This window comes from uncultured Victivallis sp. (assembly GCF_944391105.1).
GTDB lineage: Bacteria > Verrucomicrobiota > Lentisphaeria > Victivallales > Victivallaceae > Victivallis.
Genome location: NZ_CALXSK010000012.1, coordinates 1 through 57671, shown reverse-complemented (window position 1 = coordinate 57671; position 57671 = coordinate 1). Strand labels below are relative to the sequence as shown.

At 58.6% G+C, this 57671-nt stretch carries 48 protein-coding genes and 1 pseudogene (1 of these 49 running past the window's edge); 19 read left to right on the top strand and 30 right to left on the bottom strand.

Annotation, left to right across the window (positions count from 1 at the left end):
- The 6 genes in view from bioA to bioB are tightly spaced (at most 12 nt apart) and all read right to left on the bottom strand, a layout consistent with a single transcriptional unit that may run on beyond the window.
- On the bottom strand, window positions 1–630 hold the 5' portion of the coding sequence (gene bioA / locus Q0K10_RS05910; protein WP_294504508.1) for an adenosylmethionine--8-amino-7-oxononanoate transaminase. 639 nt of this gene lie to the left of the window's left edge; 630 of the gene's 1269 nt are visible here — the first part of the coding sequence; its start codon is at window positions 628–630; its stop codon lies off the left edge, out of view.
- Complete coding sequence (gene bioD, locus Q0K10_RS05905) at window positions 627–1316, bottom strand: dethiobiotin synthase (RefSeq protein ID WP_294504505.1); 690 nt, start codon at window positions 1314–1316, stop codon at window positions 627–629. Before bioD ends, bioA begins: the two co-directional genes overlap by 4 nt.
- Window positions 1313–2083, bottom strand: a complete 771-nt coding sequence (gene bioC, locus Q0K10_RS05900) for a malonyl-ACP O-methyltransferase BioC (protein WP_294504503.1) — start codon at window positions 2081–2083, stop codon at window positions 1313–1315. Before bioC ends, bioD begins: the two co-directional genes overlap by 4 nt.
- The gene (locus Q0K10_RS05895) at window positions 2067–2723 is read right to left on the bottom strand and encodes a pimeloyl-ACP methyl esterase BioG family protein (protein ID WP_294504501.1); all 657 of its coding nucleotides are present in this window, start codon (window positions 2721–2723) and stop codon (window positions 2067–2069) included. The genes bioC and Q0K10_RS05895 overlap by 17 nt, the downstream gene beginning before the upstream one ends.
- Window positions 2720–3874, bottom strand: coding sequence for an 8-amino-7-oxononanoate synthase (locus tag Q0K10_RS05890; RefSeq protein ID WP_294504497.1), 1155 nt, complete (start codon window positions 3872–3874; stop codon window positions 2720–2722). The genes Q0K10_RS05895 and Q0K10_RS05890 overlap by 4 nt, the downstream gene beginning before the upstream one ends.
- A gap of 12 nt (window positions 3875–3886) precedes the next feature.
- Window positions 3887–4867, bottom strand: a complete 981-nt coding sequence (gene bioB, locus Q0K10_RS05885; protein ID WP_294504495.1) for a biotin synthase BioB — start codon at window positions 4865–4867, stop codon at window positions 3887–3889.
- 146 nt (window positions 4868–5013) lie between these two features.
- Between bioB and Q0K10_RS05880 the strand changes: the two genes are divergently transcribed.
- Together Q0K10_RS05880 and Q0K10_RS05875 are read left to right on the top strand one after the other, a co-directional pair.
- Complete coding sequence (locus Q0K10_RS05880; protein WP_294504493.1) at window positions 5014–6177, top strand: Gfo/Idh/MocA family oxidoreductase; 1164 nt, start codon at window positions 5014–5016, stop codon at window positions 6175–6177.
- A 1-nt stretch (window position 6178) separates the two neighbouring features.
- Window positions 6179–6664 (top strand): pyridoxamine 5'-phosphate oxidase family protein, encoded by a 486-nt coding sequence (locus Q0K10_RS05875; RefSeq protein ID WP_294504491.1) that lies wholly within the window; start codon window positions 6179–6181, stop codon window positions 6662–6664.
- A 58-nt stretch (window positions 6665–6722) separates the two neighbouring features.
- Here the strand turns inward: Q0K10_RS05875 and Q0K10_RS05870 are convergent, their stop codons facing one another.
- From Q0K10_RS05870 to Q0K10_RS05835, 9 genes and pseudogenes are all read right to left on the bottom strand, one after another.
- The gene (locus Q0K10_RS05870; protein WP_294504489.1) at window positions 6723–7085 is read right to left on the bottom strand and encodes a CD225/dispanin family protein; all 363 of its coding nucleotides are present in this window, start codon (window positions 7083–7085) and stop codon (window positions 6723–6725) included.
- A 77-nt stretch (window positions 7086–7162) separates the two neighbouring features.
- Window positions 7163–7444, bottom strand: coding sequence for a DUF4190 domain-containing protein (locus tag Q0K10_RS05865; RefSeq protein WP_294504487.1), 282 nt, complete (start codon window positions 7442–7444; stop codon window positions 7163–7165).
- 6 nt (window positions 7445–7450) lie between these two features.
- Window positions 7451–7513 (bottom strand): annotated as a pseudogene (locus Q0K10_RS15600) (zinc-ribbon domain-containing protein); the annotation flags it as partial.
- A gap of 29 nt (window positions 7514–7542) precedes the next feature.
- Complete coding sequence (locus Q0K10_RS05860; RefSeq protein WP_294504484.1) at window positions 7543–9378, bottom strand: polysaccharide deacetylase family protein; 1836 nt, start codon at window positions 9376–9378, stop codon at window positions 7543–7545.
- Window positions 9379–9542: 164 nt separating this feature from the next.
- Window positions 9543–12797, bottom strand: coding sequence for a carbamoyl-phosphate synthase large subunit (gene carB, locus Q0K10_RS05855; RefSeq protein WP_294504482.1), 3255 nt, complete (start codon window positions 12795–12797; stop codon window positions 9543–9545).
- A 2-nt stretch (window positions 12798–12799) separates the two neighbouring features.
- On the bottom strand, window positions 12800–14410 hold the full coding sequence (locus tag Q0K10_RS05850) for a CTP synthase (protein ID WP_294504479.1): 1611 nt from the start codon (window positions 14408–14410) through the stop codon (window positions 12800–12802).
- Between the two features lie 6 nt (window positions 14411–14416).
- Entirely contained in the window at window positions 14417–15517 is a 1101-nt protein-coding gene (gene carA, locus Q0K10_RS05845) for a glutamine-hydrolyzing carbamoyl-phosphate synthase small subunit (protein ID WP_294504477.1), read from the bottom strand.
- Between the two features lie 43 nt (window positions 15518–15560).
- Window positions 15561–17327, bottom strand: coding sequence for a class II glutamine amidotransferase (locus Q0K10_RS05840; protein WP_294504475.1), 1767 nt, complete (start codon window positions 17325–17327; stop codon window positions 15561–15563).
- Window positions 17328–17345: 18 nt separating this feature from the next.
- The gene (locus Q0K10_RS05835) at window positions 17346–19415 is read right to left on the bottom strand and encodes a glutamine synthetase III (protein ID WP_366942966.1); all 2070 of its coding nucleotides are present in this window, start codon (window positions 19413–19415) and stop codon (window positions 17346–17348) included.
- A 321-nt stretch (window positions 19416–19736) separates the two neighbouring features.
- On the opposite strand from Q0K10_RS05835, the gene gltB reads away from it, so the two are divergent.
- Genes gltB through Q0K10_RS05805 form a run of 6 tightly spaced genes read left to right on the top strand, consistent with a single transcriptional unit; the run spans window position 19737 to window position 29876 of the window.
- A complete protein-coding gene (gene gltB, locus Q0K10_RS05830) occupies window positions 19737–24227 on the top strand; it encodes a glutamate synthase large subunit (RefSeq protein ID WP_294504471.1) in 4491 nt (1496 codons plus the stop codon).
- Window positions 24228–24255: 28 nt separating this feature from the next.
- On the top strand, window positions 24256–25650 hold the full coding sequence (locus Q0K10_RS05825; RefSeq protein WP_294504469.1) for a glutamate synthase subunit beta: 1395 nt from the start codon (window positions 24256–24258) through the stop codon (window positions 25648–25650).
- Window positions 25647–26477 carry a diaminopimelate epimerase gene (dapF, locus tag Q0K10_RS05820; protein WP_294504467.1) on the top strand — a complete coding sequence of 277 codons (831 nt, stop codon included), beginning with the start codon at window positions 25647–25649 and terminating at the stop codon, window positions 26475–26477. Before Q0K10_RS05825 ends, dapF begins: the two co-directional genes overlap by 4 nt.
- Before the next feature lies 1 nt (window position 26478).
- Entirely contained in the window at window positions 26479–27720 is a 1242-nt protein-coding gene (locus Q0K10_RS05815; RefSeq protein WP_294504465.1) for an LL-diaminopimelate aminotransferase, read from the top strand.
- Between the two features lie 32 nt (window positions 27721–27752).
- Complete coding sequence (locus tag Q0K10_RS05810) at window positions 27753–29288, top strand: sigma 54-interacting transcriptional regulator (protein WP_294504463.1); 1536 nt, start codon at window positions 27753–27755, stop codon at window positions 29286–29288.
- 27 nt (window positions 29289–29315) lie between these two features.
- On the top strand, window positions 29316–29876 hold the full coding sequence (locus Q0K10_RS05805) for a DJ-1/PfpI family protein (RefSeq protein ID WP_294504461.1): 561 nt from the start codon (window positions 29316–29318) through the stop codon (window positions 29874–29876).
- A 13-nt stretch (window positions 29877–29889) separates the two neighbouring features.
- On the opposite strand, the gene Q0K10_RS05800 is transcribed toward Q0K10_RS05805, so the two are convergent.
- The gene (locus Q0K10_RS05800; RefSeq protein WP_294504458.1) at window positions 29890–31380 is read right to left on the bottom strand and encodes a carboxypeptidase M32; all 1491 of its coding nucleotides are present in this window, start codon (window positions 31378–31380) and stop codon (window positions 29890–29892) included.
- A gap of 173 nt (window positions 31381–31553) precedes the next feature.
- On the opposite strand from Q0K10_RS05800, the gene rbr reads away from it, so the two are divergent.
- The 5 genes from rbr to Q0K10_RS05775 all read left to right on the top strand — a co-directional run bounded on the left by rbr (window position 31554) and on the right by Q0K10_RS05775 (window position 36128).
- The gene (gene rbr, locus Q0K10_RS05795) at window positions 31554–32129 is read left to right on the top strand and encodes a rubrerythrin (RefSeq protein ID WP_294504456.1); all 576 of its coding nucleotides are present in this window, start codon (window positions 31554–31556) and stop codon (window positions 32127–32129) included.
- Between the two features lie 507 nt (window positions 32130–32636).
- Window positions 32637–32789, top strand: coding sequence for a hypothetical protein (locus Q0K10_RS05790; protein ID WP_294504454.1), 153 nt, complete (start codon window positions 32637–32639; stop codon window positions 32787–32789).
- Window positions 32789–33157 carry a hypothetical protein gene (locus tag Q0K10_RS05785; protein ID WP_294504452.1) on the top strand — a complete coding sequence of 123 codons (369 nt, stop codon included), beginning with the start codon at window positions 32789–32791 and terminating at the stop codon, window positions 33155–33157. The genes Q0K10_RS05790 and Q0K10_RS05785 overlap by 1 nt, the downstream gene beginning before the upstream one ends.
- Window positions 33158–33321: 164 nt before the next feature.
- Entirely contained in the window at window positions 33322–35196 is a 1875-nt protein-coding gene (gene mnmG / locus Q0K10_RS05780) for a tRNA uridine-5-carboxymethylaminomethyl(34) synthesis enzyme MnmG (protein WP_294504450.1), read from the top strand.
- Window positions 35193–36128: an ABC transporter permease gene (locus Q0K10_RS05775; RefSeq protein WP_294504448.1), complete on the top strand. Its 936-nt coding sequence runs from the start codon at window positions 35193–35195 to the stop codon at window positions 36126–36128. The genes mnmG and Q0K10_RS05775 overlap by 4 nt, the downstream gene beginning before the upstream one ends.
- Before the next feature lie 9 nt (window positions 36129–36137).
- Here Q0K10_RS05775 and Q0K10_RS05770 read toward each other — a convergent pair whose 3' ends face one another.
- Window positions 36138–37163, bottom strand: a complete 1026-nt coding sequence (locus tag Q0K10_RS05770; protein WP_294504446.1) for a hypothetical protein — start codon at window positions 37161–37163, stop codon at window positions 36138–36140.
- 110 nt (window positions 37164–37273) lie between these two features.
- On the opposite strand from Q0K10_RS05770, the gene Q0K10_RS05765 reads away from it, so the two are divergent.
- Complete coding sequence (locus tag Q0K10_RS05765; protein ID WP_294504444.1) at window positions 37274–37816, top strand: DUF3592 domain-containing protein; 543 nt, start codon at window positions 37274–37276, stop codon at window positions 37814–37816.
- 47 nt (window positions 37817–37863) lie between these two features.
- Here Q0K10_RS05765 and Q0K10_RS05760 read toward each other — a convergent pair whose 3' ends face one another.
- From Q0K10_RS05760 to Q0K10_RS05700, 13 genes are all read right to left on the bottom strand, one after another.
- The gene (locus tag Q0K10_RS05760; RefSeq protein WP_294504442.1) at window positions 37864–39489 is read right to left on the bottom strand and encodes a hypothetical protein; all 1626 of its coding nucleotides are present in this window, start codon (window positions 39487–39489) and stop codon (window positions 37864–37866) included.
- Window positions 39490–39506: 17 nt separating this feature from the next.
- Entirely contained in the window at window positions 39507–40928 is a 1422-nt protein-coding gene (locus Q0K10_RS05755; protein ID WP_294504440.1) for a hypothetical protein, read from the bottom strand.
- A 276-nt stretch (window positions 40929–41204) separates the two neighbouring features.
- Window positions 41205–42038: an alpha/beta hydrolase gene (locus tag Q0K10_RS05750; RefSeq protein WP_294504438.1), complete on the bottom strand. Its 834-nt coding sequence runs from the start codon at window positions 42036–42038 to the stop codon at window positions 41205–41207.
- Window positions 42019–43773 (bottom strand): allophanate hydrolase, encoded by a 1755-nt coding sequence (gene atzF / locus Q0K10_RS05745; protein WP_294504436.1) that lies wholly within the window; start codon window positions 43771–43773, stop codon window positions 42019–42021. Before atzF ends, Q0K10_RS05750 begins: the two co-directional genes overlap by 20 nt.
- 74 nt (window positions 43774–43847) lie before the next feature.
- Complete coding sequence (uca, locus tag Q0K10_RS05740; protein WP_294504434.1) at window positions 43848–47450, bottom strand: urea carboxylase; 3603 nt, start codon at window positions 47448–47450, stop codon at window positions 43848–43850.
- A 9-nt stretch (window positions 47451–47459) separates the two neighbouring features.
- Window positions 47460–48110 carry a DUF1989 domain-containing protein gene (locus tag Q0K10_RS05735; RefSeq protein ID WP_294504432.1) on the bottom strand — a complete coding sequence of 217 codons (651 nt, stop codon included), beginning with the start codon at window positions 48108–48110 and terminating at the stop codon, window positions 47460–47462.
- A gap of 15 nt (window positions 48111–48125) precedes the next feature.
- Complete coding sequence (locus tag Q0K10_RS05730; protein WP_294504429.1) at window positions 48126–48770, bottom strand: urea amidolyase associated protein UAAP2; 645 nt, start codon at window positions 48768–48770, stop codon at window positions 48126–48128.
- Window positions 48771–48779: 9 nt separating this feature from the next.
- Entirely contained in the window at window positions 48780–49505 is a 726-nt protein-coding gene (locus tag Q0K10_RS05725) for an urea amidolyase associated protein UAAP1 (protein ID WP_294504427.1), read from the bottom strand.
- A gap of 22 nt (window positions 49506–49527) precedes the next feature.
- The gene (locus Q0K10_RS05720) at window positions 49528–50427 is read right to left on the bottom strand and encodes an ABC transporter ATP-binding protein (protein ID WP_294504425.1); all 900 of its coding nucleotides are present in this window, start codon (window positions 50425–50427) and stop codon (window positions 49528–49530) included.
- Entirely contained in the window at window positions 50408–51481 is a 1074-nt protein-coding gene (locus tag Q0K10_RS05715) for an ABC transporter permease subunit (protein WP_366942965.1), read from the bottom strand. The genes Q0K10_RS05720 and Q0K10_RS05715 overlap by 20 nt, the downstream gene beginning before the upstream one ends.
- Before the next feature lie 29 nt (window positions 51482–51510).
- A complete protein-coding gene (locus Q0K10_RS05710) occupies window positions 51511–52503 on the bottom strand; it encodes an ABC transporter substrate-binding protein (protein ID WP_294504421.1) in 993 nt (330 codons plus the stop codon).
- Between the two features lie 351 nt (window positions 52504–52854).
- A complete protein-coding gene (locus tag Q0K10_RS05705; protein ID WP_294504419.1) occupies window positions 52855–53475 on the bottom strand; it encodes a flavodoxin family protein in 621 nt (206 codons plus the stop codon).
- A 22-nt stretch (window positions 53476–53497) separates the two neighbouring features.
- Window positions 53498–54055, bottom strand: coding sequence for a flavodoxin family protein (locus Q0K10_RS05700; protein WP_294504417.1), 558 nt, complete (start codon window positions 54053–54055; stop codon window positions 53498–53500).
- A 281-nt stretch (window positions 54056–54336) separates the two neighbouring features.
- Here Q0K10_RS05700 and Q0K10_RS05695 point away from each other — a divergent pair, with 281 nt between their 5' ends.
- The 5 genes from Q0K10_RS05695 (at window position 54337) to Q0K10_RS05675 (ending at window position 57546) form a co-directional block, all read left to right on the top strand.
- On the top strand, window positions 54337–54693 hold the full coding sequence (locus Q0K10_RS05695; RefSeq protein ID WP_294504415.1) for a helix-turn-helix domain-containing protein: 357 nt from the start codon (window positions 54337–54339) through the stop codon (window positions 54691–54693).
- Between the two features lie 173 nt (window positions 54694–54866).
- Complete coding sequence (locus Q0K10_RS05690) at window positions 54867–55241, top strand: metalloregulator ArsR/SmtB family transcription factor (protein ID WP_294504412.1); 375 nt, start codon at window positions 54867–54869, stop codon at window positions 55239–55241.
- A 56-nt stretch (window positions 55242–55297) separates the two neighbouring features.
- The gene (locus Q0K10_RS05685) at window positions 55298–56083 is read left to right on the top strand and encodes an MBL fold metallo-hydrolase (protein WP_294504410.1); all 786 of its coding nucleotides are present in this window, start codon (window positions 55298–55300) and stop codon (window positions 56081–56083) included.
- Between the two features lie 16 nt (window positions 56084–56099).
- A complete protein-coding gene (locus Q0K10_RS05680) occupies window positions 56100–57008 on the top strand; it encodes a cation diffusion facilitator family transporter (protein ID WP_294504408.1) in 909 nt (302 codons plus the stop codon).
- 100 nt (window positions 57009–57108) lie between these two features.
- Window positions 57109–57546 (top strand): ester cyclase, encoded by a 438-nt coding sequence (locus Q0K10_RS05675; protein ID WP_294504406.1) that lies wholly within the window; start codon window positions 57109–57111, stop codon window positions 57544–57546.
- The last annotated feature ends 125 nt before the right edge of the window (window positions 57547–57671 follow it).

Sequence of the window (57671 nt, the reverse complement as noted above, 5' to 3'; positions counted from 1 at the left end):
GAAGACCGCCGCGATCTCGTCGCCGTGGCGGTCAAGCAGCTCCTCCATCGGCTTGAACTCCGACTCATCCCACGCACCGTCGAATGGAATGCGTGGTTTCGGCAGGAAGAAATTCTGCTGCAGATAACCGTGAAACACCTGGTGCATCCCCTCCGGGTCGCAGAGCGCCATCGCTCCGGCGGTGTCGCCGTGGTATCCGCCGCGCAGCGCCGCGAGCCGGCAGCGTCGCGGACGTCCCGCCGCGAACTGGTACTGCACAGCCATCTTGGCGGCGCATTCGACCGCGACGGAACCGGAGTCGGCGAAGAAAATCTTGTTCACGCCCGCCGGGGTGTGTTTGACGAGCTCGGAGGCAAGTTCGATGGCCGGTTCGTGCGTGAAACCCGCGAACATGACCTGCGCGAACTTTTCGGCCTGTGCGCGGATCGCCGCGACGATGGCCGGATGGTTGTGGCCGTGCGCCATGCACCACCAGCTTGAGATTCCGTCGATGAGTTCCAGCCCGTCGTCGAGCCGGATGTGCGTTCCCTTCGCCGCAACCGCGAGATTCACCGGCGGCGGAGCGGAAATCGACGCATAGGGGTGCCAGAGGTGATTGCGATCGACGGCAAGCAGTTCTTCGCGGTTCATTTCGACGCCTCCGGGGTGAAGATCGCGGAGAAATCAACCCGGGGCAGCGGTTCGCGCACTTCGGGCAGATCGACGAGAGTTTCCGGCATTCCGTTCCGTTTCAAGTATTTGCGGATCATGCGCGGAGAATCTTCATCGATGATCGGATCAGCTTTCGGATAGCGGTTGTAGACGACTCCGGCGATGCGCATGTCGCGGTTCGCCGCCGCCTCGATCGAGAGGATCGTATGGTTCAGGCTTCCGAGCCTCCCCGAGGTCACGAGAATCAGCGGGCATCCGAGTTCCGCCGCGAAGTCGATGGTCAAAAGATCCTCGGTCAACGGAACCGCGAGTCCCCCGGCTCCTTCCAGCAGCACGAACTCATAGTGATTCGACACCTCCGCGACGGCGCGGCGGATCGCGTCGAGATCAAGTTCGCGTCCTTCGAGTTTCGCCGCGAGATGGGGCGAAGAGGGGAAGCGGAAGATCTGCGGCGCGGTCAGCCCCGCCTCGTCCTCCGGAAACCGGGGGACGTTCATCATCGCGCGGTGCTTGTCGAGATCCTCGGAAAAACCGTCGTTGCCGGTCTGCACAAGTTTCATGGTAATGACCCGCTTCCCGCGCAAATGGAGGTCGCGCGCCATCATGCCGACAGCGACGCTTTTGCCGATGTCGGTGTCGATTCCTGAAATGAAATATACGCTCATTTTGTCAGCTTCTTTCCCGCCACAAGGGCGATCGGATGATAGGTCAGCGGCACGTTTCCGTTCGGAAGGCGGAAGCGGCCGGTATAGGCGTCACTGAATTCCGCAAGGCGGCGCCGGCTCCATGGCCGGGCCGGCGCAACGGCGGTTACGCCGGTTTCCTTCAAACTGCGCAGTGCCGCCAGCGGTGAATCGAACTCCTGCGTGATGAGTTCCTCCCGGGATGCGAGAACTTCGAAGCCGTTCGATTCCAGAATGTTGACCAGTTCTTTCACGGTCTGATACGTCAATCCGTTTCCAGTCAATGCTGAGATTTCGCGCAGCGTCTCCGGGCCGAAGGTCGTGAAGGCGAGAAAACCGCCCTTGCGCAACTTCATTGCAAGCCGCCCGAAAAATGTTGCCGGATCGTTGAGCCACTGAAAAACAGCGTTCGAGAGAAAGAGATCCGACTCCGGCAGCTCGATCTCTTCGATGTCCCCGCAGAGAAAATGCGCTCCGGTCAGACCGCGATAGAACGCTTCACACTCCGGCACAAGGTCGATGAGCGTGAGGTTCGCAAAATCGAACCGTTCCACGATGCGGCCAGTCAGAATTCCCGCTCCGCATCCAAGTTCCGTGATGGTTTCGAACTGCCGTTCGAGTGTGGCCGAAGTAAGGAGGTCGAGCAGTGTTTCGGCCATGTCGCGCTGGATTGTCGCAGAACGGCTGTAGGTTTCGAGGCTCCGCCGGAAACGTTGCCGGACCGCGTTCTTGTCAATCACGTCCGACATCGATGATCTCCTCGAAAGAGTGAACGGCCCCGAAGGGGTAGTGCGGTGCGTCTGCCTCTTCCCGCACGGAGACGGACTCTTCCGCCCAGAACTTCCGTTGCGCCGCCGCCGGAATGATCCGGTCCCGTCCTCCGATCCACGCCCGCCGGAATGGATTGCACGGAACCTTGGCAGATTCGATATGTTTTTGCAGGGAAATGAGTTCCGCCTGCTGCGACTCCGGCGTACGCTCCGGCAGACGGAACTCCGTACTGCCGGCGAGCCGCCGGTAGAAGCGGGCGCGTGCACGTTCATCCCCCCAGTTGGCCGCTGTTCCGGAGAACACCGCCGGGTCGATTCCGAACTCTGCGTCGATCGGGCGCAGTGTGCCGTTGAAAGCGGTTGCCGTTATGAAGTGGTATGGAAGACCTTCGAGCAGTTCCGCCGCGACCCGCACCCCGAGCGACCATGCCGCGAGATGAAGTTCTTTGTAATGAGAGAGTTCCGGTAATGGTTCAAGCGTGGTGTAGTCGCAGACGGCCATGATGTCGAAGTCCGGTTTCTTCCAGTCTTTGAAGAGTGTGCCGTCCATGCTCCAGCCGTTGAAGAAGAGCAGGAGTCTGGTTCCGTTTCCGGCGCGGTGGAGCAGTTCGATTTTCAAACCAGCCTCCGGAGTTGTTCCACCGCCTCTTCCGGCAATCCTGCCGAGAGCGAAAAACGCAGCCGCGCTCCGTTCGGGGGAACCGTCGGCGGGCGGATCGCAAAGACGAGAATCCCGTTCTCCTGGAAGTAGGCCGCCTTGTCGACCGCCTCCTGATCTCCTCCGATCAGAAATGGGACGATCTGCGAATCGCCCGCGACCGTGTTCTTCCCGAAGGCTGTGCGCAACACTTCCCCCATGCGGCGCAATCTCGCACGTTCTTCATCCATTTCCGCACAGCGGTCGAGCACGAAACAGCTCCAGTTCAGCACCGCCGGCGGCAGCCCGGTCGTGAAGATGAGCGGCCGCATGTGATTGATCAGATAGTTCCGCGTCTCCGACTCCATAATCGCATAAGCCCCGGTCGAACCGAACGCCTTGCCGAAGGTGCCGATAAGCACATCGACGTCATTCGCGATCCCTAGTTCGGCCGCAAGCCCGGTTCCTTTCGGACCACGCACACCGACCGAATGGGCTTCGTCCACCACGAGGATGCAGTCGTACTGTTTCTTCAGTTCGACGAGCCGGCGCAGGTCGGCCGCGTCTCCATCCATGCTGAAGACCGATTCGGTCACGAGGAAAACTCTCCGGTAAGCCGCCCGTTTCTGCCTGAGAATCGCTTCCAGACGGTCGCAGTCGAGATGGGGATAGCGGCGGAATTCCGCCTCCGCAAGACGCATCCCGTCGATGATGCTTGCGTGATTGAGCTTGTCCGAGAGAATCAGGTCGCGGTTCGACGAGAGTGCGGGCAATATCCCGATGTTCGCATGGTAGCCGCTGTTGAACACGAGCGCGGCACGGTTTCCGTAGAGCTCCGAGAGTTTCGCTTCGAGCCGCGTATAGGCTGGTGTGTTCCCCGTCAGCAGCCGGCTGGAGGCGCTCGAAAGCGCAAGCTCCGGCGTGGCCGTGTCCGGATACTCCGCATAGAATCTTCTCCTCAGCTTCGCATCCGCCGCGATGCCCATGTAGTCGTTGCTCGAAAAATTCCAGAACGTTCTGCCGTTGCACCGGCAGAGACCGTCTCCTTCCGGCGTGATTTCCCGCAGCAGTCGCAGTCGGCCGCCGGCCTCAAGTTCCGCCGCGTCGGCGGCGAGTTCTTCCCGGAATCCCATCTTCATTCCTCCTCAGAACCGGTTCAGCTGTTCGATGAATTTCACATCATCCTCGACGCTGCGGCCGCGGGTTGTGAGGTAGCCGCCGGTGATCATGCTGTTGAGTCCGGAGAGCATCAGAAGTCCCTGGAAATCCTTCATGACCGTTTCGCGTCCGGCAGCGAATTTGATCATCTTGGTCGGATTCACGAGACGGAAAATCGCAAACGCTTTCGCCACATCAGCCGGAGCCATGATTTCGCGCCCCTCGAGCGGCGTTCCCTTGATCGGCAGAAGCACGTTCAAAGGCGTTCCCTCGACGTCGAGGTCGCGGATCGCAAACGCCATGTCGATGCGGTCCTCCCAGGTTTCCCCGAGTCCGAGAATTCCTCCGGTGCAGTTGGTCACGCCAAACTCCTGAAGGTAACGGATCGTCGCGATTTTCTCTTCGATCGTGTGGGTGTCGGAGATCAGTTCCGCATAGCGTTTCGGGCTGGTCTGGAGATTCATGTTGTATCTCCAAGCATGGTGTTCGGCGAGCAGTTTTGCGGTTTCGCGCGAGAGGATGCCGATCGATACGCAGATCTTCAGATCCGGCAGCTCCCGATGCAGCAGATCGAGCGTATCGAGGATCTTCTGAAATTCCGGGGTCGGTGTTTTGTAGCCGAAACCGCTTGTGACGTATCCGAATGCGCGCACACCGTTTTCATACGCGCGGCGCGCGGCCTCAAGCACCTGTTCCGCCGGAAGCAGATCGTAGGTTTCAATTCCGGTGTTGTGGTGTCCGCTCTGCGCGCAGAATCGGCAGTTCTGCGAACAGACTCCGGATTTGGCGTTCAGAATCGAACACGGAGCGATCTCGCGCGCGAACTTCCGGCGTACCTTGTTCGCCAGCGAAATCAGGTCGAGAATATCTTCGCCATTGATCTTTTCGGCGATTTCGAGCGCCTCTTCGCGGGTGAGAATTCCGCCGTCCAGCACTTTGTAAGCATTTTCTATGATCGAGTTCAGCACGGGAACATTCCTTTTCTTGGTTGATATTCCGATTAATATAGCACAGGAAACAAAAAAATCGAATTTCAAACCTTGCAATCCGGCTGAAAGGGTGGTATTTTATAATAAGTTAACCCGATTAACAAAGTAGCGGAGGCGCGTCAACTATGGAAAAGGTCAGGATCGGCATCATCGGCGTCGGCAATATGGGTTCGGCGCACATCACGAACGTACAGAATGTTCCGGAGGCGGTGCTGGCCGCCATCTGCGACCGCGACAAGGAGCGTGCCGACAGAATGGCGAAGAATGCGCCGAAGGATTGCCGGGTGTTTTATTCCGTGGATGATCTGCTGAATTCCGGCACGGTTGACGCGGTCATCATTTCGGTGCCGCACTATGACCATACGCCGATTGCGATTCAGGCGTTCGAGAAGGGCGTGCATGTCCTTTGCGAGAAGCCGGTTGCCGTGACCAAGAGCCTCGCGCAGAAGATGATCGATGCTCATGCGGAACACCCTGAACTGCGGTTTGCGCTGATGTTCAACCAGCGTACGCGGCAGGCGCACAAGAAGATCAAACAGATGATCGACAACGGTGAATTCGGCAAGATCGTGCGCGTGAACTGGACGGTGACGGACTGGTTTCGTTCGCAGAGTTACTATGACAGTGGTTCCTGGCGGGCAACCTGGGCCGGGGAGGGCGGCGGCGTGTTGCTGAATCAGTGCCCGCATCACCTTGATCTTTTCCAGTGGTTCTTCGGTTTGCCGGTCAAAGTTCGCAGCTCGATTTCGATCGGCAAGTATCACGACATCGAAGTCGAGGACGACGTGAACACCTATTGCGAATTTGCCGACGGCTCGACGGGCAACTTCATCACCTCGACCGGTGAATTCCCCGGTACCAACCGTCTGGAGATCTCCGGTACGCGCGGTCGCATGGTGTTTGAGGACGGCGTGATCCGTTTCAAGCGGACCGAGGTCGATGTGAACGAGTTCTGCCGCACGACCCCGGAGTCGTTCCCGAGCATGGATACGTGGGAAATTGTTGTTCCGACCCGCAAGGACACCGGTCACGAACACCAGGATGTGATCGAGGCGTTCGTGAAAGCGGTGCTCGATCCGAAAGCGGAACTCGTCGCCCGCGGCGAAGAGGGGATCCGCTCGGTTGAATTCGGCAACGCGATGCTCTATTCCGGGCTCAAGGGCGAGGAAGTTTCCATTCCGATGGATACCGAAAAATTCGATGCGATGCTGCATGAGCTCATCAAGAATTCGAAGTACAAGAAACGTGAGGTCAAGGCCGCCATCGTCGACATGGGGAACTCCTTCTGACATGCGTCGCGCGGAACGGGAGATCACGGATGCGGCTGCTCTGGCCGGGATTCTCGGCCGGGCGGACTATGCTGTACTCGCGTTTCTCGACGGCGGAATGCCTGCCCTGGTGCCGGTTTCATTCGGATTCCGGCAGGAGGGCGGGCGTTTTGTCTTCTACTTCCACTCGGCGGTCGAGGGGCACAAGATCGACTGTCTGCGCGAGGATTCGCGGGTTTCGCTCTGCGCCGTCGGTGACAACCGGATCGAGCTCGGGACTCCCGTCTGCCGCTCGACCTGCCGCTATGAGAGCGTGATCGCGACCGGGCGGATCGAATTCGTCACCGCGCCGGAAGCGAAGAGACGCGCGCTCGACTGCCTGATGAATCACTGCGGCGCCCCCGGCTCATTCGATTACCCCGAGCCGATGCTTGAGCGTACCGCGATCCTGCGGCTCGTTGCCGAAACCATCTCCGGCAAGAGCAATATTGCGCACGAGAACGTGTAACGGAATAAAAAAAGCTGCCCTGCATGAAACAGGACAGCTTTGTGTTTTGCGCCGGAAATTACATTTCACTTGCTGCAGCACCAAGTGCCATGACAAGAAAATACAGGAGGCTGCCGACGATACCGCAGATCGCTCCCACCAGAGCCCAGGTCTTGGCGTTCTTTGCCGCTCTTTCCGCTTCCGCGATGTTGCCCGCAGCGACCAAACCACTGACTTTGGCCGCATAGACGATCGAAACAATACCGAACGGCAGGCAGCAGAACAGCGTCACCAGAATCGCCGGAACAAGGCCGGAACTGATAACTTTCGTCTGCATCGGAGGCTGGGCGGCCTGGGTTCCGCCAGCAGCGAACGAATTACCGCAGTTCGGGCAGAACGTTGTACCTTCCTGGACCTCTTTTCCACACTTCGGACAGAACATGAGCGACTCCTTTCCTTATTCGGTTTTGGGGAATGATTGCTGTGAAAGAAAAGAATGATTCTTTTACGTTTGCAACATTATCCATGCAGGATTGATATGATGAGAATGAACAAAAACAGCAGAAGTGCGATTCCGCCGATGATGATTCCCACCCATGCGTGGATGGCGCCTCTGGCCTCCGGGTGCTGTTTCGCATAGCGCAGCCCGAGAATTCCGGTGATCAGTGCCGGAATCGCAGTGATTCCGCAGAGCAGGGAGAAGATTCCGAGGTAGTAGGCCCAGAGCGCCAGCGTGTTGCGCGGGATCAGAATACCCAGTCCGCTGCTGTCGTCTACCGCCACCGTTTGCGCAGATCCCATCTGATTTCCGCATTTCGGGCAGAACTTGCTTCCCTCATCCATCTGATTTCCACATTTCGGACAAAACATGATCTTCCTTCCTTCCTTTCTTTTTAAGGTCATTCGCGGACGAATTCAACCGGCAGATTCGGGTTGCTTCCTCTGGTGACGGAGATCATCTGATCGCCGCCGTTGGCGTTGTACAGAACAACGACGCGGTTCAATCCTTTGCGGGTGACGATCGGAGTCGGAATTGTCAGGTTTTCCATTTTTTTCCCGTTCAGAAAGACTCCTTTGACGTTGTTTTTCGGAACGTGGAGTTTCCAGCTGTCGATGACGGCATCGGCACGAAATGTCAGTGCTACGGCGACTTCTTCCCCGGCCTTTTTCGGCAGCCGTACGATGTAGGGCAGAACCCACTTGCCCGGCTGAAGCTGCGACCATCCTGAGAGTGTTTCGTCCGGATTCGACGCGGCGGCGAGCAACTTTTCCGTAAGCTGCCCCGGGGGGAGGGGGCCGAGCGCGAGCGCCGTGTCACGCGGAACCGCCTCCGCAAACTGTGGAATCTCCGACTGGGCGCAAACCCACAGCCGTTGCGGTCTGCCGTCAACTTCAAAATTCACTTCCGCCGCGGCGAAGAGAGGACCGCACTGATAGAGCGCCGTGCGGCGATGTTCCGGGAAATAGTGGGAAACCGTTCGCGTGACTTCCGGATTGATCATCTCAAGATCGTTGCGGGGAACACGCTCTTCGCCGGTGAAAAGCAACGGCAGCCGGAACGCCACGGTCACATTCGTCAGCGGACGTTTGCTGCGGTTCGCAAGCGTAAGAACGATACTGGAATCCTCTTCCACATTCATCACAAGCGAGGCTGCGAGAAACGGGAACTCCTTCGACGGAACCACGGAGGCGCCATCGCTTACGATCATGTCGATCTTTTCCGGCAACGGCAATGTATGCGGCAGTTTGACCATTGTCCGGCCATCGGCCGTGGCGGGAGAGACTTTCGCCCAGAGCGGCGTATTCGAGCCGAGCGCCGCAGGGGTCGGACCGGTCAGCTTGAACACGGCATTTCTGCCGTCAACGCGTTTTTCCACGCGGGTGTGCCGCTGTGCGTAGCGGTAGGCGTTGTATTCGTTTTCGTTGCAGTACCACCAGTCTGGGCGGTTTGCGTATTTCGTGAAGATCTTGTCGAGGGTCTCGAATCCGGCATCATCCTGCCAGGTGTGGAGTCCGAGCGTGGCATGGCGGACTTCCCCTGGCTTCATGTTTTTCGTCCGTTCGACAATCGCCCGGTCGAATGCTTCCGCGGAGGGGTGGCGGTCATCGATGCCGAAGAGGCGGCTCGTTCCCCAGCTCCCTTCCGGCATGCCGTACTCCTTTTCGAGCTCCTGAAAATATTCGGGTGAGCCCAGTTCTCCGGAACGATGGAGTGCTTCGCCGATCCGCAATGGACAGAGGCTGTCCGTTGCGTTCTTGTAGGCGCAGTAGGGCAGCACGAATGAATTGATCGTCTGGTCGGTACGGGATTCATATTCGACCCGGTTCCGCAGGATCTGTCGAGCGACTTCGTTCGGAATCAAAGTCGCGAGATTCGGATGGTTCAGTGTGTGATTGCCGATCGAATGTCCTCGCCGGATCAGCTGCGGCAATGTGTCATCATAGAACTTCTGATTGGCGGCACAGAGGAAGAAGGTCGCCTTGAATCCATGTTTCGCGAGAAGTTCAGCCATTCGGACGTGTTTGGGATTGCTGTCGTCCCATCGGGTCGAAAAGGCGAACACTTTTCCTTCCGGCAGAGGGAGCAGTTCGAGTTTCGCCGTTTCTGCCGCTTCTTCCGAGGGGAAGGTGAGTTTTACTTCGCGTTCATACTCCGGCAGAAACAGAGGATTGGCATCCAGAGAGAACGTTGTTGTTACTCCCAGTAACAGCAACGAGAAAAATCCCAGGCGCATCAAAACGTTCTCCTTGATTAAGCGTTGCCTTGGCTGTTCTGTCATTAAGATAGCATGGCTCTGAAGCTCCGGCAAGGACTTTTCTTTAAAATGTTAACATTTTTTTCGGTAAACGGGGCAAAAAAAGGGGAGGAGAAACGTTCTCCCCACCCGCAGAATCAACATCAGCGGTGAATATGCCGGTGGTACTCCTGGAGGCTGCACACTTCGAAACGGCCGAAGTCCGCCTTGTCTGCGAGCCCCTCGATGGCGGCGGTCAGCCCCGCGATCGTGGTCGTGATCGGTATCCCTGAGACAACCGCGCCGGAGCGCATACGGATCTCGTCGACCATCGCCTCTGCGCCGGATTCCGAGGAGTTGATGATCCACTGGATCTCCTTCTCCCGGATCAGGTCGAGGATGTTCGGCCGTCCACGCGAGATTCGGAAGACCGCTTTGGTCTTGATTCCCGCATTGTAGAGCAGCGTCGAAGTCCCGAGCGTCGCGTAAAGGTTGTACCCGAGCTTTACAAGCTTTTCCGCGAGTTTCACCGCCTTGGGCTTGTCCTGGTCGCGCAGCGAGATGAAGACGTTCCCCGCAGGAGGCAGCTTGTTCCCCGCCGCAAGCTGGCTCTTCAGATATGCCAGCCCCCGTTCCGCATCGAGACTCATGACCTCGCCCGTGGATTTCATCTCCGGCGAAAGCACGATGTCCACCCCCGGGAACTTCACGAACGGGAAGACCGCCTCTTTCACGGCGGTGTACGGAATGTGCACCTCCTGCGTGAAGCCGAGCGATTCAAGCGTTTCTCCCGCCATGCAGCGCGCCGCGAGCGCCGCCAGCGGCACCCCGGTCGCCTTGCTCACGAAAGGCACCGTCCGCGAGGCGCGCGGATTGACTTCGATGATGTAGATTTCTCCGTCCTTGACCGCAAGCTGCATGTTCATGAGTCCGCAGACGTGAAGTTCGCGGGCGAACGCCCGGGCATATTCGCGCACCTGCTCCTGAATCTCCTTTGAAAGCGTCATCGGCGGAATCACGCTGGCCGAGTCGCCGGAGTGGATCCCCGCCGGTTCGACGTGTTCGAGAATCGCGCCGATCACCGTGGTTTTCCCGTCCGAGATGCAGTCGACGTCGAGTTCGGTCGCATCCTCGAGGAAACGGTCGATCAGAATCGGTTTCCCTTCCGCGACAGCGGCGGCCTCCTCGACGAATTTACGCAGATACTTCTCCTTGTAGACGATGACCATGCCGCGCCCGCCGAGCACGAACGATGGACGCACCAGCAGCGGGTAGCCGATCTTCTCCGCGATGGCGACCGCTTCGTCGACGCTGTGCGCAATGCCGCTCTCGGGCTGACGGATGCCGATCCGGGAGGCGAGCTGTTTGAAGAAGTCGCGGTCCTCGGCCGCGTCGATGTCGTCCGGCGACGTGCCGATCACGTTCGCTCCCGCGGCGCGGAGCTGCTGCGCGAGATTCAGCGGCGTCTGGCCGCCGAACTGCACGATCACCCCCGAACACGACTCCCGCTCGTAGATGTGCATGACATCCTCAAGAGTGAGCGGCTCGAAATAGAGTTTGTCGCTCGTATCGTAGTCGGTCGAGACGGTTTCCGGATTGCTGTTGACCATGACCACCTCGTAACCGGCTTTGTGCAGCGCGAAAGCGGCGTGGCAGCAGCAGTAGTCGAATTCGATCCCCTGACCGATGCGGTTCGGACCGCCGCCGAGCACCATGATCGTTTTGCGGCCGCCGTGATCGCGGACCGGTTCGCCCCCTTCGCCCCAGGCCGAGTAGTAGTAGGGCGTGATCGCCTCGAACTCTCCGGCGCAGGTGTCGACGGTCCCGTAGAACGGTTCGAGCCCGATGCGGCGCCGTGCGGCGCGCACCTCAAGTTCCGTCGTTCCGAGCAGGAACGCGATCTGGCGGTCGCTGTACCCGAGCTCCTTGGCCTGCAGGAAGAGCGGCCGGTCGGCTTCGAGTCCCGCGAGCGTTCCGGCCGAGCGGATCTCCTCCTCAAAAGCCGCAAGTTCCGCGAGATGGCGCAGAAAATACGGGTCGATTCCGGTGAGTTCGTTGAGCGTTTCGACGTTCCAGCCGCGCTTCAGTGCGGCGCGGATGACGAAGATCCGCTCCGCGTTCGGGCGGATGAGTTCGGCTTTGAGCGTCTCGTCGTCCATCGATTCGAATTTGCCGTCTTTGCCGTCGGCGCCGAATCCGGCCCGTCCGGTCTCGAGCGAGCGCAGCGCCTTCTGCAGCGACTGCTTGAGGTTGCGTCCGATCGCCATGGCTTCCCCGACCGACTTCATCTGAGTGCCGAGCGTCGAGTCGGCCATCGGGAACTTCTCGAACGTGAAGCGCGGAACTTTCGTCACCACATAGTCGAGCGACGGCTCGAAACAGCTCGGCGTGCTGCCGGTGATATCGTTGCGCAGTTCATCGAGCGTGTAGCCGACCGCCAGCAGGGCGGCGATCTTCGCGATCGGAAAACCGGTCGCCTTGGAGGCGAGGGCGCTTGACCGCGACACGCGCGGATTCATCTCGATGATGATCCGCCGTCCGGTTTCCGGATTCACGGCCCACTGGACGTTCGAGCCGCCGGTTTCGACGCCGATCGCCGCCATGACTGCGAGCGAATCGTCGCGCATGGCCTGATATTCGCGGTCGGTGAGAGTCTGGATCGGCGCAATCGTGATCGAGTCGCCCGTGTGGACGCCCATCGGATCGAGGTTTTCGATCGAGCAGACGATGACCGCGTTGCCGGCCTTGTCGCGCATGACCTCCATCTCGAACTCCTTCCAGCCGAGCAGTGACTCCTCAATGAGCACTTCGGAGTTCATGCTCGCGTCAAGTCCGCGCCGGACGATCTCTTCGAACTCCTTCTGATCCCGGGCGATGCCGCCGCCGGTGCCGCCGAGCGTGAAGCCGGGCCGTATGATGAGCGGCCAGCTGCCGATCGTCGAGGCGACCGCCTGCGCTTCGGCCATCGAATGGGCCGATCCGGAGCGCGGCAGATCGAGGCCGATCCCGAGCATGCACTGTTTGAAGAGCTGCCGGTCCTCGGCGCGTTCGATCGCTTCGGCGGTCGCGCCGATGAGTTCGACCTGATAGCGTTCGAGAATGCCCCGTTTTTCGAGTTCCATCGCGAGGTTCAGCGCGGTCTGACCGCCGAGGGTCGGCAGCAGCGCGTCGGGCCGTTCCCGCCGGATGATCTCGTGCAGAATGTCCGCCGTCAACGGTTCGATGTAGGTGCGGTCGGCGAACTCCGGATCCGTCATGATCGTGGCCGGATTGCTGTTTACGAGCACAACCTCGAATCCCTCGCGCTTCAGCGCCTTGCACGCCTGTACGCCGGAGTAGTCAAATTCGCACCCCTGGCCGATGACGATCGGGCCGGAGCCGATCAACATGATTTTTCTGATATCGTCGCGTTTCGGCATAATCAATTTCCTTTCCGCTGCTGAAGCGCCGCCGCGATCAGTCCGTCGAAGAGCGGATGGGGCTGCCGGGGGCGGGATTTGAATTCAGGATGGAACTGGCAGCCGATGAAGAACGGATGTCCCGCTTCGAGTTCCACGATCTCTGCGAGCTGTCCATCGGGGCTCGCGCCAGCGACTTTGAGCCCGGCCGCTTCAAGTTCGCGCTTGAACGCCGGATTGAACTCGTAACGGTGGCGATGACGTTCACTGATTTCGGAGGCGTTGTAGAGTTTCGCACTGCGGCTCCCCGGAACGAGAACGCACGGATAGGCGCCGAGCCGCATCGTGCCGCCCTTGGCTGTGACGGAGCGCTGCTCCTCCATGAGGTCGATGACCGGGTGCGTCGTCGCACTGTCGAACTCGGTGCTGTTCGCATCTCCCCAGCCGACCACGTCGCGTGCGAATTCAATGACCGCGCACTGCATGCCGAGGCAGATGCCGAGGAACGGGATCTTGTGCGTTCTGGCGTATTCGACCGCCTTGATCTTGCCGGGCACACCGCGTTCGCCGAAGCCGCCGGGGACGAGGATCGCGTCCGCTTTCCCGAGGATCTCTGCCGCGTCGCCGGTCTCGAGCTCCTCGGCTTCGACCGGCAGAAAATGGACTTTCGCATGGTGGTGGATTCCAGCGTGGCTGAGCGCTTCGTAGATGCTCTTGTAGGCGTCCTGGTGGCGGATGTATTTTCCGACCACGGCGACGGTGCACTCCGTTTCCGGATGCAGCACGCCGTCGAGCCAGACGCGGTAGTCGTCCAGATCGAGTTCGCCCGGCTCAAGCCGCAGGAGTTCAAGCACCTTGAGGTCGAGTCCCTGCCGCGCGAGTTCGAGCGGAACTTCGTAGATCGAGTTTTTCACGTCGAGCTCCTCGATCACGCAGTCGCGCGGGACGTTGCAGAACATCGAGAGCTTCTTGAAATGCTCCTCCTCCATCGGGATCTCCGTGCGGCAGACGAGGATGTCCGGCGCGATGCCGATGCTCTGAAGCGTCGAGACCGAGTGCTGAGACGGCTTGGTCTTGAGCTCCTTCGCCGCGCGGATGTAGGGAACGAGCGTGAGGTGCACAAAGATCACCTCGTCGCGCCGCGCCGCGAGTTTGAACTGCCGCGCAGCTTCAAGGAACGGGAGACTTTCGATGTCTCCCGCCGTTCCTCCGATCTCGGTGATCGCGATGTCGACCTGCGGTCGGTGCAGTGACTGCATCGCGCGCTTGATCTCGTCGGTGATGTGAGGAACGACCTGCACGGTTCCGCCGAGATAGCCGCCGGAACGTTCGCGGTTGATGACGTTGCTGTAGATTTTGCCGCTCGTATAGTTGCTCGCCTTCGTGCATACGACTCCGGCGATGCGTTCATAGTGGCCGAGGTCGAGGTCCGTCTCGGCGCCGTCGTCGGTCACGAACACCTCGCCGTGCTGGTAGGGGCTCATGGTGCCGGGGTCGACGTTCAGATAGGGATCGAGCTTCTGCATGGCGACGCGATAACCCCGTTTCGCAAGCAGCATCGCGAGCGCCGCGCCCGTGATGCCTTTGCCGAGGCTCGAAACGACCCCGCCGGTAATGAAGATGTGTCTGGTCATGATATTTCAGCGCTCCATGAGTTTCCGGAATTCCTGGAAAAGCGAAAACGAATCGTGCGGACCCGGCGCGGCTTCCGGATGGAACTGCACCGACGCGGCGGGCTCCGTGCGGTGGCGGACACCCTCGATCGTATTGTCGTTCAAGTTGATGTGCGTGACTTCGAGCGTCGCGGGCAGCGCCCCGGCTTTCAGCGCGAAGTTGTGATTCTGGGAGGTGATCTCTACCCGGTTCGTCAGCAGATTCCGGACCGGGTGGTTGCAGCCGTGGTGGCCGAATTTCAATCTTCCGCACTCCGCTCCGGAGGCGAGCCCGAAAAGCTGATGCCCGAGGCAGATCCCGAAGAGCGGCACCTTGCCGATGAGCTCCCGGATCGTCCGGATCGCATAGCCGACGGCGGCCGGGTCGGCCGGGCCGTTCGAGAGGAACACTCCGTCGGGATTCCGCGCAAGTGCGTCTTCCGCCGTCGCTGCGGCGGGCAGGACGGTTACGCGCATGTTGTTTGCGGCAAGTCCGCGCAGAATGTTGTATTTGATCCCGAAGTCGAACGCGACGACGTGGAACTCTCCCTCGGAATTCCATTCGTAAGGCTTCCCGGTCGTGACCCGGGCGGCGTAATCCTGTCCGTCAAGTCCCTCCCAGGCGCGGGCGCGTTCGACCGCCTCGGCTTCCGTGAGCGGCTCGGCACTTGTGTGCAGATACGCCTTCTGACTGCCTTCGTCGCGCAGCATGAGCGTGAGACGGCGCGTATCGACCCCGGCGATGCCGGGTTTGCCGTTCCGCTTGAGGTAGTCCGCAAGCGACTCCTCGGAGCGGAAGTTCGAGGGCTCATTGAGTTCGTGGATCACGAGCCCGTTCAGAAACAATCCGCGGGACTCCTCGTCCTGCGGATTGCAGCCGTAATTTCCAATTTCGGGGGCGGTCAACGTGACGAACTGCCCTGCGTAGGAGGGATCCGTCACAATCTCCTGATACCCGCTCATGCCGGTGTTGAACACCGCTTCCCCGACCGTGTCGACGGGGGCGCCGAAGCTCCAGCCCCGGAATATCGCCCCGTTCGCGAGCGCGAGGAATGCGGCCCGTTCGCGCCGCTCTTTCCAATGTAACATATCTGTGCTCCTTATCAGTATGTTTGATGTTCCATGTTTCGTTTCAGTAAGCTCTTGCGTCGATGTGTTCGATATAGTTCACGAGGGCGCGGTTCACGACGCGGAACCCGCCCGGAGTCGGATAATCTCCGGTGAAATACCAGTTGCCGGTGTGTTCCGGACAGCACTCGGCGAGATCTTCGCAGCTCTGGAAGATGACTGCAAACTCCGCGCGCATTCCCTCCGGTTTCAATCGTGCGGCGATCGCACGGCTGAGATCCGCGTCGGAAATCTCGTCATAGACCGGGCGTACACAGTTGGTCATCTCGTCGGCGGGGCCTTCGAGCTGTCGTTTTGCATTTTCGTAGCACTGCTGGAGCAGTGCGAGGTTTCCGCGTTCGCGCAGCAGATCGACGGCGGCTTCGAAGGCGACAAGTTCTTTCAGGCTGGCCATGTCGATGCCGTAACAGTCGGGATATTTGATCGGCGGCGCGGCCGAGGCAATGACGATCTTCTTCGGTGAGAGCCGGTCGAAGATCGGAAGAATCGCGTTTCTGAGCGTATTGCCGCGCACGATCGAATCGTCGAGCGCGACGAGCGTGTCCGAACCGGGCCGGACCAGCCCGTAGGTCACGTCATAAATGTGCATGTAGAACTCCTTCCGGCTGGCCGCGTCGGCGATGAAGGTGCGGAACTTCGCGTCCTTGATCGCGATCTGGCCGAACCGGACGGTGCGCCCCGCCTCGCAGGCGATGTGGTTCAAGGTGTCGAGCAGGCCGTGGAAACTCGCCTGGGCGGTGTTCGGAATGTAGGAGAAGAGCGTGTTTTCAAAATCCTCCTCCACTTCGTGCAGCACGGCAGGCACGAGTTTGCGGCCGAGCGCGCGCCGTTCGCGGTGGATGTCCGCGTCGTTCGGGCGCGAGAAGTAGATGCGCTCAAACACACAGCGGCGCAGCGGCTTCGGATCGAGACAGGGGCGGAATTCAACGTTGCCGTCCCGGCCGATGATCAGAGCTTCCCCCGGAGGAAGTTCGGAGACTTCGGCGGTCGTGCAGTCGAACGCGGCCTGAATGGCCGGACGTTCGGAGCTTACGACGGCGACTTCATCATCGAAATAGAAATAACCCGGGCGGATTCCGGCTGCATCGCGAATCGCGAATCCGGTTCCGTCTCCAAGCAGCCCGCAGAGGGTGAACGCTCCGTCGAAATCGCCGCATGCCTCGCGCAGTACCGCCGCGAGATCCGCGCCGTGCGGATTCCGGTCGAGCGCCTTTTCCAGGCAGTGGCCGATCATCTGCAGAATCAGATACCCGTCCGCACGGCTCGCCGGGTGGTGGCCGGTCGCAATGAGTTTTGCAAACAGTTCCCGCGTATCGGTCAGGTTGAAGTTTCCCGCGAGCAGCAGCGTGCGGTTCAGGCAGGAATTCGGGCGGACAAAGGGATGACAGGCGTCGAGCCCGCCCCGTCCGAAGGTGCCGTACCGCAGATGCCCGAGGTAGAGCTCTCCGCAGAAGGGGTGATTCCGCCGTTCCGAGGCGGAGCGGGGATCCTCCCCCTGCGGGATCGTCTTGCCGATCCGCTCAAGCAGGTCGGCAAGCGGCATGTTCCGGTTCGACTTTTCGAGCGAGAAACACGGTTCGCCGGGAACGGGGTCGAGCCGGACGCAGCCGATACCCGCGCCGTCCTGCCCGCGGTTGTGCTGTTTTTCGAGCAGAAGCGCGAGGTGTTCGTACCCGTAGAACGGCGTTCCGTACTTGCGGACATAGTGGGCGATGTTGCGGCGGAGCCGCAACATGCTGACCGCACACTCGTGTTGAATCGAATCGGACATGCCGCCACTCCTTTCTTTTTAGTAGACGAAGAGCATTTCGCGGTACTTCGGCAGCGGCCAGCACTCATCGGCGACGAGCCGTTCGAGCGAGTCGACCGTTCCGCGCAAATTCGCCATCGCTTCGAGGATCTCTTCATGGAGTCCGCCGAGAGCGGTCTTGAGTTCCGCACACTTCTGCGCGAGATCGTCGAGTCCGGCGCCGAGGGCGGCTGCGGAGCTCTCCATCGCAGCGAGTCCGGCAGTGAGTCCGGCCTCTTTTGCCGCGGCGAGGGATTTCGCGACTTTGCCGTATTCAGCGGTGACGACCGGCGTGATCATGCTGGTCGCGATCTCAAGCGCGATCTCACCTTCGATGCGGATCCGGCGATGGTACTCCTCAAGGAAGACCTCAAACCGCGATTCGAGTTCGCGGCGGTTGTAGACGCCGTACTTTTCGAGCATCGCGACGTTCGCCGGAGCGGTCAGGCAGCGCAGCGCCTCCATCGTGGTCCGGGCATTCGGCAGACCGCGCTTTTCGGCCTCCTTGAGCCACTCTTCGGTGTAGCCGTCGCCGTTGAAGATGATCCGCTTGTGCGCCTTGATGACCTGCTGCAGATGCTTCTGAAGCCCGGCGTGAAACTCTTCCTTGCTGAGTTTCTCAAGCACATCGCTCATGCGGTCGAACGCCTCGGCAACGATCGTGTTGAGGATCGTGTTCGGACCGGAGCAGGACTGGCTCGAACCCGGGGCCCGGAATTCGAACTTGTTGCCGGTGAAGGCGAAGGGGCTGGTCCGGTTGCGATCGGTCGCATCGCGCGGCAGCGGCGGGAGCGTGTCCGCTCCGATTCGCATCGCGCCAGGATGGCGGCTCGACGTGGGGGTTCCCTTTTCGAGCTGGTCGATCACATCCGCGAGCTGGTCGCCGAGATACATCGAGATGATCGCCGGGGGCGCTTCGTTCGCTCCGAGCCGGTGGTCGTTGCCCGCGCCGGTGACGGAGGCCCGCAGCAGATCTCCGTGCATGTCGACCGCTTCGATGATCGCCGTAAGCACGGTCAGGAAGATCGCGTTCTGATGCGGATCCGTACCCGGATTGAGCAGATTGCGCTTGCCGTAGGCGACCGACCAGTTGTTGTGCTTGCCGGAGCCGTTGATTCCTGCGAACGGCTTTTCATGCAGCAGGCAGACCAGTCCGTTGCGGTCGGCAACCTGGCGGAGCACTTCCATGACGAGCATGTTGTGGTCGCAGGCGAGATTCAGCTCCTCGAACATCGGCGCGAGCTCGAACTGGGCGGGCGCAACCTCGTTGTGACGGGTCTTGGCCGGAATTCCGAGTTTCCAGAGCTCCTGCTCGACCTCGGTCATGAACGAGAGAATGCGGTTCTTGATGGAGCCGAAGTAGTGGTCTTCCAGCTGCTGATGTTTCGGCGGCGGCGCGCCGAAGACGGTGCGCCCGGTCTGGACGAGGTCGGGGCGCTGCAAATAGAAGTGCTTGTCCACGAGGAAGTACTCCTGTTCAGGTCCAAGCGTGATCGTGACCCGCTCCTCGGGCAGTCCGAAGCACTTCATCAGTCGTTTTGTGGAGACTGAGAGAGCCTGCATGGAGCGCAGCAGCGGAGTCTTCTTGTCGAGCGCCTCGCCGGTGTAACTGCAGAACGCGGTCGGAATGCAGAGCGTCGCGCCGTTCGCATGACGTTTGATGAAAGCCGGGCTGGTCGGGTCCCAGGCCGTATAACCGCGCGCCTCGAAGGTGGAGCGCAGCCCGCCGGATGGGAAGCTCGACGCATCGGGCTCGCCGACAATGAGGTTTTTTCCGGAGAAGCTCATGATCGCCTTCGCTCCGTCCGGTTCGAGGAACGCGTCGTGCTTCTCGGCGGTGGAGCCGGTCAGCGGCTGGAACCAGTGCGTGTAGTGGGTCGCGCCGCGTTCCAGCGCCCAGTGCTTCATCGCGTGGGCGACGTCGCCGGCGATGTCCGGGTCGAGCGGTTCGCCCTTGGTGATCGTCGCGAGCAGCTTTTCGCAGACGGACTTCGAGAGATATTCCCGCATGCAGTCGATGTTGAACACGTCCTCGGCATAGCAGTCGAGATTGACCGGCTTGGCCGGCATCGGTTCGCCTCCGCGGAGTTCCGCCACCGCGTCAACGGCCTTCATTCGGTTCAGATTGCTCATGATGCTTCCTCCTGTGGTTCGGTTGGGATTTTTGCTGCTTCATGTCCAGCAGATTGCGTGCCAACTTTGTTTTGAGCACAAAGGGGGCCGTTTCTTCCGATAATGTTTTACAAAAATGTAAGAGTCATGGCGGGATTTTACATTTTTGTAAGATATGGCGGTACAGAAAGGCCCGTTCTCCGCTCATAACAGAGCTGGCACGATAATTGCTTATATCCTTTAAAAAAATTAACAATTCAGAAAGGAGCACTGAATTTTATGGAAAAGCAACGACAGCAACGGCGGTTTGACCGCCCTCCCGTGGCGGAGAACGGCCTCTACCGCTTCGCCAACGAACATGACGCATGCGGTGTCGGCATGGTAGCCGACCTCAACAATGTGCCGTCTCACAAAATTGTAACAATGGGTCTGACCGTGCTGAAGCGGCTCATGCACCGTGGCGCTTCCGGCGGTGATCCGAACACCGGTGACGGCGCCGGGCTGCTTCTGTCGATGCCGGACAAGTTTTTCCGCAAGACGGTTCCGAATCTTCCGGAACCTGGCGCTTACGGTGTCGCGATGATCTTCGGCGGAACCGGGCACGAGGCGGAAATCGAGTCGATCGTCAAGGGGGAGGGCGGTGAAATCCTCTGCTGGCGCGAGGTTCCGACCGTTCCTGACCGGATCGGTCGCGCAGCGCGCGAAAGCTGTCCGGAGATCCGTCAGCTCTTCATCGGCGGCGCAAATTATCCCGATCGCGCCGCGTTCGAACGCAAGCTCTTCGTCATGCGGCGTCTCATCGAGAAGTCCATCCCCGAAGCGTATATCTGCAGCATGTCCAGCCGCAGCATCGTCTACAAGGGATTGCTGCTCGCGACGCAGCTGGAGGCGTTCTATCCCGATCTCGGCGACCCGGACTTCCAGTCGCCGCTCGCACTTGTGCATCAACGGTACAGCACGAACACGTTTCCCACCTGGAATCTCGCGCACCCGTTCCGCTATCTCGCGCACAACGGAGAAATCAATACTCTGCGCGGAAATTTGAACAGTCTGCGCGCCCGCGAGCCGTTTCTCGCCTCGGAGCTCTTCGGTGACGACATGGCCAAGCTCCTGCCGCTCGTGGCGCCCGGGCAGAGCGACTCGGCTTCGCTCGACAACATGTTCGAACTGCTCGTGGCTGCGGGTCGTGACCTTGCGCACGCGCTTTTGATGCTCATGCCGCAGGCGTGGGGCAAGAATTACCATCTCGGACGCGACGTGCGCGGATTCTTCGAATATCACTCCGCTCTGATGGAGCCGTGGGACGGCCCCGCCGCGGTCGCTGCGAGCGATGGTGTGAACGCCTGTGCGATCCTCGATCGAAACGGACTGCGCCCCGCCCGCTACACACTCTGCCGGGACGGACTTTTTGTTCTCGCTTCGGAAACCGGCGTGCTCGATCTCGATCCGGCCGAGGTTGTGCGCAAGGGGCGGTTGCGTCCGGGCGAGATGATCTATCTCGATCTCGAACACCATCGGCTGCTCTCCGACCGCGAAATCAAGAACCGCGTCGCGCGGCAGAAGCCCTATCGCCGCTGGGTTGAGGAGAACAAGATTCCGGTTCATGGACTCTTTTCGGAAATCACTCCTGCGGAGGTTCCCGGCAATCTGCTCTATATGCAGAAGCTCTTCGGCTACACCCGTGAAGATGTCGAGATGCTGATCGGCCCGATGGCCGCGACCGGTCACGAACCGGTCGGCTCGATGGGCAACGATGCGGCGCTCGCCGTGCTCTCGACGAAGCCGCAGCTGCTCTTCAATTATTTCAAGCAGCTTTTTGCTCAGGTGACGAATCCGCCGATCGACCCGATCCGCGAAGAGCTGGTCATGAGTCTGCTCACCTACATCGGAAACAAGGGAAATATCCTCGCAGAAACTCCGCTGCATGCGCGGCTTGTGAAACTTCAACGTCCCGTGCTGACCGACGATGAACTTTCCCGGCTGCGCCACATCGGAGCGAACGATTTCCGGTCAAAGACACTGCCGATGGAATTCCCGGCCGGCGGGGACGGGCGACAGCTCGACAAGGCCTTGAAGCGGCTTGCCACCGACGCGATTGCCGCCGTGCGTGAGAACTGCCGGATTCTGATCCTTTCGGACCGGAATCCGTCCCCCGGCACGACGCCGATTCCGTCGCTGCTTGCGACGGCTGCCGTGAACCGCGCACTCTCGGCGGCGGGACTTCGCCCCGAGACCGGCGTTGTGGTCGAGTCCGGTGAAGTGCGCGAGATCATGCACTTCGCACTGCTGATCGGCTACGGCGCGACGGCGGTGAATCCGTACCTCGCGCTCGAAACCGTGACCGGGCTCGCCCGTTCCGGCGCGGTTTCCGTCGACCCGGTGACCGCGGCGACAAATTACATCAATGCGGTTGACAAGGGCCTTTTGAAGGTCATGTCCAAGATGGGGATTTCTACGCTGCGCAGCTATCGTTCCGGCCAGGTGTTTGAGGCGGTGGGGCTCTCGCGTGAACTCATCGACGAATATCTGCCCGGAACCGCCAGCCGCATCGGCGGCATCGGACTTGCCGAAATCGCCGAAGAAGCGAACACCCGCCGCGCAGCCGCGCAGCAGGAAAGCCCGCTCCTGCCGGACGGCGGCTCCTACCGGTTCCGCAAGGACGGGGAACAGCATCTCTGGACCCCCGCTTCGCTCGCGGCCTTCCGCCAGGCGGTGCAGACCGGCGACTACGCGAAGTTCAAGGAGTATTCGAAACTCATCGATGACCAGGCCGGACATCTCTGCACATTGCGCGGCCTCTTCGGATTTGTCGAGACCAGGAGCATTCCGATCGAGGAGGTCGAGAGTGTCGACTCGATCGTGAAACGGTTCGTCTCCGGTGCGATGTCGCTCGGGTCGCTCAGCCCGGAAGCGCATGAGACCATTGCGATCGCCATGAACCGGCTCGGCGGCATGAGCAACTGCGGCGAGGGCGGTGAAGACTCCTCCCGTTACGTGCCGACTCCGGAAGGCGACAGCAAGATGAGCGCGATCAAGCAGATCGCATCGGGCCGTTTCGGCGTGACCATCGACTATCTGCGCCACGCGAAGGATCTCCAGATCAAAATGGCGCAGGGCGCGAAGCCGGGCGAGGGGGGGCAGCTCCCCGGCCACAAAGTCGACCGCTTCATTGCGAAACTGCGCCATTCGATGCCGAATGTGACGCTGATCTCGCCGCCGCCGCACCATGACATCTATTCGATCGAGGATCTCGCGCAGCTCATCTACGATCTGCGGAACGCGAATCCGAAGGCGCGCGTCTCGGTCAAGCTTGTTTCGGAAGTCGGCGTCGGAACCATCGCCGCCGGTGTCGCCAAGGCGCATGCCGACGTGGTGCTCGTCGCCGGGCATGACGGCGGGACCGGCGCTTCGCCGTTGACCAGCATCAAGCATGCGGGACTGCCGTGGGAACTCGGCCTTGCGGAAACTCAGCAAACCCTTGTGTTGAACAACTTGCGCAATCGTGTGAAGGTGCAGGTCGACGGCCAGCTCAAGACCGGGCGCGACGTCGTGATCGGCGCGCTGCTCGGCGCTGAGGAGTTCGGATTCGCCACGACCGTACTTGTCTGTCTCGGCTGTGTGATGATGCGCAAATGCCATGAGAACTCCTGCCCGGTCGGCGTCGCGACCCAGGATCCGGAACTGCGCAAGCGCTTCGCCGGCAAGCCGGAGTATATCATCAACTTCCTGCGCTTCATCGCCGAAGAGGTGCGCGAACACCTCGCTCGCCTCGGACTGCACAGTCTCGACGAGGCATGCGGCCGCAGCGACCTGCTTGAGATGAATCGCGCGATCGACTTCTACAAGGCGCGCAATCTCGACTTCTCGAATCTGCTTCGTCCGGCGGCCGGGGCTGCGATCCGCTTTGATGCGGCTGCCCCGCACGAGCCGCTCGTAAACTTCGACCGGCGCGAACTTCTGCCGAAGCTCGCAGCAAGTCTCAAGAGCGGCAAGCCCGCTGAACTCGAGTGCGTGATCCGCAACGTCGACCGCACCGCCGGAACGGAACTTTCGGGCGAGGTGACGGAGCGTTTCGGGGAGAATGGTTTGCCGGAAGGGACGATCCGCGTGCACTTTACTGGTTGCGCGGGGCAGAGCTTCGGCGCATTTCTCGCGCCGGGCATCACGTTCGAACTCGCAGGCGAGGCGAACGACTTCGTCGGCAAAGGGCTTTCGGGCGGCTGCATTGTGATCCGTCCCGCTCCGGAGGCACGGTTCTGCGCGGCAGACAACGTCATCGCCGGCAACGTGATCGGTTACGGCGCCACCTCGGGGAAGATCTTCCTCGCGGGGCAGGCGGGCGAACGGTTCGCCATCCGCAACTCCGGCGCGACGCTCGTCACCGAAGGGGTCGGCGACCACGGCTGCGAATACATGACCGGCGGGCGCGTGGTCGTGCTCGGTTCGACCGGCGTGAACTTTGCGGCCGGCATGACCGGCGGCATCGCATATGTGTATGACGAGTCGGGCGACTTCGATCTGCGTTGCAACGTCGGGAGCGTCGACCTCGAGACGGTCGAGCCCGGCAGCGAGGACGAAGCCGAACTGCTCGGACTTCTGCGCGAACATGCCGCCGCGACCGGCAGCGAAAAGGCCGCCGCCGTTCTCGCGGACTGGGTCAACACCCGTCCGATGTTCGTAAAGGTGTTCCCGGTGGAATATCGCCAGGCGCTCGGACGCATGGCACGCGAGGACGCCGAGGCGGTCGACCGCCGCAAGGAAGACAATTGAAGTGCGGAATCTGTAAGGAGATACGACAATGAATCAGAGAATTCAGGAGATATACCGCCCGGTCGAATTGCGCCGCCGGGATTTTGATGAGGTCGAACGCACTCTTTCGTTCGATGAACTCAAGGGGCAGGCGGAACGCTGCATGAACTGCGGCATCCCGTTCTGCCACGGAACCGGCTGCCCGCTCGGCAATGTGATCCCCGAGATCAACGCGGCCGCGGGGGCCGGAAACTGGGAGAAAGCGTGGGATATCCTCTCCTCGACGAGTTCGTTCCCCGAGTTCACCAGCCGGATCTGCCCCGCTTTGTGCGAGGGGTCCTGCACGGATGGCATCAACAGCGAGCCGGTCATGATCCGGCAGCTGGAGAAGGCCGTGACCGAAACCGCATTCCGCAGTGGTTTCGTAAAGCCTCTCATTCCGGCAAAACGTACGGGCCGCCGCGTGGCCGTGATCGGTGCGGGCCCCGCAGGGCTTGCCGTCGCCGCGGCACTGAATCTCGCGGGACACGAGGTGACGGTTTTTGAAAAGAACGCCTCTCCCGGCGGTCTGCTGCGCTATGGCATTCCGGATTTCAAACTTGCGAAAAAGATCATCGACCGCCGGATCAACCTCATGCGTGAAGCCGGAATCCGGTTTGAACTCAACACCGAGGTCGGGCGCGACGTCTCGGGCGATTACCTTGCGCGCCGCAATGACGCGGTCGTTCTCGCCATCGGCACGCCGATGGCACGCGACTTGAAAATTCCGGGCCGTGAGGCCGCAGGGATCCATTTTGCGCTCGAATTCCTCCAGGGGCAGAATCGCGTTATCGGCCGCGAATGCGCGGATCTTCCGGTCTGCGCGACGGGGAAGCGTGTGGTCGTGATCGGCGGCGGTGACACCGGCAGCGACTGTGTCGGCACCTCGATCCGGCAGGGCGCCGAATCGATCCTCCAGATCGAGATCATGCCGAAACCGCCGGTGAACCGCTCCCCCTCGACCCCGTGGCCCCAGTGGCCCTATATGCTCCGGACGAGTTCGAGCCACAAGGAGGGAGGCGAACGGCGGTGGAATCTCGCATCGAAGCGGTTCCTTTCCGATGATGAGGGGCACGTCACCGGCATTGAGGCCGTGACGGTTGAGTGGGAACTTTCTCCGCTCGGCAAACCGCTCCGGTTCCATGAGGTGGCCGGGTCGGAAGAGATCATTCCTGCCGACCTCGTGTTGCTCGCAATGGGATTCATCGGCGTTCCGGCCGACGGAGTCGCCGCGGAACTCGGACTCAAGGTCGATGAGCGCGGGCGCGTGCAGGCCGCTCCGGAACGTGGAATCTTCTGCGCCGGTGACTGCGCCTCCGGCGCGTCGCTCGTGGTGCGGGCGATCGCGGCGGGACGGAGCGTCGCACAGGAGGCGGAGCGTTATCTTTCAGGAGGTGCGTTATGAAAATCTCCAAGTGGCACGGGCTCGGCAATGATTTCATTCTGACCGAGCTGCCGAAGAGTTCCACATTCGATATGCGCGGTGTAGCAGCGCGGCTCTGCGACCGTCATTTCGGCATCGGAGCAGACGGCGTCGTGACGATCCGTCATCTCTCGGGCAATGCGTTCGAGATGCGCATCTACAACGCCGACGGCTCCGAACCGGAGATGTGCGGCAACGCAACCCGCTGCGTCGGTCTCTACATCAAGCGACGCATGCTCGCGCACGGAAACGAATTTGAACTCCATACGAAAGGGGGAATCGTCCGTCCGAAAGTGCTCGAAAACGGCACGGTGCGGGTCGACATGGGGGAACCCCGGTTGCGGCGCGGAGAGATCCCCGTGACCGGCAACCCGGAATCGGAAGCCAGGGACGTGAAGCTGCATGTCGGCGGACGCGAATTTTCCGCGTTCTGCGTTTCGATGGGCAATCCGCACGCGGTCATTTTTGTTCCTGATATCCGGACCGTCGAGCTGGAGCAGTGGGGGCCGCTGTTTGAGTGCGATCCGCAATTTCCGGAGCGGATCAATGTCGAATTCGCAGAGGTCCGCGGTCCGCAGATGGTGCGGATGCGGGTCTGGGAGCGGGGGTGCGGCGTCACGCTCGCCTGCGGGACCGGCAGTTGCGCGACGGCGGTTGCGGGACGGCTCTCCGGCCGCACGGATTCGCGCGTGACCGTTCTGCTCGACGGCGGCGAACTTCAGGTGGAGTATTCCGAAGAGGACAATCACGTTTACATGACCGGCCCCGCCGTCGAGGTGTTCCGGGGAGAACTTGTGGAGAAGATCTGAAATGGTGCAAATCAATTCGAATTATCTGAAACTTCCCGGCAGCTATCTTTTTGCGGCGATGGCGAAGAAGGTTGCCGCCTATAAAGCCGCCCATCCCGAGGCCGACATCATCCGGCTCGGAATCGGCGACGTGACCCGTCCGCTCGCCCCCGCCGTCATCGAGGCGATGCACCGCGCGGTTGACGAGATGGCTTCGCCCGAGACCTTCCGCGGTTACGGACCGGAACAGGGGTACGACTTCCTGATTGATGCGATCATCCGCGGCGAATATGCGCCGCGCGGCGTTGAACTTGAACGAAATGAAGTGTTCGTAAGCGATGGATCCAAATGTGATGTCGGGAACATTCAGGAGATTTTCGACGGCCGCAGCCGCGTTGCGATCGGAGACCCCGTTTACCCGGTCTATCTCGATACAAACGTCATGGCCGGGCGTTCCGGAGAACTCGACGGAGCGACAGGACGGTTCGAGGGAATCACCTATCTCTCCGCCACCGCGGAAAACGGTTTCCGCCCGGCGCTGCCGGAACAGCCGGTAGATCTCATCTATCTCTGCAGCCCGAACAACCCCACCGGAACGGTTCTGCCGCGCGAGGAGCTGGCAAAATGGGTCATTTACGCGAAGGAGAACGGGAGCATCATCCTCTTTGACAGCGCTTACAGCTCCTTCATCCGTGATCCGGAACTGCCGCACAGCATCTACGAAATTCCCGGAGCAAAGGAGGTGGCGATCGAATTCAAATCGTTCTCCAAAACGGCGGGTTTCACGGGAGTGCGCTGTGCGTTCACCGTTGTTCCGGAAGCGCTCCGGGGGCGCGCCTCCGATGGATCGCTCCAGAGTCTGAATGCGCTCTGGAATCGGCGGCAGTGTACGAAATTCAACGGCGTTAACTATATTGTTCAGCGGGCGGCTGAGGCGGTTTATTCCGAGGCCGGGCAGCCGCAGATCCGCGAACAGATCGATTATTACATGGAGAATGCACGGATCATCCGTGAAGGGCTTTCGCAGGCGGGTTACACCGTCTTCGGCGGAGAAAATGCGCCATATATCTGGTGGAAACTTCCCGGAGGACTTGACTCCATGCGTTTTGCTGATACATTACTGGAACGATGCCGTGTGGTCGGAACCCCCGGTGTCGGATTCGGCCCGGGCGGAGAGGGATATTTCCGGCTGACCGCTTTCGGAGACCGGGAGCGCACCGTCGAAGCGGTGGAGCGCATCTGCGCGAGCTCACTTTTCGACTGAAACAACCAGCCGGACCGGGGAGATGATTCGGTATGATGGATGAACGATTAAAATCCGAAATCACCGTTCTGCAGGAGATCAGTTCGGCGATTGTGCACGAGCGCAACGTCGATGCCGTTCTCAACAAGGTGCTTGATGTGTTGAACCGCCGCATGGGAATGTTGCGCGGGACTTTCACGCTGCGCCATGGCGACATGCTCGTCATTGAGGCGTCACAGGGACTTGACGCGACGGAAAAACAGCTTGGCCGCTATCGGCTGGGGGAGGGGATCACCGGGCACGTCGCGGAAACCGGCCGCCCGCATCTGATCCCCGACATCCGCAGCGACCACCGTTTTCTGAATCGCACGAAATCACGGGATTACAAAGATCCGGTCGCATTCATCTGCGTGCCGATCATCCACCTGGAACAGGTGATCGGAACTTTGAGCATCGACCGGCTTATCACGCCGGACACCGATCTTGAGAACGACATGGCATTGCTTGAGATCATCGGCAATATCACTGCCGAGGCCGTCGCCGCCGTTATGAAGGAGCACGAAGAGCGCGAAAGTCTGCTCGAAGAGAACCGCAAACTGCGTGAGATGCTCTCGGAGAATCCCGGCGAAATGGTCGGCAACTGCCGCGCCATGCAGCAGGTGTACGAGTTGATCCGTCAGGTCGCGCCGTCCGATGCAACCGTGCTGATCCGCGGCAGTTCCGGAACCGGCAAGGAGCTCGTCGCCCGCGCAATTGTAAATCTCTCCAGCCGGAAGGATAAGCCGTTCGTCTGTCTGAACTGCGCGGCGCTGCCGGAAAACCTGGTCGAAAGCGAACTTTTCGGACATGAAAAAGGCGCATTCACGGGGGCGGTTGGCCGTCGGATCGGACGCGCCGAAGCTGCCGACGGCGGAACGCTCTTTCTCGATGAGATCGGCGACCTTTCGCTTCAGACGCAGGTAAAGCTGTTGCGGTTCATCCAGGAACGCACATTTTCGCGGGTGGGCAGCAATGTCGAGCTGCGGTCGAACGTCCGGTTTCTCGCGGCGACGAGTCGGAATCTGGAGGATCTCATGAGCCGCAAACTCTTCCGGGAAGACCTCTACTACCGGCTGAACATCTTTCCGATCGTCATGCCGGATCTGTCGAAGCGCAAGAGCGACATCATATTGCTTGCGGAGCATTTCATCGAAAAGATGAATGTGAAATACGGCAAGAAGGTGTCACGTCTCTCGACGCCCGCGATCAACATGCTCATGGCCTACCACTGGCCCGGCAATGTCCGGGAGTTGGAGAACTGCATCGAACGGGCGGTGCTCACGGCACAGGACGATTGCATTCATGGTTACAATCTTCCGCCGTCACTGCAGACCGGCAAGGAGTCCGGCTCGCAGCTTCTGCCGGACGGGAAGGCGTCGTTCAACGTTCTGGTGGATTCCTACGAACGCGAGCTTATTGTGGAGGCCCTGAAGCGGAACTCCGGCAACATGTCGGCGGCCGCTCGCAGTCTCGGACTTTCGCCGCGTGTGATTCATTATAAAATCAACAGGCTCGGCATTACTCCGGAGTGGTATGTTGATGGAGAATGAAATGATTGGTTATCAGGAGGTTGTGTTATGAAGAAAATTTTGATGATTGCCGGCGATTACGTCGAAGATTACGAGATGATGGTTCCGTTTCAGGCTCTTCAGATTTTCGGCAGCGAGGTGACAGCCGTCGCACCGGGGAAGAAGACGGGGGAGGTGATTCGAACCGCGATTCATGATTTCGAGGGTGATATGACCTACTCCGAAAAGCGCGGCCACAATTTTGTGCTGAACGGAGACTTCAACCTTGTGGAGGAGAAGAACTTCGATGCTCTTGTCCTGCCGGGAGGACGCTCTCCGGAATATCTGCGGCTCGACGTTCGGGTCATCGAGCTGATCCGGGCCTTTGACCGGCACAGAAAGCCGATTGCAGCCGTCTGTCACGGACCGCAGCTGCTCGCTGCCGCCGGAGTCATTGCCGGGAAACGGATCAGCGCCTATCCGGCGGTGCGACCTGAGGTCGAACTTGCCGGAGGAGAATTCGTCGATCTTCCGATGACCGGCGCCGTGACTGACGGCCACATCGTGACTGCACCGGCATGGCCTGCACATCCCGAATGGCTGCGTCAGCTGCTTGCTCTGTTGTGTTGAACAACACAGGTAATTACGGCAGATATTTTTCGCGCAGATAGGCGAGAAACGGGGCGGGGTTGATTTTCTCCGTCCCGGTCAATTTCCGCAGCAGTTCCCTTGGCGGGAGCGATGCGCCGAAGTGATGAACCTTTTCCCGCAGGAACGCGCGAAATGCGGCAAACCGTCCGGACGCGATTTCTTCATCAAGATCCGGTATCTCCTTGTGTGCGAGGCTCCACACCTGCGCAGCAATCAGGTTGCCGAGCGCGTAAGTCGGGAAGTAACCGAAACTTCCGCCTGCCCAGTGAACGTCCTGAAGAACGCCCGCAAGGTCGTTCGGGGGAACGAGTCCGAGGTATTGGCGCATCTTTTCGTTCCACGCCTCCGGGAGTTCCTCGACGGAGAGACGATTTTCGAACAGCGCCTTTTCGAGGTCGTACCGCAGCAGAATGTGCAGATTGTAGGTGGCTTCATCCGCCTCAATGCGCACGAGCGAGCACTCGACCCGGTTGATCGCTCCGTAGAAGCGTTCAAGCGAAATGGTTCCGAGCTCCCCCGGGAATTTTCGCTGCATGTACGGGTAGAACCAGCGCCAGAACGGCAGCCCGCGCCCGACCTGATTCTCCCAGAGCCGCGACTGCGATTCGTGGAACGCGAGCGACGCACCGTCCGCCAGCGGGGTGCGGTCAAACTTCCGATCGATTCCCTGCTCATAAATGGCGTGCCCCGCCTCGTGAATCGTGCTGAAAAGGCACGAGAGCGGCAGTTGCGGAAACGCCTTTGTCGTGATCCGCACATCCGAGAGCCCGAAGCTCGTTGTGAATGGATGCTCCGTCAGGTCGATGCGGCCTCGCCGGAAGTCGTAACCGATCCGCTTCGCCGCGAATCGTGCAAGCTCAAGCTGCTTTTTCGTCGAAAACGGATGGTCATGAAGGAACGAATCATCCGGCTGCTTCCGGTCGGCGGCTTCGCGGACCAGCGCGGTCTGTTCTTTTCGAAGCACGGCAAAGACCGGATCGATTTCCGCGACGGTGAGCCCTTCCTCATAATCGTCCAGCAGCGGATCGAGCGGATGAGCAGCCGGGGTGTAGAGCGCGGACTGCTCCTGACGCAGTTTCAGGAGTTTTTCCAGATGCGGCGCAAAGGATGAGAATTTCTGCTCCTCGCGCGCCCGTAACCAGGCTCCGTAGGCGGCGGAACTTGCCGCCCCGATCTCCCGCACGAGCCGGGCGGGCATTTTTCGCTCTTTTTCGAAATTGTTCCGGAGTTTCCGCAGCAGCGCCGCTTCGAATGAGCCGGGTTCATACTTTGCGGCTTCCGCACTCTCCAGTGCGTGGGCGAATGCGCGGGAGGTGAGTTTTTCATGAACGACACCTGCGAGAGTCTCCATCTGTGCGGCCCGTCCGTCGGCTGCGCCGGCCGGCAGATAAGTCTGCATATCCCACTCCAGAAGCGCGAGCGTCGCAGCAAGGTCACGGATTTCATGAACTTGCGCCAGCAATATGTTGAATTCTTTCGACATGGTATCCCCCAGATTCATCATTGGTTTCTTCATAATATAAATGTGTGGAGGCGGAATGCAAGGGGAGAGTTGGTTCTGCTTGACTTTTCCGGGAAATCTGCTAATGTAATGCGGTGTCGGAGCGCCGTCTTACCGCGGCGGAAAATTGCAAAGCAAACATGGAGGACAGAAAGATGAAATCGATCCGGGGAACCGAAACCGAAAAGAACCTCATGAAATCTTTCGCCGGGGAGTCCCAGGCGCGCAACCGTTACACCTATTTTGCCGGCGTCGCCCGCAAAGAGGGATATGTTCAGATTGCGAACATCTTCGAGGAGACCGCAAATCAGGAAAAAGAGCATGCAAAACGTTTCTTCAAGTTTCTTGAAGGCGGCGATCTTGAAATTACCGCGAGTTTCCCGGCCGGGGTCATCTCGGACACGGTCGCGAACCTGACTGCTGCCGCGGGCGGAGAGTACGAGGAGTGGAGTTCGATGTACCCGGCGTTTGCGGAAGTCGCCCGCAAGGAAGGGTTTCCGGAAATTGCCGAGGTGTGGGACCGCGTCTGTGTCGCAGAAAAACAGCATGAGCGTCGTTATCGTGGATTGCTGGAAAATCTGAAGAATTCCACCGTTTTCAAGAAATCGACTGAGGTTGTCTGGCGCTGCCTGAACTGCGGTTATCTGCATGTCGGCTTTGAAGCGCCGGCGGTCTGTCCGGCCTGTGCTCACCCGCAGGCTTACTTCGAGGTTCTTGCCGAGAACTGGTGATTTCCGCCATCAACCGGAAAATCGGGGAGGGGAGGGCTTTGGCTGGCGTCGTGGTTGGCCGGAGTCCTTCCCGATGATTGTTGATGGAATGTTGCAATTGCTGTGCATGATTGCGGCAGGAAATGCAACATCGGGGTAACGTGTGTTTTTTTGAGTTTTATTGCTCTGCTTACTTCCGGCTGCTCATTTGTTGTCTTTCGATGCAGCGATCCGATATTTGAGGCGGATCCACTGCAATTTCGTTTTGGCCTCCCGGTGTATTCTCCTTTCGCTCGAAGATAGTTTTATTGTCTTATTCTCTCTGTCATCGTTTCTGAATATCGAATTCATCCGCATCAGGAAAGCGTATAACCCGCCGCATATTTTCTTTTTCCCTGCGGTTCATTCCAGATTTCGGGAAAATAAAACGGATGGGGCAGGGGACTTTATTGACGGAACCAGGCCGCGGATCGTTTTTCTGATCAGGCCATTACGGAGGGAGCGGCGCAGCCTGAGTTAAAAAAGTTCATGGATATTATCGCCGATGGATTCCGCAGACTTACCACGGCGGAAAAGGCTTTGCTTCGGAACTATGCCGCCATTGATGATTACGAACGAGCTTCCGGTTTGCTTTTCAAGCGCGGAATTGAATTCCATAAAGACGCTGTCGGGGTGTTGTAATGGTTTACGTTTTATATGACAAGTTAGGCAACTGGCTGATCAAGTTGCAGGATTCTATCCATTTCGGCATAGAATTCAGTGATTCGGAAGAATGGGGAGAAAACTTTTGCTCTTCACTTGCCGATGCAATCGCCGATATTCTCAATCGTCAACTTCAAAACAAGGAGAAACCAAACATGCCCGGATATTGGAAACGTGCCTCGGAACGTGCTTTATCGATCGATGCAGAGCGCGCCGCAGAAAACGAACATCAAAATCTTCTCGATCTGATCCGCGATGCCTTGCAGCATTCCGCCGATGATGCTGAGCTTCGTGTTCGTTTGCAGAAGATTCTCGACGAGAGGGGGGATTCCGGCGCCAATATATAACGTCGCATAATGTGCGTTATGTTAAGTATCGAGCCAGGATTTCCGGGGAGGGGATGTCCGGAGAAAAGTCGCCGGATTTTCCGGAAAAATCCTCTCCATATAGATTGATAATGTCAACCTTTGAAGGTATCTTATAAAAATGGTTGTTCTACGAAAGCGAAAACATGAAAGAGTATGATGTTATTGTAATCGGCGCCGGTCATGCCGGGTGCGAAGCCGCTTTCGCCGCGGCCCGGGTCGGCGCATCGGTGATGCTCATTACGCTGAATCTGGATCACATCGCCCAGATGAGCTGCAATCCCGCAGTCGGCGGAATCGCCAAAGGACAGGTCGTGCGCGAAATTGATGCCATGGGTGGAGCCCAGGGCATGGTGACCGATGCCGCATCCATCCAATTCCGGATGTTGAATCAGACCAAGGGACCGGCCGTATGGTCCCCTCGGTCGCAATGTGACAAGGTCGTGTATCAGCGCGGGATGAAACTGTTGCTCGAAGAGACACCGGGAATCGACCTTCTTCAGGCGGAAGTCACCGGATTTCTGGTGGAAAACGGCGGGATTGCCGGCGTTGTGAATCAGTTCGGAGACCAGATCCGCTGCCGCGCCGTCGTCGTCACTACCGGAACTTTTCTGAACGGCAAACTCCATTACGGAATGCGGAATTTTCCCGGCGGGCGAGCGGGCGATTTCCCGTCGAACGCGCTCTCCTGCGCCCTTGCGGAACAGCTCAATCTCCGCATTGGACGACTCAAAACCGGCACGCCTCCGCGAATCCTTGCCAAAACCATCGATTTCTCCGCCATGCGCATCCAGGAAGCCGCAGGGCAGGAGGAGGAGTTCTGCAACTGGAGCGAGGCATTGCGTCCCCCCCTTCCCCGCGCCCGGAAACACGACCTGCCTTGTCACATGGTTTATTCGACGGAGAAAACGGCGGAGATCGTTCGGGAAAATATTCAATATTCTCCCATGTATCAAGGTGTTATCAAAGGAATTGGTACACGCTATTGTCCGTCGTTCGAAGATAAGGTCGTGCGTTTCCCGCAACACCCGGTCCATCTGCTTTATCTTGAACCCGAGGGAGCCCAGACCAGGGAATACTACATCAACGGCATCTCGACGAGTCTCCCGGTCGAGGTTCAGCGACAGATGATTCACTCGATCCCGGGGATGGAACGGGCTGTGATTTCACGCTACGCCTATGCGATCGAATATGATTTCCTTTATCCCGATCAGCTGGAGCGTTCACTGCGGGTCAAATCCTGGCCCAACCTCTTCACCGCCGGCCAGATCAACGGGACGAGCGGCTATGAGGAGGCTGCCGGTCAGGGGCTGGTCGCCGGGCTCAATGCCGCACGCACGGCCGCCGGAAAGAGCACTGTCGAATTCGGACGGGAAAAAAGCTACATCGGGGTCATGATCGATGACCTCTGTACCAAGGAGATCATCGAACCCTATCGACTCTTCACAAGCCGCGCCGAATATCGCTTGACCCTGCGGCAGGACAATGCCGACCTGCGGCTCTCGGAACAGGCACATGAACTCGGACTTCTGCCCGAGGAGAAATACCGCGAATTTGCAACCTACCGGGCGGAGCTGGAACGCGTCGTCACCTGTTTCCGCAATACGAAATCAGCGGGGAAACCGCTGCTCGTTCATCTGAAGGAACTTCCGGACACCGTTTCCAGAGAGGAGGCGCACGATCACCTCCCCTTCCCCGCCGGCCTGCTGCCGGAGTTTCCGGAGGGGCGTCTCGGGCGGCGCATCTGGCGTGAACTCATGGTGGAGGCTCGTTACGACGGGTATCTGCAGCGCGAAGTTGCGGAGATCAATCGGATGCGGAAACTGGAAGCATTGGAAATGCCGGCTGATTTCGACTATGAAACGGTGAAGGGGCTCAGCAACGAAGCACGTTCCAAACTGGTCAAAGTACGCCCGACCACCCTCGCCCAGGCGGGACGGATCGATGGCGTGACCCCCGCCGATATCGCGTTGCTCCAGATTTCGATCGTTCGCCGGAACCGGGAGAATGCCGGAGCATGAGCCGTCCCGGAACAACTGCATGGAAGCGACTCTGCCGCAGTAAACTTGCGATGATTTCGCTGGGGATTGTTCTGCTGTATGTGCTTGCCGCAGTCGGAACCGAACTTTACACGGTCTGGTGCGAACACCATAAAATCATTCCGATTTATAACGTTGTGGATGATGCGGCACGGTACGCCCCCCCCTCCCCCGGTCACTGGCTCGGAACGGATTATCAGGGGCGGGACGTGCTGTTGCGGGCGATCGCGGGAAGCGCCACTGCGGTGAAGGTCGGCGTCATTGCAAGTCTGATTTCCGCTGTCATCGGCGTGTTGCTCGGTGCCGTCGCGGGATTTTTCGGCGGAAAATTCGATGACATCGTCGTCTGGCTGTACAGTACGTTCGCTTCGATGCCGACTTTGTTGTTCATTCTGGCCTTCGCGTTGCTGGTCTCGCGCAACTTTCTGCCGGACAGCCTGATGCTGATAGCCGAAGGTATCGGGAGCCTCCTCCGGGCCGAGCCGGGGATGCTCGCAATTTACCTCGCAATCGGCATCACGGGATGGGTCACGCTCTGCCGGGTGGTTCGGGCTGAGGCGATGAAACTCCGAAACATGCCGTTCGTTGCGGCAGCGCGAGTCGCGGGTGTAAGCGGCCCGGTTATTGTGCTGCGCCATATTCTGCCGAATGTATTTCATCTGGTCATCATCTACTTCACACTCTCGTTCGCCGGAGCGATCATGCTGGAGGTGATCGTAAGCTATCTCGGCTTCGGTGCACAGGGCGCACCCAGCTGGGGCGTGATGATCTCTGATGGACAGGAACGTCTCTGGCGCGGCATCTGGTGGGAGATTGTCGCGGCAACCGGCTTCATGTTCGTACTTGTCCTCGCTCTGAATGTCCTGGGGGATGCACTGCGCGATGCGCTTGATCCACGCCAGCGGAACAGTTGAGGGATTTGCTTACGGTTCGGCCGGAATTTCTTTCGGAACACTTTCCGGTTCTGGCAACGGTCCGCTGCCGGATTCCGGTTCCGGATCGCGCGGATCAAGCTCCTCCAGGAGTCTGAACCCGAGCAGGCGGAAAAAGACCCAGAACGGCAGTACAATGACTGCCCGGATATAAGGCACACTGGTCAACAGCAGCAGGAAGATGCAGCAGGTCAACGCCGAAGCTGCCAGCACTGCGATCAGAAACCCGAACCAGACAACCATGATGACCAGATAATACAGGAAGCAGATCCCGAAGTGTTTCCAGATAAGCCGGTTCATCACCCGGAGCCCCTGTCTGAACGTGAGCTTGTCCCGGTACATGATCGGAATCAGCAGCTGATAGAAGAACCACATGTAGTAGCCGAGAATGATTGCGGACACAAGCAAAATCCCCAAGCAGATCCAGATACCGGGGCCCGGCAGAGACACCTCGCCGGCGGCCAGTTCCGTCAGGTAGGCAATGAGCATGGGCATGAGGATGGCCAGAATCACCATATAGTAGAGGAATACGAGACAATTCACCAGAAAACTGCCGATAAAATAGGAATTTCCGATTTTCCGGTATTCCCGCCAGGGATTCCTGACTTCCTGCGTCCCGCGAAGCAGATTGGCAAGGAGCACAAACTCAAATCGGCAACGCACCCAGTAAACAACCAGACAGAGAATCAGATAGCCGATGTAGAGGGCCGCAATCAGGCAGATGATTCCGGTATACGGTTCGAGTTCCTGCAGCAGCCGGCTCCACAAGGTTCCCTCCGTTCCCTTGAAGATATTGTGCACCGTCTGGTTAAACGATTCGGATTGCTCCAGATTCTGAAACACCGGTTCGAGAATTCTCTGCTGAATACTCGCCAGATCATAGATGAGGATTGTCATCCATGCACAGAAACCGAGGATCAGCCATTTTTTGAAATCAAACGGCTTGAACAGCAGCCCCACCATTCGTTTCCAGGAGTCGGTCAGAACCTGATCCAGCGAAATCGCCCGTTTTTCCATGAAAAATCCCCCGCATTGGTTGTTACGCCATACAGTACTCCGTTTTCCGGAAGATGCAAGCCGAGTCAAAGACGTTTGCCTTTTTTTATCTGACGAGGTATAGTAAACGTATGGAACTCAATCAAAATACAAGTCGTGATCGATTTCGAATGCTGACCGCGTTCGCCATGATTTTGTTTGTCTTTGCGCTTTTTCTGGGAAAGGAAACCGTCTGGGCACCATGCCGGAACGCGATCCGCGCCTGGAGCTGGGATGTCGTTCCTGCGACGGTGATTTCGAGCCGGATCGACATTCTGCCGGGAACCGGAGAGGGTGTTTTCCGGATCGACTATCGATATGAATATGAAGGAAATGTCTTCGGATCAACCCGTTACGGATTCTTTTCAGAGGACTTTCGCCGGAAAACGCAGCTGCTCGAGCCGCTTCTTCGGCAATATCCCGCGAAGGAGCGGATCAACTGCTATGTCGATCCGACGTCACCTCTGGAGGCGGTCATTGACCGCGGTATTCCCCCGCGTTATTGGGTTCGTGGAGTCGCGGTTCTTGCCGGGATGGCTCTCGGCATCGGATTGTTTGTCTACGCCGTCCGACTCCGACTTCGGGAACGGCGGATCCAGCGGCTTCGTTTTGCCGCGAACCGCAGAAGAAGCTGAAAAAACTTCCCGGAGAAGACTCTCCCCGGGAAGTTTGCTTTGTTTTTTTAACGCCGATCCGGATCAAGACCGATCTGATCAAATCCATACTCGTTTTCATCGAGGGATTTAAGACCAAACTCCTCGATTTTCCGCTTCGTCTGTCCGGAGAGCGTTTCGATTTCTCCGGGAATCCGGGTTGTGGGTGTTCCCGGGTTGACGGTCAGGACCGCCACGATCCGGCTCTTTTTAACCGTTTCGCTCTCTCCCGAAAAGAGCCACCCGAGTCCCGGAATATCCCCGAGAAACGGAACCTTGCTCACGCTTCGGACCAGATCGGACTTCTCCAACCCGCCGATGTAGAAGACGCTGCCCTTGTTGTTGACCTGCAGCGTGGTCTCCAGTTCGGTTCGGCTGGTGCGCGGAGTCCCGTCGCTGTGGAATCCGAGCAGGTTCGTGTTCTCCATCGCAACCCGGACGATTGTCGACTCACCGTAAACTTCGGGCAGAAGTTCCATCCGGAAGCCGAATTCCGCGTTATTGGTTTTGCGCAGCCGGCTCTCTTTCACGGTCGTGACGGTGGTTTCGCCGGGTTTGTTCGTGGTCAACGTCAAAGGTTCGCTCTGACCCGGAATCGAAATGGTGATTTCGGATGTGTCGTTTGCGGTTTCCGCAATCTCCGTCTCTCCATCACCGATGACGGGGAAACGGGTCACGCTCTCGACCGTGCCCACCGCCTTGTTCCAGACATTCAGCGTTCCGCTGGTCAGCACTTTCGCCTTGCTTTTGCTGACGAGAAAGTCCAGATACTTCGCGTTCCACTTCGGATTGAAGTTGATGTAGTTCACATGGGCATCCTTGACCATTTCCGTTGCGTTGCCGATCGTTCCGATCAGCGGATCCCATCCGTTCAGATAGGTTGCTCCCGCTGCGAAGAGATCAGCGCCGGGACCGTTCTTCCACGCCTGGAAATCGACTCCGAGATTGCCGTCGTTCTCGCTGTCGATCTCATAGATCGTATAGGTGAACAGCGCTTCCGAGAGCGGCGTATCGTACTGCGCGAGCAGAGCTTCGATGTTCTTCTGAGAAATCGGCGTACAGAAGAACAGCAGTGCGTTCATGCCGTTGTCCGGTCGAACAGTGTCCACTCCGTCGAGTTCGACGGCATCGTCGGCGTGCATGATTCCGACCTGTTCAATCAGTTTCGCCAGCGTCGTCGCATCGAAATATTTCGCATAGTAGACGAAGAAGCGGCGTCCGGCCTGTGCGGAGAGATCGGGTCGATCCAGCATCTCGACGACCTGGTCGATGGTCATTCCGTTGTCGAGTTTTTCAAAGCGGTACTGTTCCGCCGAGACGATCACCATTCCGGTGCCGTCGACATATTTGATCGCTTCTACTTTCGTCTCGTTCGTGTCGATCCGCCGGGACCGGATGGCCGACATCAGATACGGCCGGATCTCGTAGGGATCTGCATGCTTGAGTTTATACACTTTCGTATAGACATACGGATCGTTGTTCGTATTGATGAACGTGATTTCGTCGGTCGACTTGTCGATCGACACGTTCAGCTGCGGCTGAACCTGGGTCGGAAGCGCCGGTGGAGTCGGGATATCCACGGTTCCCGCACAGAGTTTCCCCGAAACGAGAAACGCGGCGAGAACACCCGATGTAAGTTTCGGATTGAAAACCATTTGAATTACTCCTTTCCTTATTCAGCCTTGTTCATGGCGGTCAATGTGTCGATCACCTTTCCGGCGGCGGGGGCCGGAAGATTCTCCGTCTCAACCGGCTTGGCGGTCATTGTGACGAAGACCTTGAGTTTGCTGTCGACCTTGCTTTCCGAACCGAACAGATACTTCAGCACCGGAATGCTTCCGAGGAACGGCATGCCGATATACTGTTCGACCATCACATGCTTGTCGAATGCGCCGACGAGTTTCTCCACGCCGGTGTCGAGTGTGAGACTTCCGGAAAAGCGGTTGCTTTCGATCGAGGCGTTTCCGACGTTGTCGACTTCCGCCAGGGAGTTGATCGTCAGACTCCAGTTGCTCATGAGCGTGAGTTTCCCTTCCGATGGATCAGCGGTGAAGTTGATGGACGGAGCGTAAAACTCGAACTCAAAGCTCGATTCCGCCAGTGCGCCGATCGCAATGGTCTGATTCTCGTCCTTCACGATGTTCTGGAATTCCGGGGCAAATGCCAGTCGGAACACCCCTTCCCCGGTGTCGTTCGCCGCCGGATCGAAGCTGTTGATCAGCGTAAGCGATCCGGACGATGCGGTCCACGCCTTCCCCTTCTGGGCGAGCATCCGCAGAAACGTCGCATCGATGTTCGGAGCAACCAGAATGCCGCCGACGCCGTTCACGGAATTCGGCAGGAAACCGAGAATGCTTTCAAACGCCTCCGGTCCAAGCGAATCGAAATCCGCATCGAGGTCCGCGAAGTTGAATCCGGTCGAAAGCAGCTGCGCTCCGGGTCCGTTCTTCCACGAGAGATAATCGAGCCCGAGTTCGCGGAAGTCGTTGTCACTTACGACGTAGACATCGAACTTCACCTCAAGCTGCGGAACCGGACGATCGAGCGTCTTCAACAGCGAGAGATACGCTTCCCCCTGGGATTTCGAACTCTTGAAATAGAACAGATTGCTCGGTGCATCGTAGAAAGACGCCCCCTCCCCTCCGGCGGAGGTGAACACCTGTTCGAGCGCCTTGTACATCGTTTCGCTGCCGCGATGAACCGGCGCATAGACCCAGCGGCTGATGCCGTCACCCTCGATGCGCGCCCCGGATTCGTCGACTTTCGGGGATGGATAATCGAGTGTGGCGATCATTTCATCGACCCAGGGGAGAAACGTGCTCCCGGTGGAGACGACGAGAAACTGCTTCCCGCCGCTGGCGTAATCGACGCTCTGGACCCGTGACTGGCTGTCGAATCGTTTGACCGCTCCGCGTACGAACGGCATCAGGTCGTGAGCCCGGACGTTTTTGAGTTCGTAGACTTTGGTGGTCATGTAGTGCTGATTGCGATCCTCGTTGAATACGATGGTCCGCTGATTGCCCTCTTCCGCGCAGAGCAGCGCGGGCAGCGTGCACAACAGGGCCGCGAGCTTCCATGGGTTGATGCATTTCATTCGGCTACCTCCTGGTTTACGGGTTGACCCAATGGCGCCCGGAATCGGACGCCGCGGATACCAGTGTTATAGCAGAAAGAATGCCAACTTGAGGAAAAAGGATGAAAAATCGTAATTTTCCCGGAAAAAACGGCGATGGGGTTCCGGTTTCAACGCAGATTCAGAACGAATCGTGCGACAAAATTGTGAAAGAAAACTCTTCGTTTAACAAAATTGTCCTCCCGCAAGCCGGACAGCCACAAAGGCTTATCTCGTACATTGCGGGAGGAGAAACGGTCAGAGCGAGGGAAGCAGCATCCGCAGCAGAGTCGTGATCACTCCGCCGGGAGTCTCAAGCTCCTCAAGAATCGTGAAGTGGTTGCGCCCGGCCAGCGTGAACGCGCCTCCGGGAAGTTTCGCCGCGGCCCGATGCCGGGCGAAATCCCAGCTCTGGCGCTGCAGTTCCGGCAGCTCGTCCGAGCCGCAGACCGCGAACAGTGTTTTCTTCGACAGGGGAAGTCGAAGCGGACTCAGGGAATCAACCTCTTCCGGTTTCAGCTGAAGTTTATCGTTCAGATAGCAGAGACGGATCGGCTCCAGATCGAAGATTCCGCTGATCGCAAGGACCCCGGTTACGCCCGGTTCGTCGGCCGCCATGGCCGCGAGATGTCCGCCCGCCGACCAGCCGGCGACGACGATCCGGGAACGGTCGAATCCAAGAGCGTCGGCGTGTTCCCGCAGCCAGCGCAGCGCATCGCGAATCTCCATAACGATTCCGGCCAGATTCTGTTCCGGCGCCAGCGTATACCCCGGCAGCGCCACTGAAATTCCGTGATGAAGCGCTCCCGCGGCCAGAAACCGGAAGGTCTCCTTGCGACGCATCTGCCAGTAGCCGCCGTGGATGAACACCAGAAGCGGCGCGCCGGGAGAACCGGCACGGAAAAAATCAATCCGCTGCCGCTCCCGCGATCCGAAGCGCAAATTCAGCTCCTCCGGGTACTGTTCCGCGATGAGACGGCTGCGCTCCTCGAAGCCGGCGAGAATCCGCGCACAGTCGGCGACGGCGCGTGTATTGTCGTAAGCCGCGTCAAGTTCTTCGCGGGTTCGAATGTTACGATAGAGTGTTGTCATGAGAGGAGTCTCGATGTGATTTTCGTTTCCGTTCTTTCACCCGGACACGCCAGTCGGCGACGTCGGAGATGTCCGGCGCATATTCCGCGATGACCGCCTCCCCGATGAATCCCGGCACCCGCCGTCCATCCGCCAGCTCCAGAGTGCCGAGCCCGAGCGGAGGACGGATTCCTGCCACGAATCCGGCGAAGGACTCCGCTTCAAGCTCGTAGATTTCCACATAGCAGGACACGCCCCCTTTGCCGGTTCGCAGCAGAGCCGGGCGGGCGCCTCCCTCCTCCAACTCGTACATCCGATAGCATGGAGCGGTTTTCGCGCTGCCGAGAAAGCGCGCGCCGAGCGCCTCAAGCTCCGGGTGCAGCGGCATTCCGGCGAGATGCGCGCCGCAGACCGCGATCGGAAACCGCCCCGCGCTCCGGAAACGGCGGGCCGCTTCCAGAAGTTTGTAATCATCGAACGCTTTCCCCACCAGCGTGATACCGAATGGAAGATCTCCGGCGCGATCCGCCGGAACGGCCAGCGCCGAACAGTCCAGCAGGTTCATATAGTTGGTGTAGTATCCGAGATTGCTGTTGAGCCGGATCGGATCGGCTTTGACCTCGTTGATCCGGTAGATGGTTCCGGCGGTCGGCGTGAGGATCAGATCCACCGCCGCAAACTGCGCGTCCGCCGCCGCCCTGCACTCCTGCAGACGGTACATCGCCTGGAACACCTCCGACGGATGCGGCGTCTGCTCCGGCGTGATGATCGACCGGATCACCGGCAGCACCGAATCCGGATGCTTTTCAATGAATTCCCCGACCGCCGCGTAACGTTCAAACACCCACGGGCCTTCGTAGAGCAGCCGAGCCGCCGTCAGAAACGGGGTGAAATCGATCTCCACTTTTTCGCCCCCCGCATCCTGCATCCGCCGTACCGCGCGACGAAACGCCTCCCGGTACTCCTCCCGGCCGAAGAACACGAGATCCTCCTCCCGCGGAACGCCGAATTTCCAGTGGCGCGGCAGCGGATCGCGTTCCGGCAGAATTCGGCTGTAGGCATCCTCCGGGTCGAAGCGTGCGGTCGTTTCCAGCAGGATTCCGGCATCTTCGAGATTCCGGGCGAAGATCGAAACGCAGTCGAGCGAGCGGCAGGCCGGCACCACGCCGCGGCAGCTCAGAACTCCCCGGCTCGGCTTCACCCCGACGAGTTCATTGAACGCCGCCGGAACCCGGCCCGACCCCGCCGTATCGGTTCCCAGAGAAAAACTGCACAGATCATACGCCAGCGCCGCGGCCGATCCGCTGCTCGATCCGCCGGAGACGTATCCCGGCGCCAGACGGTTCGGCGCCGCCCCGTAGGGAGAACGGACGCCGACCAGACCGGTGGCGAACTGATCCATGTTCGTCTTGCCGAGCGGAACGGCTCCGGCTTCGATCAGGAGTTCCACCACCCGTGCGGAACGTTCCGGCCGATAACGGTAATCCGGACACCCCGCCGTCGTCGGCAATCCTGCCACATCGATATTGTCCTTCACGGCAAATGGAATCCCGTAGAGCGGAAGCTCCTCCGGTGAAGATGCCTCAAGTCTGGCGATCCAGCCCTCCAGCTGCCCCCGGCCGATCAGGGAAATCCAGATCCCGTCCGGAGCGGCGGCACATGCGTCGAGCAGTTCTGTAAGAACGCTGCGCGGGGTCTTTGAACCGCTCCGGTAAGCCCGCCTGAGTGCGGCAATCGACAATTCGCAACTTCTCATCGTGTCTCTCTCCTTTCCCTCTTTCCGCTCCGCGTTCCGCGTCGGCCGGCGTGGCAACGCGGAGCGGACGAGGTTCAATTCGTCTTCACTGCGAACAGACACTGTCCGCTCTTGACCTCGTTTCCGGCGGCACAGAAGATCCGGACGATTTCACAGTCGGATTCCGCGGCTACCGGAATTTCGGTTTTCATGCTCTCGAGTACTGCGAGAATCTCTCCTGCGCGCACTCGTTTGCCGGGTTCGGTTATGTTCAGCTTCCAGAGACTGCCGGCAACCGGCGAGTAAACCCCGCTCTCACCGGGTTTCAACTCGGCCTCCTCCGCGGGCGCGGCGCTTTCGACCGTATGGCTCTCGAAAGTGAGCTGACCGTTGGCGATCCAGCGCGCCTTCTCCTCTTCAAAAGCCTGTTTCCGCTTTGTCTCGAAAGCCTCGATGGAAGCGGCGTTCTCCTCGAGGAACTTCTCATATTCCTGAATGTCGAACACGCTCTCTTCCATGCGGATATGATATTTCCCCGCGATGAAGTCGCGCCGGATTTTCAGCAGTTCATCCGCCTCGACCGGGAAGAACCGGACCTGGTCGAAGAATCGGAGCAGATAAGGCTTGCCCTCCTCGAATTCCGGTGTGACGTTGAAGCGGTTCCACATCTGAACCGTCCGTCCGACGAACTGGTAGCCTCCGGGCCCCTCCATCCCGTAAACGCACATGTACGCGCCGCCGATGCCGACGGCGTTTTCGGGCGTCCAGGTCCGGGCGGGGTTGTACTTGGTCGTGACCAGACGGCGGCGCGGATCCAGCGGCGTTGCCACCGGCGCACCGAGATAGACGTCTCCGAGACCCATTACGATGTAATTCGCGTCGAACACGATCTTTGCGACCTCCTCGACGGAGTCGAGCCCGTTGATCCGGCGGATGAACTCGATGTTGTTCGGGCAGCACCAGGGGGCGTCCGGACGAACCGTGCTGACGTACTTCTGAATCGCGAGACGTGTCGCCGGGTCGTCCCAGCTCAGCGGCAGATAGACCGTGCGGGTCGGAACCGAGCGGATCGTCTCCGTTTTGAGTTTCTCCGCCAGAGCGGCGATCAACTTCAGAAGTTCCTCCTGCGTCATCTTCGCCGGATCGAAATGAATCTGAATCGAACGGATTCCCGGCGTGATGTCGAGAATCGCCGGAAGGTGCATCTCTTCGAGTTTCAGCATCCACGCGTGCGCCGTGAAGCGGAGTCGCAAATCGATGACCGGCGGCCCGAACTCCAGCAGGAAATTCGCGTCTCCGTCCTGGCGGCAGACGATGTGCGACATGGCGTCCTCACGATGAAACTCCGCAAGAACCGGCGACCCGGGAACCGTGCCGACAGGTTCCGCGACCGGATGATCCGCCTTTTCCGGGTGCTCCAGAATCGCTTCGAGCGCCTCGCGACGTTCAGCGGCCTGCGCCGGAGTGACGGGGACGAACTTCACCTTGTCGCCGCTGCGGAGCTGCCCGACTTTCCAGAGATCCGCCGTGATGATCGTCGCCGGACAGACGAACCCGCCGAGGCTCGGCCCGTCCTTGCCGAGAATCACCGGCATGTCGCCCGTGAAGTCGATCGTTCCGACGGCGTAGGCGTTGTCATGCAGATTGGACGGATGCAGTCCGGCCTCTCCGCCGTCCGGACGCGCCCACTTCGGCCGGGGGCCGACCAGCCGGACGCCGGTGCGCGAGGAGTTGTAATGAACCTCCCATTCCGCCCGGAAGAACTCTTCGATGTCTTCATCCGTGAAGTAGTCGGGCGCGCCGTGCGGCCCGTAAAGAACGGCGATCTTCCAGCTGTTCCCGATGGACGGAACGGCAGCTGCCGCCGGAGACAGCGGTTCGGAAACCTTCCAGTTGCCGATATGGAGCACGTCGCCCGCGGCGAGCGCCCTCCCCCCGTGTCCGCCGAACCGGCCGAGCGTAAACGTCGAACGGCTGCCGAGGTACTCCGGCACGTCGATTCCGCCGGCAACGGCGAAATAACAGCGCTGCCCGCAGCGGGTCGTGCCGACTTTGAGCACATCGCCCCTCTTCGCAGAGACCGGTGTATTCCGGGGAATCTCCGTTCCGTTCAGGGTCGCCGGAAACTCTCCGCCGGTCAGAGCGAAGAGCGCATCCGTGTTGAAACGGAGCGAGGCGCCCGAAAGCGTCATCTCCAGCCCCGGAGCCTCCGGCGCGTTCCCGACGATCCGGTTGGCCAGCCGGAAACTGTACGCATCCATCGGCCCCGACGGCGGAACGCCGACCGCCCAGTAACCGAGACGGCCGGGATAATCCTGCACCGTGGTCTGCGTTCCAGGGGAGAGAATTTCAAACGTCGGCGCAGAATAGACATATTCCTTCAGCAGCCAGGTCCCGGCCCGCCCCTCGCGGAACGGCGCCATGCCGAGGACGTCGCGCAGCAGCAGAAGATTCGTTTCAAATCCGGCGATCTCGGTCGCCTTGAGCGCTTCTTCCGCCTTGCGGATCACCTCGGCGCGGTCTCCGCCTTTCACGATGATCTTCGCGAGCAGCGGATCGTAGAACGCGCTGACTTCAGTTCCGGTCGAAATCCAGGTGTCGCACCGGACGCCCGCTGGAAACGCCGCGCGCGTGACCAGTCCGCTCGACGGCTGGAAGTTCCGGCCGGGATCCTCCGCGTAAATCCGGAACTCCATGGCCGCCCCCTCGGGACGGAAACTCTCCCCCGGCCGGAACGGACTCTCCCCGGCGGCGAGCCTCACCATCCACTCGACCAGATCGATTCCGAACACGGACTCCGTGACGCCGTGCTCGACCTGCAGCCGCGTATTGACTTCCAGAAAATAGAAACGATCCGCCTCGCTGTCGTAGATGAATTCGACAGTTCCGGCGGAACGATAGGCGACTCCCTCCGCGAGCCGGCGGGCCGCCTCATGAAGCGCGCGCCGGGTCGCGTCCGGCAGATTTGGCGCGGGGGTCTCCTCGATCACTTTCTGGTTGCGCCGCTGGACGGAACAGTCGCGTTCGCCGAGAATCGCAACGCCGCCCTTTCCGTCGCCGAAAATCTGCACCTCGACGTGGCGGGCCCGTTCGATGTACTTCTCGAGAAAGAGCCCGGAATCCTTGAAGTTGTTGCGGCTCAGGCGTCCGATCCGCTCGAACCCCTCCGCAAGCTCCTTATCGTTCCGGCAGATGCACATCCCGATTCCGCCGCCGCCGGCGGTGCTCTTGAGCATCACGGGATAACCGATTTCGGCAGCGGCCCGTTTCGCCGCCTGTACCTCATCCAGAAGTCCGCTCCCGGGGACAAGCGGAACACTCCAGCGTTCCGCAAGTTCCCGCGCCTTGTGCTTGAGCCCGAAGTCGACGAGCTGCTCCGGCGTCGGGCCGATGAATTCGATTCCGTTCTCCGCACAGAGACGCGCAAATGTGGCGTTTTCGCTCAGAAAACCGTAACCGGGGTGAATCGCCTGCGCTCCGGTCCGGCGGGCGGCGTCAAGAATCGCCTCCACATTCAAGTAGCTCTCCGCGGCCGATGCGGGGCCGACCCGCACCGCCTCATCCGCCTGCAGAACGTGGGCGGCGGTCGCATCCGGGTCCGAATAGACGGCGACGGACCCCACCCCCATCTTTCTGAGCGTGCGGATGATGCGGCAGGCGATTTCGCCGCGGTTCGCAATCAATACTTTCGTAAACATGATCGTTTGTCACTCCTCTTGATCCCAGATGATCATCTCAACCGGTGTCGGATTGTAATCATTGCAGGGATTGTTCAACTGCGCACAGTTCGAGACGAGAACCAGAACATCCATCTCCGCAAGCAGATCGACGTACTTTCCGGCACCGGAAATGCCGTCGGCAAATTCCAGATGTCCGCTGTCGTCGAGCAGGACTTTCGTGAAAAAATTCAGATTGCAGGTCTGGTCGCGCTTGCTCATCCCCGGCGTCTCCAGAAACTTCCGGACAAAAGTGTCACGGCAGCTGTGCATGTAACGGGTCCGACCGGTGTAACGGATCGTGTTCCCCTCCGCGGAGCAGCCGCTGCCGAGTGTATCGTGTTCGCCGCAGGTGTCTGCCACCACCCGGAACATGACGTTGTCGTCGTTGGAACGGATTTCGGTTCCAAGTTCGATCAGCGCCTTGCGCTGAGCCGCCAGCGTATTGTTGACGTTGTAGCGCTCGCCCGGATTGTGCGCATTGTAGAGAAGCATGTCGACGGACTGGTTGCCGCAGAGATCGATGATCCGCAGGATCTGCCCTTTCTTCACGGTGTGCATCCAGCCGGTTCCGGCCTTGACGGTTTCCGAATAGACGGCGGAAGCCCTGTCGCGCGGGATGTCCAACAGCTTATCGTTCATGTTCTTCTCTCCATTTCAGTTATCCCAGATGATCATTTTGACCGGCGTCGGATCGTAACCGTTGCAGGGATTGTTCAGCTGCGGGCAGTTCGACACCAGAACGATGACGTTCATCATCGCCTGCAGTTCGATGTATTTCCCCGGAGAGGAGATGCCGTCGGCAAAATTGAGCCGGCCCTCCGCGTCGAGCGGAACGTACATGAAGAAATTCAGATTGTTGACCTGATCGCGCTTGTCCATCCCCGGCGTCGCAAGCAGTTTGGCCAGAAACGTCTCCCGGCACGCGTGCATGTAGCGCGTATGGAATCCGTAACGGATCATATTGCTTTCGCAGGAGCAGGCGCTGCCGAGCGTATCGTGATCTCCGCAGGTGTCGGCCACCACCTTGAGCATGACGTTGTCGTCGTTGGAGCGCAGCTCGGTTCCGAGCCCGACGAGGGCGTTCCGCTGCGCTTGAACCGTCTGCTGCACGCTGTAACGCTCATAAATGTCATCGGCGTTGTAGAAGATGGTGTCGACCGCCTGATTGCCGTTCACATCGACGATCCGCAGGACCTGTCCCTTTTTCACGGTGTGCATCCATCCGTTACCGGCCTTGACGGTTTCGACATAGACGGCATCGGCCTCTTTGCGATTGCTTTCAAGATATTCCGTAACCATGACATCACCTCACGCAAGATAAAGTTCAGTTGCAATGAAACCCCGCTCGTTCTCCGGACACCAGGTGAAGCAGGGATCCTCCTTCGTTCCGGGCTCGCAGCGGTAAACCGTCGCCTTGATCGGCTTGCGCGGATATTCGGTCGCGGGGGAAAGCGGATGCATGCCGGTATCGAGAATCACCAGCGTATCAATCTCCGCACGCAGGTCGACGTAATCGCCGGGTTTGGAGTTGCCCTCGATGAAACTCATGGCGCCCTTGTCATCCACAACGACTTTGGAGAAGAAGTTGATGATCTCCGTGAAGTCGCGTTTGGTCATGCCGTGCTTGCCCAGTTCGACGAGCAGAGAGTCGTAACCGTTCCGGTAGAAGTCGTTGTGCGCCTCCTGGTACTCCTTCTTTCCGAACTTCTTCTCGATGAGGGAGGCGTGGGCGCAGCCGCAGAGCATGTCGTGCCATCCGCAGGTGTCCGCGGGAACGCTCATGAGAATCCGCCCCATGTCGGAGTAGATGCAGCAATCTTTCGTGAGACGGCAGATATGTTGAATCTTCAGGGTGTCCCCGAGATTGAACCGTTCCGAGAAATTCGCGGCGTTGTAGAACATGGCCGAAACGTTTCCGCCGCCCTCGATATCGGTCAGCCGCAGAGCCTGGCCCCGGCGAATGATGCGCGAGTAGTTCCAGCCTCCGGCGATGGTGGTTTCCGTGATGATCCGATCCGTGATGTCGTTGTTCATAATCATACCTCCTGTTCGGGTTTTACAAAAATGTCTTGTCGCCGACCATATTGACGACTTTGAATTCACACTCGTCTTCCCGCTTGACGGGAGGACGGATCAACTTGTCGATGTGCTCCCGGGTTGCGAGAAACTCCGGTTCGAGCAGCATTCGCGAACGGCGCGGCCGCGGGAGCGGAACTTCGATGAGTTCATTGATTTCGCCCGGATTCGCTTTCAGCGCCAGAATGCGGTCTGAGAGATAGACCGCCTCATCCAGATCGTGCGTCACGAAAATGATCGTGATGTCGATGTTCCGCCAGACTTCAAGCAGATAATTCTGCATCTGAGTCCGGGTCTGCGCGTCGAGCGCCCCGAACGGTTCGTCCATGAGCAGAACGCGCGGCTGAGGCGCGAGGGCTCTGGCGATCGCCACACGCTGCTGCATGCCTCCGGAAAGCTGTCCGGGATAGTAGTCCGCATACCGGGCCAGCCCGATGATGTCCAGCCACTGCAGTGCGATGTTTTCGGCGGTGTCGCGATCCTTGCCGATCGATTCCAGCCCGAACATGACGTTCCGGCAGACGGTCAGCCAGGGGAAGAGCGTGTACTTCTGAAAGACCATACCGCGTTCCGCGCCGGGAGCGACGACCGGTTTGCCGTCCAGCAGAATTTCGCCGGAAGTCGCCGTTTCGAGTCCGGCCAGAATGCGGATCAGCGTCGACTTTCCGCAACCGGAGGGGCCGATGATCGAGAGAAACTCCCGCTGATGGACCTGAAACGAAATATCTTTCAGGACAATCTGTTTTTTCCCGCTGGAAGTCGGAAACTCCTTGAAGAGATTCAGGGTTTCCATGATGACCGGGCGGCGAACCAGCCGTGCGAGCCGGTCACGCACCTCGGGACTCATCATTTGTTTGTAATCAGGCAGAGTGCTGTTCATCTCTTTTCCTCCTCTCCTCTTTGGAAAGAACGATCGAAAACACCTGGTCACGGGGACCGAAAATCTCCTCCGCCGCCCGGTAGAAAATCCCCTTGTGCTTGCTCTCCCACGGGAAGATCTGGCGGCCGAACCACGCGAGGAACATATCACAGAACAATCCGATGCAGCAGATGATGATGATCGCGGCGTACACATTCGAAAAGTCCCGGTATTTCGCCTGCTGGTTGATGAACCAGCTGATTCCGGAACTCGTTCCGACCACTTCCGCGACGATCAGATAGGTCCACGCCCAGCCGAGCAGAATCCGCATATCCTTGTAGAGCCGCGGGAGAACACTCGGGATGATGACTTTCATGAGGATTCTTCTCCGGGATGCGCCGAGCGTCTGAGCCGCCTCGATCAATGCGCCGTCCGCGCTGCGGGTGGTATTGGCCACCATCGGCAGCTGCTGGAAAAAGGTTCCGATGAAGATGATCGCAATCTTCGGCGCATCGTTGATTCCGAGGATCGCCACGCACAGTGTCGCAAACACCGGCGCGGGGAAATAACGGAAAAATTCGATGAACGGTTCGATCAGACGCTCGAAAAACGGAAATGTCCCACAGAGAATCCCCAGCGGGACACCGAAGAGCGAAGAGATCAGAAATCCGAGGAATACAATCCGGATGCTGTGCCCGATGCTCTCGTGAAACCACGCCTCCCCGTCGCGGCGCGGCGGAGTAAGAAACGCGGTAACCAGCGATCGGGCAACCTGATGCGGCGCCGGGAGATATGCGGGGTTCGCCCGCTCCCCCCGCATGACCTTCCCGCCGCCCGAGGCCAGTTCCCGATTTTCCTCTTCAAACGCGCTGCGCTCGATGAGATCGCCCGGGGCGCACAGGAAGCTGTCCCCGGCGTCCGTCACCCGGATCAGCGGGTGATAGAGAAACGGGACGTAGCTTACCAGGCACCAGAGCAGAAGCGGCAGTGCGAACGAGAGAAACAGCAGAATATATTCCTGACGTCTGGTTAATTTTTTTCGTATGGCAAAACAGCCAACGTTCTGCATTTTCATCATGAACTACCTCAATCCGGAACCGTGAATTATTTCTGACGGGTCAGATACTCTTTCGTAAAGATCGGCGTGATATGCCGGTTCACATCGACGCTTTTCTTGTAGATCTTATTCCCGAAGAAGAACTTGTCGACAATTTCCGACGAACCGTAAATGGAGTCGAAGCCCGGCGTTTTGCGGAAACGGGCCAGAGCCTCCTCCGCAGTGAGAAAACGGGTCCCGTCGATATATTCCCCATATTTTTTTGCGGAAACGCCGACCCGGTCGGCCATGATTTTGATCGCTTCCGGACGAGTTGCGGGATCGTTCAGAAAATCGATGACGTCATACCAGGCGGCAACGACCTTCCGCCATTCGTCGCGATGCTTCATCAGACTTTCCGTCGAAACGGTCAGTGTATCGTAGATGATGCCGGGCTCATCCGCGCTCGTATAGATGGCTTTGGAACCCTTCACGAGTTCAAGCGCGTTGCCCGAGTGCGGCTGCCAGGCGACCACGGCGTCGACCTCGCCGGTCTCGAGGATCTGCGCGGCCTGATGGGTCGGCATGTTCACGAGTTCCACATCCGACTCTTTGAGCCCGTTCTTTGTGAGAGCGTTGATGAGAAGCGCATGGCTCAGACATCCGAATTCAACCCCGACCTTTTTCCCCTTGAGTTCCTTGACGGAATTGATTCCGGGGCGGGCGACGATTTTGTCGTTGCCGTTGCTGTAATCGTTGATGAGGATGATGACGTTCCGCGCGCCGGTTGCATTGAGCACCATCGCGTCGCCGTTGGAGAGTCCTACCGCATCGATTTTCCCGACGGAAAACGCATCGAGTGAGGGCCCGTACTCGAACCATTCGAGTTTGACGTTCACACCGTGTTTCTGGAAAAATCCTTTTTTGTCGGCGATCTCCCAGGCGGTCCAGCCGGGCCAGTCGCTGTATCCGATTCGCAGCGTCGGCTGGTCAGCCGCCATCATAATCAGAGGAGTGACAACACTCAGGATTCCTGCTAAGACAAACTTAAAACCACTCATTTTCAACCTCCTTGTCTTATGAACGGTTGGCTGTCCTGTCTTAAGCAGAATTGATGCCAATGTTGTTTTCTGAGGCGGATCGTGTTGAATCGTCCGACTTATGTTTTACAATTTTGTATAAGCTGCGGCGTTGGTAAGACCATTTTTGTTCCAAAAAAACGGATTGGAATGCCTTGACAGGGGAAACGCATGATGACGACTGCCGAAAGCGTCGTCATCGGTGTGGAAATTTACAAATGTGTTTCACAAGATCGGGGACAAAACGGTGGGAGGAAAAAGCGATGCCGGTCATCTGCAAACGTGCGCGAAATCGGCATTTCGCAGATGACCGGCATCGCTCCGACTCTTCTCCTACGAGATGAAATTGGTCGCGACCTTCGGCTCCTGAGGCGGGCGCGGCAGGTTCGATTGCGCCATGCTTTTAAGCAGATACGCCATATTGTTCCCAAGGGTGCGCATGGTCTGGAGACCTTCGAGATCACGCCGGACCTCGTCCGGTGTCAACCCGTGGGTCGAGTTCCAGTACTGACTTGAGACGACCGGCATTTGCAGAATGGTGAAGTATTTGTTCAACCGGTCAAATGTCGCGCTCGCTCCACCGCGGCGGCAGTTGACCACACAGGCCGCGGGTTTGAACTGAAAATATTCCGACGCCGAGAAAAACACCCGGTCGAGAATCGCGCAGAGAGCTCCCGGAGGACCCGCATAGTAGACGGGCGCTCCGATGACCAGAGCGTCACTCTCTTTCATCTTCGTTACAAAATCTGTATAAAGTTTCTCCCGGAACACGCAGCCGTCCGCCCCCTCTTCATGGCACTTCCAGCAACCGATGCATCCCTGAACAGCCCGATTCCCGATCCAGAAGATTTCCGACTCGACGCCGTTTTTGTGCAATGCGCCGGCCACCTCGGAAAGAGAAGTGAATGTGCAGCCGTCCCGATGGGGACTTCCGTTGACCAGTAACACTTTCATGGAAACTTGCTCCTCTTTGAGTTTAACGAATGCTCTCCCCGAGCTCGAACGCTTTCTTCAGCTCCGGATGCCCCGCGATGTCGCCGAGTTTCAAGACCCCTCCCGCAATCAGAGTGCCGAGATCCTCCCAGTCCAGAAACCCGAGCAGCGCTTTGTAGTAATGGAGAACCGGCTCCTCGTTCTCCCGCCCGCTGCCCTCCGAGGCCATCAGCAGAATCGTCTGCTTGTGCGGAGTCACCCAGTTCGGATCGGACTCGGTCACAGCGAACAGACGGTCCAGCACGCACTTCAACTGACCGGAAAATCCCCAGTAGTACATCGGCGAGGCGAAAACCAGAATGTCCGCCGACCGGTACTCCGGATAGATCTTCTCCATATCATCTTTCTGTACGCAGGGAGAGTCAGGATTCCGGCCGCCGCCGAGACACCCCTTGCAGCCGTGAATCGACATCCGATCCAGATCGAAGCGGACCACCGTATTGCCGCCTGCTTCCGCACCGCGGGTGAACTCCTCTATCAGGGCCGCCGTATTGCCGTTCAAGCGCGGGCTGCCGTTCAGAACCAGAATTTTCCTGCTCATTTTTCCAACTCCTTTTCTGATGTTTTCCAAATGGATCCGGGGAAAGAGGATTTCGCCCCTTCCTTCCCCGGATCGTCCGATCAAATATTTTCTTTCCAATCAATATAACCCGAAAAGTTTTTCTGTCAAGAATGCACTATTTTGTACTATAATATCATAACCGTATAATACTATCTTTTGAGTTAGTATACGTTTTATGCTCAGAATTTGCTTTTCGGAACATTGCGGGATATAGTAAAAGAAAAATTGATTTTTTCTGGAATAAAAGTGGAAGTTTTCAGATGGACAAGAAAAAAGCGTTGTCGTTTCACTGTTCGGTGGAGGCCGCGATGGCGGTGCTCGGCGGGAAATACAAGGCCATCATCATCTGGCATTTGAACGTCTCTTCCGTCATGCGCTACAACGAGATTCAGAAAGCCATCCCGCAGGCGACAGCCAAAATGCTCAGCCAGCAGTTGAAAGAACTCGAGAGCGACGGCATCATCCGGCGGAAACTGTATCCGGTTGTCCCGCCGAAGACGGAATATTCTCTGACGGAACTGGGCAAAACCCTCGTGCCGATCGTCAACGCCATGAGTGACTGGGGGCACAACTACTTCGAATATCTCGGTATTCCCGATCCGTGCCCGGAAGATTGACGCACGAACCGGAGCATTCATGCGACCATAGTGTCCCGGAAATCAACAAGATTCCGGGACAAGAGTGAAGGATCGACTCCGTCGGCCGGAAAATTCATGAAAAAAATCCTTTTCCAGCTTGATAAATTTTATCATTACATTATATTATAAAATGTTGAAAGGAGAAGTTTTCAATGGCAAACGATGAAACCAGAGAACTTGCCAACCTTGCGGAGGTATTCAAGGCGCTTGGACATCCGACCCGGCTCTGGATCGCAAAAAATCTGGAGGGAAAGGAGCTCTGCGTCTGTGATTTCGTCACCGGAACCGGCGAGGAGTTTTCCTCGATCAGCCAGCATCTGAACGTTTTGAAGAAAGCGCATGTCGTGGAGAGCGACAAGCGCGGCAAACACGTTTTTTACCGTCTTGCGTATCCGTGCATTCCCTGGATGATCCGTTTCATGGAAGCGCGCGACGAATTCAACCGCCTTTCGCCTGAAGAAAAAACCGTCTGCATGGAGCAGCAGCGTCAGCAGCTGATCGATCACCTCATGCAGTTGAAAGAGTGATATTTTTTTATACAACAATTCAATATTTCATAAAATGATGAATAAAGGGGGCAGCTATGAAATTTCAAGAAATCAGAAGTGCGACGGCGATCGTGACATTCGGCGGGGTGCGTTTTCTCGTGGATCCGTGGCTGGGGGACAAGGGGTCGATTCCGCCGATTCCGGGCTCTCCGAATCCGGATCTGCGCTGTCCGGTGAGTGATCTGCCGCTGCCGCTGGACGAAATTCTGGATGTGGATGCCGTCATCGCGACCCATCTGCATTTCGATCACTTCGATGAAACGGCCATGGAGAAGATTCCGAAATCCATGGTGATTTTCGTGCAGGACGAGATCGACGGGGAGACGTTGCTGGCGAAAGGATTTCAGGATGTCCGGATTCTGAAATATGCCGGAGTGGAATTCAACGGTGTGCAGCTCACAAAAACCGACTGCCTGCATGGCCAGCCCGGAAACATCGGTCTGCTGTATGAGAAAATGGAGTTGCGCAGTTCCGCCTGCGGCGTCGTGATGCGCCACCCGGCCGAAGAGAAAACCCTCTACCTCGTCGGAGATACGATCTGGTGCGACTATGTGAAAGCCGCGCTCGACTCGTTCAAACCCGATGTGATCGTGGTGAACGCGGCGGCGGCGACCATCCGCGGCTTCGGACGGATCATCATGGATCTGGAAGATGTCCAGGCGGTGCTCGATCACGCTCCGCATGCCGTCGTCATCGCCAGCCACATGGACAATGTCGGTCATGAAACGCTCTGGCGCAGGGATTTGAAACGCTATGTGCAGCAGCATCATCTGGAAACGCGGCTCCTTGTCCCGGAAGACGGGGAAGTCTGCGAATTCTGAACGGGAGGAATCGATCATGCCGGCTCATGAACATCATCATCACCATCATGAACTCTCCGCGGATGCGGTCAAAGGGCGCGCATTCCTGGTCGGAATCGTGTTGAACACACTCTTCGTCATCGGGGAATTCACGGCGGGATTCCTCTTCAACTCAATGGGGCTGCTCGCGGATGCGGGACACAATCTCGGAGATGTGAGCGGGCTGTTGATTTCGCTGGTCGCATTTCTGCTGGCGAAAAAACGTTATCTTCCGAACTACACCTACGGGCTTCGGAAGGGGACGATCTGGGCGTCGCTGCTGAATGCGGCGATCCTTCTGGTCGCCGTGGGCGCGATTGTGACGGAGTGCATCCGGAAGTTCCTCTCTCCGGAGGAGGTCGGCGGCTGGCCGATCATCATCACGGCCGGCATCGGGGTGGTCATCAACGGACTGACCGTGTTCTTCTTCCAGCGGGAAAAGGAGCATGATCTGAATGTGAAAGGCGCCTATCTGCACATGCTGGCCGACACGCTGGTTTCGGTGGGGGTGGTTCTCTCCGGAATTCTGATTCTCTGGACCGGCTGGAACATCGTCGACCCGCTGATCGGGCTGGTGGTCGCCGTGGTGATTCTGTTCTCCACCTGGGGACTCCTGAAAGAGAGCGTGCGTCTGGCGATGGACGGAGTTCCGGCCGGGATTCACGTCGAGACCATCCGGGAGCATCTGCTGGAGGATCCGAATGTGGAGGCGGTTCATCATCTCCACATCTGGCCGATCAGCACGACGGAAAACGCCCTGACCGCACATGTCGTTCTCCGCGACGCGGGAGAGTGGGAGGAGACCCGGAAGCGTCTGCACGAGGAGCTCGCCGAACACGGAATCAGCCACGCCACGCTGGAGGCGGAATCCCCGACCACGCAATGTCCCGATAAGCAGAAGGAATAAATCCATGAAATACAATTCCTTCGGAGATGTGACAGCTCTTCATCTCCGAAGGATCGGACAACAACTCCTCAACCTCTACAAATCAGGAAAGGAAAAAATCATGAGCGAGCAGAAAACCGCGATGAACAAGGAAACCGCCAGAAAGTTTTATGAACGGATTGCCAGCAAACAATATGACAAGCTCTTCGAACTTTGCGATGAGAATTTCGTCTATTATCCGCAGATCCATACAAAACTGGAAGGTCTGCAGGCATTCATTGATTACGAGCGGGCAAATATGGATCCCGCCGGCGATTTCAAAATGAAAGTCGAAAGAATCGCGGCAGATGGCGATTTCGTGGCGGTCTATCTCACATTTGAGGGCACACTTCTCGGGGATTCCTGGCATGGAGTGCCTGCTCCGAAAAAACATATCATGATGGACTTCATGACCTGGCTCACTTTCAACGACGCGGGAAAAATCATTGAAAAACGAGCCAAATACGACCGTTACGACATCTTCAAGCAGCTTGGTGTTACCAATCTGCCGCTGAAGTGACAGATGAGTTATTAGCAAGTTTAAACCAACGGGGCAGAAAGATCGGAATACAGAGCCAATTTCAAAAGTATTGGCTCTCTCGTGTTAATCACTTGTTTTTTCGTGCGTCAAAACCGTTTCGGCGC

Bases quoted from the DNA above. Each gene is read 5' to 3' on its own strand.
- bioD (WP_294504505.1), bottom strand. From the start codon at position 1,316: ATGAGCGTATATTTCATTTCAGGAATCGACACCGACATCGGCAAAAGC.
- bioC (WP_294504503.1), bottom strand. From the start codon at position 2,083: ATGTCGGACGTGATTGACAAGAACGCGGTCCGGCAACGTTTCCGGCGG.
- Q0K10_RS05890 (WP_294504497.1), bottom strand. From the start codon at position 3,874: ATGGGATTCCGGGAAGAACTCGCCGCCGACGCGGCGGAACTTGAGGCC.
- Q0K10_RS05880 (WP_294504493.1), top strand. From the start codon at position 5,014: ATGGAAAAGGTCAGGATCGGCATCATCGGCGTCGGCAATATGGGTTCG.
- Q0K10_RS05875 (WP_294504491.1), top strand. From the start codon at position 6,179: ATGCGTCGCGCGGAACGGGAGATCACGGATGCGGCTGCTCTGGCCGGG.
- Q0K10_RS05870 (WP_294504489.1), bottom strand. From the start codon at position 7,085: ATGTTCTGTCCGAAGTGTGGAAAAGAGGTCCAGGAAGGTACAACGTTC.
- Q0K10_RS05865 (WP_294504487.1), bottom strand. From the start codon at position 7,444: ATGGGATCTGCGCAAACGGTGGCGGTAGACGACAGCAGCGGACTGGGT.
- Q0K10_RS05860 (WP_294504484.1), bottom strand. From the start codon at position 9,378: ATGCGCCTGGGATTTTTCTCGTTGCTGTTACTGGGAGTAACAACAACG.
- carB (WP_294504482.1), bottom strand. From the start codon at position 12,797: ATGCCGAAACGCGACGATATCAGAAAAATCATGTTGATCGGCTCCGGC.
- Q0K10_RS05850 (WP_294504479.1), bottom strand. From the start codon at position 14,410: ATGACCAGACACATCTTCATTACCGGCGGGGTCGTTTCGAGCCTCGGC.
- carA (WP_294504477.1), bottom strand. From the start codon at position 15,517: ATGTTACATTGGAAAGAGCGGCGCGAACGGGCCGCATTCCTCGCGCTC.
- Q0K10_RS05840 (WP_294504475.1), bottom strand. From the start codon at position 17,327: ATGTCCGATTCGATTCAACACGAGTGTGCGGTCAGCATGTTGCGGCTC.
- Q0K10_RS05835 (WP_366942966.1), bottom strand. From the start codon at position 19,415: ATGCCGGCCAAGCCGGTCAATCTCGACTGCTATGCCGAGGACGTGTTC.
- gltB (WP_294504471.1), top strand. From the start codon at position 19,737: ATGGAAAAGCAACGACAGCAACGGCGGTTTGACCGCCCTCCCGTGGCG.
- Q0K10_RS05825 (WP_294504469.1), top strand. From the start codon at position 24,256: ATGAATCAGAGAATTCAGGAGATATACCGCCCGGTCGAATTGCGCCGC.
- dapF (WP_294504467.1), top strand. From the start codon at position 25,647: ATGAAAATCTCCAAGTGGCACGGGCTCGGCAATGATTTCATTCTGACC.
- Q0K10_RS05815 (WP_294504465.1), top strand. From the start codon at position 26,479: ATGGTGCAAATCAATTCGAATTATCTGAAACTTCCCGGCAGCTATCTT.
- Q0K10_RS05810 (WP_294504463.1), top strand. From the start codon at position 27,753: ATGATGGATGAACGATTAAAATCCGAAATCACCGTTCTGCAGGAGATC.
- Q0K10_RS05805 (WP_294504461.1), top strand. From the start codon at position 29,316: ATGAAGAAAATTTTGATGATTGCCGGCGATTACGTCGAAGATTACGAG.
- Q0K10_RS05800 (WP_294504458.1), bottom strand. From the start codon at position 31,380: ATGTCGAAAGAATTCAACATATTGCTGGCGCAAGTTCATGAAATCCGT.
- rbr (WP_294504456.1), top strand. From the start codon at position 31,554: ATGAAATCGATCCGGGGAACCGAAACCGAAAAGAACCTCATGAAATCT.
- Q0K10_RS05790 (WP_294504454.1), top strand. From the start codon at position 32,637: ATGGATATTATCGCCGATGGATTCCGCAGACTTACCACGGCGGAAAAG.
- Q0K10_RS05785 (WP_294504452.1), top strand. From the start codon at position 32,789: ATGGTTTACGTTTTATATGACAAGTTAGGCAACTGGCTGATCAAGTTG.
- mnmG (WP_294504450.1), top strand. From the start codon at position 33,322: ATGAAAGAGTATGATGTTATTGTAATCGGCGCCGGTCATGCCGGGTGC.
- Q0K10_RS05775 (WP_294504448.1), top strand. From the start codon at position 35,193: ATGAGCCGTCCCGGAACAACTGCATGGAAGCGACTCTGCCGCAGTAAA.
- Q0K10_RS05770 (WP_294504446.1), bottom strand. From the start codon at position 37,163: ATGGAAAAACGGGCGATTTCGCTGGATCAGGTTCTGACCGACTCCTGG.
- Q0K10_RS05765 (WP_294504444.1), top strand. From the start codon at position 37,274: ATGGAACTCAATCAAAATACAAGTCGTGATCGATTTCGAATGCTGACC.
- Q0K10_RS05760 (WP_294504442.1), bottom strand. From the start codon at position 39,489: ATGGTTTTCAATCCGAAACTTACATCGGGTGTTCTCGCCGCGTTTCTC.
- Q0K10_RS05755 (WP_294504440.1), bottom strand. From the start codon at position 40,928: ATGAAATGCATCAACCCATGGAAGCTCGCGGCCCTGTTGTGCACGCTG.
- Q0K10_RS05750 (WP_294504438.1), bottom strand. From the start codon at position 42,038: ATGACAACACTCTATCGTAACATTCGAACCCGCGAAGAACTTGACGCG.
- atzF (WP_294504436.1), bottom strand. From the start codon at position 43,773: ATGAGAAGTTGCGAATTGTCGATTGCCGCACTCAGGCGGGCTTACCGG.
- uca (WP_294504434.1), bottom strand. From the start codon at position 47,450: ATGTTTACGAAAGTATTGATTGCGAACCGCGGCGAAATCGCCTGCCGC.
- Q0K10_RS05735 (WP_294504432.1), bottom strand. From the start codon at position 48,110: ATGAACGATAAGCTGTTGGACATCCCGCGCGACAGGGCTTCCGCCGTC.
- Q0K10_RS05730 (WP_294504429.1), bottom strand. From the start codon at position 48,770: ATGGTTACGGAATATCTTGAAAGCAATCGCAAAGAGGCCGATGCCGTC.
- Q0K10_RS05725 (WP_294504427.1), bottom strand. From the start codon at position 49,505: ATGAACAACGACATCACGGATCGGATCATCACGGAAACCACCATCGCC.
- Q0K10_RS05720 (WP_294504425.1), bottom strand. From the start codon at position 50,427: ATGAACAGCACTCTGCCTGATTACAAACAAATGATGAGTCCCGAGGTG.
- Q0K10_RS05715 (WP_366942965.1), bottom strand. From the start codon at position 51,481: ATGAAAATGCAGAACGTTGGCTGTTTTGCCATACGAAAAAAATTAACC.
- Q0K10_RS05710 (WP_294504421.1), bottom strand. From the start codon at position 52,503: ATGAGTGGTTTTAAGTTTGTCTTAGCAGGAATCCTGAGTGTTGTCACT.
- Q0K10_RS05705 (WP_294504419.1), bottom strand. From the start codon at position 53,475: ATGAAAGTGTTACTGGTCAACGGAAGTCCCCATCGGGACGGCTGCACA.
- Q0K10_RS05700 (WP_294504417.1), bottom strand. From the start codon at position 54,055: ATGAGCAGGAAAATTCTGGTTCTGAACGGCAGCCCGCGCTTGAACGGC.
- Q0K10_RS05695 (WP_294504415.1), top strand. From the start codon at position 54,337: ATGGACAAGAAAAAAGCGTTGTCGTTTCACTGTTCGGTGGAGGCCGCG.
- Q0K10_RS05690 (WP_294504412.1), top strand. From the start codon at position 54,867: ATGGCAAACGATGAAACCAGAGAACTTGCCAACCTTGCGGAGGTATTC.
- Q0K10_RS05685 (WP_294504410.1), top strand. From the start codon at position 55,298: ATGAAATTTCAAGAAATCAGAAGTGCGACGGCGATCGTGACATTCGGC.
- Q0K10_RS05680 (WP_294504408.1), top strand. From the start codon at position 56,100: ATGCCGGCTCATGAACATCATCATCACCATCATGAACTCTCCGCGGAT.
- Q0K10_RS05675 (WP_294504406.1), top strand. From the start codon at position 57,109: ATGAGCGAGCAGAAAACCGCGATGAACAAGGAAACCGCCAGAAAGTTT.